48 protein-coding genes and 1 pseudogene are annotated in these 54,312 nt (G+C 46.4%); 34 read left to right on the top strand and 15 right to left on the bottom strand.

Features of this window, described 5'->3' with window-relative positions:
- Window positions 1-100: 100 nt before the first annotated feature.
- The 3 genes from DW033_RS21160 to DW033_RS21170 all read left to right on the top strand — a co-directional run bounded on the left by DW033_RS21160 (window position 101) and on the right by DW033_RS21170 (window position 3,536).
- Complete coding sequence (locus DW033_RS21160) at window positions 101-1,591, top strand: cobyric acid synthase (RefSeq protein WP_008780471.1); 1,491 nt, start codon at window positions 101-103, stop codon at window positions 1,589-1,591.
- Between the two features lie 4 nt (window positions 1,592-1,595).
- A complete protein-coding gene (locus tag DW033_RS21165) occupies window positions 1,596-2,918 on the top strand; it encodes a Gfo/Idh/MocA family protein (RefSeq protein ID WP_008780470.1) in 1,323 nt (440 codons plus the stop codon).
- A 108-nt stretch (window positions 2,919-3,026) separates the two neighbouring features.
- Window positions 3,027-3,536 (top strand): ferritin-like domain-containing protein, encoded by a 510-nt coding sequence (locus DW033_RS21170; protein ID WP_005856408.1) that lies wholly within the window; start codon window positions 3,027-3,029, stop codon window positions 3,534-3,536.
- An 88-nt stretch (window positions 3,537-3,624) separates the two neighbouring features.
- Here DW033_RS21170 and DW033_RS21175 read toward each other — a convergent pair whose 3' ends face one another.
- Together DW033_RS21175 and DW033_RS21180 are read right to left on the bottom strand one after the other, a co-directional pair.
- Window positions 3,625-4,197 carry a DJ-1 family glyoxalase III gene (locus DW033_RS21175; protein ID WP_034527480.1) on the bottom strand — a complete coding sequence of 191 codons (573 nt, stop codon included), beginning with the start codon at window positions 4,195-4,197 and terminating at the stop codon, window positions 3,625-3,627.
- A gap of 11 nt (window positions 4,198-4,208) precedes the next feature.
- On the bottom strand, window positions 4,209-5,480 hold the full coding sequence (locus tag DW033_RS21180) for an ATP-binding protein (RefSeq protein ID WP_005856401.1): 1,272 nt from the start codon (window positions 5,478-5,480) through the stop codon (window positions 4,209-4,211).
- 198 nt (window positions 5,481-5,678) lie between these two features.
- Between DW033_RS21180 and DW033_RS21185 the strand changes: the two genes are divergently transcribed.
- The 6 genes from DW033_RS21185 (at window position 5,679) to DW033_RS21205 (ending at window position 11,570) form a co-directional block, all read left to right on the top strand.
- Window positions 5,679-6,980 (top strand): phenylacetate--CoA ligase family protein, encoded by a 1,302-nt coding sequence (locus tag DW033_RS21185; protein ID WP_005856399.1) that lies wholly within the window; start codon window positions 5,679-5,681, stop codon window positions 6,978-6,980.
- Between the two features lie 23 nt (window positions 6,981-7,003).
- A complete protein-coding gene (locus DW033_RS21190; protein WP_005856397.1) occupies window positions 7,004-7,429 on the top strand; it encodes a hypothetical protein in 426 nt (141 codons plus the stop codon).
- 13 nt (window positions 7,430-7,442) lie between these two features.
- Window positions 7,443-7,586 (top strand): symporter small accessory protein, encoded by a 144-nt coding sequence (locus DW033_RS25380; RefSeq protein WP_333558132.1) that lies wholly within the window; start codon window positions 7,443-7,445, stop codon window positions 7,584-7,586.
- Window positions 7,583-9,136: a sodium:solute symporter gene (locus tag DW033_RS21195; protein ID WP_008780467.1), complete on the top strand. Its 1,554-nt coding sequence runs from the start codon at window positions 7,583-7,585 to the stop codon at window positions 9,134-9,136. Before DW033_RS25380 ends, DW033_RS21195 begins: the two co-directional genes overlap by 4 nt.
- Window positions 9,137-9,306: 170 nt before the next feature.
- On the top strand, window positions 9,307-10,215 hold the full coding sequence (locus DW033_RS21200) for an ABC transporter substrate-binding protein (protein WP_122383127.1): 909 nt from the start codon (window positions 9,307-9,309) through the stop codon (window positions 10,213-10,215).
- Window positions 10,212-11,570, top strand: a complete 1,359-nt coding sequence (locus DW033_RS21205) for an ATP-binding cassette domain-containing protein (RefSeq protein WP_122383128.1) — start codon at window positions 10,212-10,214, stop codon at window positions 11,568-11,570. The genes DW033_RS21200 and DW033_RS21205 overlap by 4 nt, the downstream gene beginning before the upstream one ends.
- Before the next feature lie 22 nt (window positions 11,571-11,592).
- On the opposite strand, the pseudogene DW033_RS21210 reads toward DW033_RS21205, so the two are convergent.
- Window positions 11,593-13,101: pseudogene (locus DW033_RS21210) on the bottom strand (ATP-binding protein).
- 152 nt (window positions 13,102-13,253) lie between these two features.
- Between DW033_RS21210 and DW033_RS21215 the strand changes: the two are divergent.
- Both DW033_RS21215 and ybaK read left to right on the top strand, forming a co-directional pair.
- Window positions 13,254-15,380, top strand: coding sequence for a Tex family protein (locus tag DW033_RS21215; protein WP_122383129.1), 2,127 nt, complete (start codon window positions 13,254-13,256; stop codon window positions 15,378-15,380).
- 3 nt (window positions 15,381-15,383) lie between these two features.
- Complete coding sequence (ybaK, locus tag DW033_RS21220) at window positions 15,384-15,866, top strand: Cys-tRNA(Pro) deacylase (protein ID WP_005856380.1); 483 nt, start codon at window positions 15,384-15,386, stop codon at window positions 15,864-15,866.
- A 124-nt stretch (window positions 15,867-15,990) separates the two neighbouring features.
- On the opposite strand, the gene DW033_RS21225 is transcribed toward ybaK, so the two are convergent.
- A complete protein-coding gene (locus DW033_RS21225; protein ID WP_008771908.1) occupies window positions 15,991-16,395 on the bottom strand; it encodes a lipocalin-like domain-containing protein in 405 nt (134 codons plus the stop codon).
- Between the two features lie 159 nt (window positions 16,396-16,554).
- Between DW033_RS21225 and DW033_RS21230 the strand changes: the two genes are divergently transcribed.
- The 6 genes from DW033_RS21230 to DW033_RS21255 all read left to right on the top strand — a co-directional run bounded on the left by DW033_RS21230 (window position 16,555) and on the right by DW033_RS21255 (window position 22,229).
- On the top strand, window positions 16,555-17,136 hold the full coding sequence (locus DW033_RS21230; RefSeq protein WP_005856375.1) for an HdeD family acid-resistance protein: 582 nt from the start codon (window positions 16,555-16,557) through the stop codon (window positions 17,134-17,136).
- Between the two features lie 95 nt (window positions 17,137-17,231).
- On the top strand, window positions 17,232-18,068 hold the full coding sequence (locus DW033_RS21235) for an AraC family transcriptional regulator (protein ID WP_122377603.1): 837 nt from the start codon (window positions 17,232-17,234) through the stop codon (window positions 18,066-18,068).
- Window positions 18,069-18,343: 275 nt separating this feature from the next.
- A complete protein-coding gene (locus DW033_RS21240; RefSeq protein ID WP_005856371.1) occupies window positions 18,344-19,189 on the top strand; it encodes a prephenate dehydratase in 846 nt (281 codons plus the stop codon).
- Entirely contained in the window at window positions 19,164-20,342 is a 1,179-nt protein-coding gene (locus DW033_RS21245) for a pyridoxal phosphate-dependent aminotransferase (protein WP_122383130.1), read from the top strand. The genes DW033_RS21240 and DW033_RS21245 overlap by 26 nt, the downstream gene beginning before the upstream one ends.
- A 34-nt stretch (window positions 20,343-20,376) precedes the next feature.
- On the top strand, window positions 20,377-21,447 hold the full coding sequence (locus DW033_RS21250; protein WP_005868246.1) for a bifunctional 3-deoxy-7-phosphoheptulonate synthase/chorismate mutase type II: 1,071 nt from the start codon (window positions 20,377-20,379) through the stop codon (window positions 21,445-21,447).
- 8 nt (window positions 21,448-21,455) lie between these two features.
- Window positions 21,456-22,229 (top strand): prephenate dehydrogenase/arogenate dehydrogenase family protein, encoded by a 774-nt coding sequence (locus DW033_RS21255; protein WP_022192855.1) that lies wholly within the window; start codon window positions 21,456-21,458, stop codon window positions 22,227-22,229.
- Between the two features lie 22 nt (window positions 22,230-22,251).
- On the opposite strand, the gene DW033_RS21260 is transcribed toward DW033_RS21255, so the two are convergent.
- Window positions 22,252-23,631: an MATE family efflux transporter gene (locus DW033_RS21260; protein WP_122383131.1), complete on the bottom strand. Its 1,380-nt coding sequence runs from the start codon at window positions 23,629-23,631 to the stop codon at window positions 22,252-22,254.
- A gap of 85 nt (window positions 23,632-23,716) precedes the next feature.
- Complete coding sequence (locus DW033_RS21265; RefSeq protein WP_172618153.1) at window positions 23,717-24,280, bottom strand: Crp/Fnr family transcriptional regulator; 564 nt, start codon at window positions 24,278-24,280, stop codon at window positions 23,717-23,719.
- Between the two features lie 319 nt (window positions 24,281-24,599).
- Here DW033_RS21265 and DW033_RS21270 point away from each other — a divergent pair, with 319 nt between their 5' ends.
- Entirely contained in the window at window positions 24,600-25,946 is a 1,347-nt protein-coding gene (locus tag DW033_RS21270) for an MATE family efflux transporter (protein ID WP_005856341.1), read from the top strand.
- A gap of 5 nt (window positions 25,947-25,951) precedes the next feature.
- On the opposite strand, the gene DW033_RS21275 is transcribed toward DW033_RS21270, so the two are convergent.
- Window positions 25,952-27,349, bottom strand: a complete 1,398-nt coding sequence (locus tag DW033_RS21275; protein ID WP_005856339.1) for an MFS transporter — start codon at window positions 27,347-27,349, stop codon at window positions 25,952-25,954.
- A gap of 86 nt (window positions 27,350-27,435) precedes the next feature.
- Between DW033_RS21275 and DW033_RS21280 the strand changes: the two genes are divergently transcribed.
- From DW033_RS21280 to DW033_RS21340, 14 genes are all read left to right on the top strand, one after another.
- Entirely contained in the window at window positions 27,436-28,785 is a 1,350-nt protein-coding gene (locus DW033_RS21280; protein WP_008771901.1) for a sigma-54 dependent transcriptional regulator, read from the top strand.
- Complete coding sequence (locus DW033_RS21285) at window positions 28,775-30,094, top strand: PAS domain-containing sensor histidine kinase (protein ID WP_048927419.1); 1,320 nt, start codon at window positions 28,775-28,777, stop codon at window positions 30,092-30,094. The genes DW033_RS21280 and DW033_RS21285 overlap by 11 nt, the downstream gene beginning before the upstream one ends.
- 172 nt (window positions 30,095-30,266) lie before the next feature.
- Window positions 30,267-31,520 (top strand): Nramp family divalent metal transporter, encoded by a 1,254-nt coding sequence (locus DW033_RS21290; RefSeq protein WP_008780456.1) that lies wholly within the window; start codon window positions 30,267-30,269, stop codon window positions 31,518-31,520.
- Window positions 31,521-31,572: 52 nt separating this feature from the next.
- On the top strand, window positions 31,573-33,312 hold the full coding sequence (locus tag DW033_RS21295) for a glutamine--tRNA ligase/YqeY domain fusion protein (protein WP_008778287.1): 1,740 nt from the start codon (window positions 31,573-31,575) through the stop codon (window positions 33,310-33,312).
- Between the two features lie 10 nt (window positions 33,313-33,322).
- Window positions 33,323-34,780, top strand: a complete 1,458-nt coding sequence (locus DW033_RS21300; protein WP_008771897.1) for a tetratricopeptide repeat protein — start codon at window positions 33,323-33,325, stop codon at window positions 34,778-34,780.
- Between the two features lie 17 nt (window positions 34,781-34,797).
- Window positions 34,798-35,715, top strand: coding sequence for a DUF368 domain-containing protein (locus DW033_RS21305; RefSeq protein ID WP_008780454.1), 918 nt, complete (start codon window positions 34,798-34,800; stop codon window positions 35,713-35,715).
- Between the two features lie 174 nt (window positions 35,716-35,889).
- On the top strand, window positions 35,890-35,991 hold the full coding sequence (locus DW033_RS21310) for a helix-turn-helix domain-containing protein (RefSeq protein ID WP_255202288.1): 102 nt from the start codon (window positions 35,890-35,892) through the stop codon (window positions 35,989-35,991).
- A gap of 65 nt (window positions 35,992-36,056) precedes the next feature.
- Window positions 36,057-36,284 (top strand): ferredoxin family protein, encoded by a 228-nt coding sequence (locus tag DW033_RS21315; RefSeq protein WP_005856324.1) that lies wholly within the window; start codon window positions 36,057-36,059, stop codon window positions 36,282-36,284.
- Between the two features lie 14 nt (window positions 36,285-36,298).
- The gene (locus DW033_RS21320; protein WP_048927420.1) at window positions 36,299-37,378 is read left to right on the top strand and encodes a 3-methyl-2-oxobutanoate dehydrogenase subunit VorB; all 1,080 of its coding nucleotides are present in this window, start codon (window positions 36,299-36,301) and stop codon (window positions 37,376-37,378) included.
- 5 nt (window positions 37,379-37,383) lie between these two features.
- Window positions 37,384-37,554, top strand: coding sequence for a hypothetical protein (locus DW033_RS24770; RefSeq protein WP_005868224.1), 171 nt, complete (start codon window positions 37,384-37,386; stop codon window positions 37,552-37,554).
- A 12-nt stretch (window positions 37,555-37,566) separates the two neighbouring features.
- A complete protein-coding gene (locus tag DW033_RS21325; protein WP_005856318.1) occupies window positions 37,567-38,331 on the top strand; it encodes a thiamine pyrophosphate-dependent enzyme in 765 nt (254 codons plus the stop codon).
- Between the two features lie 18 nt (window positions 38,332-38,349).
- Window positions 38,350-38,892, top strand: coding sequence for a 2-oxoacid:acceptor oxidoreductase family protein (locus tag DW033_RS21330; protein ID WP_005856316.1), 543 nt, complete (start codon window positions 38,350-38,352; stop codon window positions 38,890-38,892).
- Between the two features lie 104 nt (window positions 38,893-38,996).
- The gene (locus DW033_RS21335) at window positions 38,997-41,078 is read left to right on the top strand and encodes a putative porin (RefSeq protein WP_048927422.1); all 2,082 of its coding nucleotides are present in this window, start codon (window positions 38,997-38,999) and stop codon (window positions 41,076-41,078) included.
- A gap of 9 nt (window positions 41,079-41,087) precedes the next feature.
- Complete coding sequence (locus DW033_RS21340; RefSeq protein WP_048927423.1) at window positions 41,088-41,912, top strand: transporter substrate-binding domain-containing protein; 825 nt, start codon at window positions 41,088-41,090, stop codon at window positions 41,910-41,912.
- Window positions 41,913-41,914: 2 nt separating this feature from the next.
- On the opposite strand, the gene DW033_RS21345 is transcribed toward DW033_RS21340, so the two are convergent.
- On the bottom strand, window positions 41,915-43,783 hold the full coding sequence (locus DW033_RS21345; protein ID WP_048927424.1) for an ATP-binding protein: 1,869 nt from the start codon (window positions 43,781-43,783) through the stop codon (window positions 41,915-41,917).
- 136 nt (window positions 43,784-43,919) lie between these two features.
- Between DW033_RS21345 and DW033_RS21350 the strand changes: the two genes are divergently transcribed.
- Window positions 43,920-45,200, top strand: a complete 1,281-nt coding sequence (locus DW033_RS21350) for a DEAD/DEAH box helicase (RefSeq protein ID WP_008778281.1) — start codon at window positions 43,920-43,922, stop codon at window positions 45,198-45,200.
- 96 nt (window positions 45,201-45,296) lie between these two features.
- On the opposite strand, the gene rho is transcribed toward DW033_RS21350, so the two are convergent.
- The 6 genes from rho to DW033_RS24775 all read right to left on the bottom strand — a co-directional run bounded on the left by rho (window position 45,297) and on the right by DW033_RS24775 (window position 52,891).
- Window positions 45,297-47,273 carry a transcription termination factor Rho gene (gene rho / locus DW033_RS21355; protein ID WP_005868216.1) on the bottom strand — a complete coding sequence of 659 codons (1,977 nt, stop codon included), beginning with the start codon at window positions 47,271-47,273 and terminating at the stop codon, window positions 45,297-45,299.
- Between the two features lie 201 nt (window positions 47,274-47,474).
- The gene (gene tilS, locus DW033_RS21360) at window positions 47,475-48,791 is read right to left on the bottom strand and encodes a tRNA lysidine(34) synthetase TilS (RefSeq protein ID WP_005868215.1); all 1,317 of its coding nucleotides are present in this window, start codon (window positions 48,789-48,791) and stop codon (window positions 47,475-47,477) included.
- Window positions 48,792-48,864: 73 nt separating this feature from the next.
- On the bottom strand, window positions 48,865-49,629 hold the full coding sequence (locus DW033_RS21365) for a zinc ribbon domain-containing protein (RefSeq protein ID WP_005868214.1): 765 nt from the start codon (window positions 49,627-49,629) through the stop codon (window positions 48,865-48,867).
- 1 nt (window position 49,630) lies between these two features.
- The gene (locus DW033_RS21370; protein WP_005868213.1) at window positions 49,631-50,728 is read right to left on the bottom strand and encodes a Nif3-like dinuclear metal center hexameric protein; all 1,098 of its coding nucleotides are present in this window, start codon (window positions 50,726-50,728) and stop codon (window positions 49,631-49,633) included.
- Window positions 50,729-50,839: 111 nt separating this feature from the next.
- A complete protein-coding gene (aspS, locus tag DW033_RS21375) occupies window positions 50,840-52,597 on the bottom strand; it encodes an aspartate--tRNA ligase (protein ID WP_005856298.1) in 1,758 nt (585 codons plus the stop codon).
- Between the two features lie 120 nt (window positions 52,598-52,717).
- On the bottom strand, window positions 52,718-52,891 hold the full coding sequence (locus tag DW033_RS24775) for a hypothetical protein (protein WP_191215906.1): 174 nt from the start codon (window positions 52,889-52,891) through the stop codon (window positions 52,718-52,720).
- A gap of 86 nt (window positions 52,892-52,977) precedes the next feature.
- Between DW033_RS24775 and DW033_RS21380 the strand changes: the two genes are divergently transcribed.
- On the top strand, window positions 52,978-53,115 hold the full coding sequence (locus DW033_RS21380) for a HepT-like ribonuclease domain-containing protein (RefSeq protein ID WP_122383132.1): 138 nt from the start codon (window positions 52,978-52,980) through the stop codon (window positions 53,113-53,115).
- 44 nt (window positions 53,116-53,159) lie between these two features.
- On the opposite strand, the gene DW033_RS21385 is transcribed toward DW033_RS21380, so the two are convergent.
- A complete protein-coding gene (locus DW033_RS21385; protein WP_005868212.1) occupies window positions 53,160-53,972 on the bottom strand; it encodes a glycosyltransferase in 813 nt (270 codons plus the stop codon).
- Between the last annotated feature and the right edge of the window lie 340 nt (window positions 53,973-54,312).

Raw genomic sequence — 54,312 nt, forward strand, 5'->3', positions numbered from 1 at the left:
ACAGGCCCATAACAAAATCTTCTTCTTTTTTCATATCTTCTCCTTAATAAAAAGGCCAAAAATACTACCTTTGTACACTGTGTAAATAAAATCTATACAGATGAAGCAACACCTACGACCGATTATGTTTGTCGGAACCTGCTCTGATGCGGGTAAAAGCGTTATTAACGCGGCGTTTTGCCGTATTTTCAAGCAAGATGGTTATCAACCGGCACCGTTCAAGGCACAAAATATGTCCCTCAATTCCTACTCTACCCCGGAAGGCGGCGAGATGGGCCGGGCGCAAGTCGTACAAGCGGAGGCCTGCGGTATTTCCCCGCATACGGATATGAACCCGATATTACTAAAGCCGACAAATGATAAAAGCTCGCAAGTCGTATTAAACGGAAAGCCAGTCGGCAATATGTCCGCCAAGGATTATTTCGGGATACAAAACCAGAAGGAGGAGCTATTTAAGGAAGCCATCGAAGCCTTCAAGCGTCTGGAAGCTCGCTATAACCCGATCGTATTGGAAGGAGCCGGAAGCATCTCCGAACTAAACCTGCGAGACCGGGATATCACCAATATGCGGATGGCGATCGCTGCCGGAGCCTCTACCTATTTAGTTGCGGATATAGACCGTGGGGGCGTATTCGGCTCTGTATATGGAACGATCGCTTTATTACGACCGGAGGAACGAGTGTTAATGAAAGGGGTTATCATCAATAAGTTCCGTGGAGACGCCTCTTTATTCGAAGAAGGACGGAACCTATTAAAGGAATTGACTGGGATTCCCGTGGTCGGCGTAATTCCATGGTTTCGGGATATCAAGATAGAGGAAGAGGATTCCGTAGCGTTGGATATGAAAAATAACACTTATAAAGACGGGAAAATCAATGTAGCTATCATCCTGCTGAAACGAATGTCTAATTTCACGGATTTTGATGTATTGGAGATGGACCCCCGTTTCAATCCGTATTATACCAACAATATCGATGAGATAGAGAAAGCCGACATCATCCTGCTCCCCGGCTCAAAGAATACGTTATCGGACTTACAAAGCCTGCGGGCCAATGGGATAGCGATGGCGATTATCCGGGCGCATAAAGCGGGTAAAAAGGTGATCGGTATTTGCGGTGGCTATCAAATGATGGGAGTCCGCTTGGAAGATCCGGAAAGTATCGAGGGAAATATCCCGGCGATTCCCGGTCTCGGTCTTCTGCCTCAATGCACGGTCATCGAGCAGGAGAAGATCACGAGACAAAGCGACTTTGCTTTCCTCCCCTCCTCGGAGAATAAGGATTGTAAAGGATACGAAATACATATGGGACGAACCACCCTATTGGGTGACGCCCCCGAACAGCCCGTAGCCCGACTGGAAGACGGACGAACGGACGGATATTACCTCAACAACCGATGCTGGGGAAGTTATATGCATGGTATCCTTGATAATCCGGCCGTATTGGACAACTTAGCTGAAGGCTTTGACACGGAAACGACTACAGGTCCTTTCGAGTATGCCGCTTTTAAGGAAGAGCAGTATGACAAACTCGCCGCCCTCGTAAGGGAGCACGTGGATATGGAATATATTTATAACAGTATTAAAAACTAATATCATGAACAGACGTACTTTTATGCAAAAAACCGGACTTATCATGTCCGGACTTACTTTATCGCCGCTTATCGGTAAATCGTATTCCTCCATATACGGACAAACCGCCCCTAGCAACAAAGTAAAGGTAGCCCTCATAGGATGCCGTAGCATGGGATACGGGGATTTGAATACTTTTCTTGATTATCCGGAGACGGAATGCGTGGCTCTTTGCGATGTCGATGACGAATGGTTAAACAAACGGGCTGCCGACGTTGAGAAGAAAACAGGGAAAAAAGTACCTCACTTATATAAGGACTGGCGACGAGTAATCGATAATAAAGACGTAGATGTAGTCATTATCGGTACGCCGGACCATTGGCATTGCCTTCCGACGGTCTGGGCTTGCCAAGCGGGAAAAGACGTATATGTAGAGAAGCCGCTCTCCAATACGATCGAGGAATGTAACCTGATGGAAAAAGCCGCCCGTAAATATAACCGGATCGTACAGGTAGGCCAATGGCAACGTAGCGACCCGCATTGGGACGAGGCGGCTAATTTCTTGAAAGCCGGAAATATCGGACGGATCCGTACGGTCAAGGTCTGGGCTTACCAAGACGGCAAGCCGACACTTCCGGTTAAACCGGATTGCGACGCTCCCGCCGGTGTGGATTACGATATGTGGCTAGGCCCGGCTCCTAAACGTCCGTTCAATCCTTATCGCTTTCATTATAATTTCCGTTTCTTCTGGGACTATGCCGGAGGCTTGATGTCGGACTGGGGCGTACATTTGCTGGATTATGCCCTAGAAGGTATGAACGCAGGTCTTCCCACCCGTGTATTCTCAGGCGGCGGCAAGTTTGCCTATCCGGACGACGCTATGGAGACGCCCGATACTTTAATGGCAACTTACGCCTATAAAGATTTTAATATCATCTGGGATCACGCCTGCGGAATCAATCACGGACTCTATAACCGTAAGGAAGGATTAGCGTTCTATGGAGAGAATGGCACGATGGTACTCGACAGGGCCGGTTGGGAAGTTATACCGGTCGTATCCAATAACGTAGCCCGCATGGAAGCCGTTCCTTTCAAGAAAGGAGAAGGCAAAGGACTTTATAATCATGTGGGAAACATGTTGAGCTGCATTAAAAGCCGTGAGCTTCCGAACGCCGATGTCGCTATCGGTGCCCGTGTAGCGAAGATGGCTCATCTGGCGAATATCTCCTGCCGGGTTCAACGGGAAGTTCATTGGGATGATAAAAACAATTTGTTTGTCGGCGATAACGAAGCTACCGCCTTGTCGAAAGCCTATTACCGGGCACCTTGGGAATTACCTAAATTGTAACAATCGCAGCATAACGTTAAAATTTTGACAAACAATAAACAATGCCCTAGTAAGCTTGTTAGAACTATAAAAAACGAACAATACGTTTAATTCTAAATTAATACAGCTATGGCAAAAGAAAGCGTCAAAATTTTAAGAGGGAAATTGGATGTCGACAATTTATTATCTCAACTAAACGCCGCGTTAGCGGAAGAATGGCTAGCATACTATCAATATTGGGTAGGAGCCTTGGTCGTTGAAGGAGCCATGCGTTCCGACGTACAAGGTGAATTCGAGGAACATGCCGAGGAAGAAAGGCATCACGCCCAATTATTGGCAGACCGGATCATCGAATTGGAAGGAGTTCCGGTACTTGATCCGAAACAATGGTTTGAATTAGCCCGATGCAAATATGATTCACCGACAGACTTTGACGTAGTAAGCCTTCTGAACCAGAATGTAGCTTCCGAGCGTTGCGCCATCTTACGTTATCAAGAAATCGCTAAATTCACGGACGGCATCGACTTCACGACTTGTGATATCGCTAAGCATATCTTAGCTGAGGAAGAAGAACACGAGCAAGATCTGCAAGACTATTTGACAGATATCGCACGCATGAAAAAATCTTTCCAGAAATAATTTAGGAAAGGGAAAACTCTTTACAACAAAAATCCCTTGAGAGAATGTCTTAGAGACATTCTCTCAAGGGATTTTAATTTCAAGCACATTAATGCTTTGTCCCATGCAACAAAGCGTCATATAATAAGGCATCCGCCACTTCCAAAGCGATTTCCTCATCTTTCAGATTCCTCAAGATCGTCAAGCCGAACTCAAACATAAAACCCGGCCCCTTGCTTGTGATGATATTTCCATCCTGCTCTACTCCATTATCCGTAGGGGTAGCGCCTACCATTGTTGGCTCGAAGAAAGGAAAACAGGTAGCCCTTTTCCCTTTTAGCAATCCAAGACCACCTAAAACCATCGGTCCGGCACAGATAGCACCGATTAATACGCCTTCCTCCGTTTTCTCCTTGACTAATTCTTTCAAATGGGCATGCGCATTTAAATGGTTGCTTCCGGGTATTCCACCCGGCAAAATCAAGGCATCGACACAACCGAAATCCGCCTCCTCGAACAGGTAATCAGCCATTACCGGAATATCATGAGCTCCTATCACCAATCGGTCACCCGTAATAGATACCATCATAACCCGTACACCACCACGCCTCAAGACATCAATCGTACCCAAGGCCTCTATTTCCTCAAAGCCTGTCGCTAAAAAGACAACCGCATTTTTCATTTCTTTTTTATTTAATATAGTTGACATTCACTTAAAACAGAAGGATCATCCTTCTCCACAACAGCCTTATCCGTAACAACCAATGGTAAGGTGAACCAGAAAGTGGAACCTTTGCCAAGCTCAGATCGCACACCGATCTCGCCACCCAACTGCTCTACAATCATCTTGCAGATCGGTAGTCCCAAACCAGCCCCTTGATAAAAATCATCCAATTTCACGAAACGCTCGAAAACAGACTCCAGCTTTTCCTCTGATATCCCGATTCCGGTATCCATGACAGAGACACGTACGAACATATCTTCCACCTCATAAAAAAGCGAGATAAAACCTTTGGAAGTAAACTTAATGGCATTAGACAAGAGATTTAACAAGACCTGTTCTACCCGGTGCGGATCGATCCACAGACGAACAGAAGGCATGGCGACCGAGTTATATAATAATGCCACATCGGAAGTCATCTTCAAGGATTGTACCACATAGGCCTCTTGGCAAATATCCCTCAACTCAACTTCCGACACGTTATAGTTTAACCGACCGGACTCGATCTTCGACAAATCCAGGATATCGTTAATCAGTTTCAACAATAAATCGCAATTCTTATTTATAATCGAGAAGTATTCCCTTTGCTCACTGGCATTAGTCGTTTCCGTCACGAGATGGGCAAAGCCAACGATAGCATTCAGCGGGGTCCGGATCTCATGGCTCATATTAGCGATAAAAGCGTTTTTCATCTTATCCGCCTCTTGTACTTTCATCAGCGCCAACTGGTCTTGACGTTGCTCCGTGATATCATTCAGCATGACCAATAACAGAGGCGAGGCTCCCGGGTCCGGATTCGTGATCAGTAAACGTACGATATTTACGATTCTCACCTCTCCATTCGGTTTCTCATACTCGACCATTTCCTTTACCATACGTCCCGTCTTGATCGTATGGTAATCTTCCGTTCGGATCTCATGCGCCCGCCGGGAATCAGGGAAAAGCTCGAAATCCGTCTTCCCTAAGATATCTTCCGCCTTGACCCCCGTAAATTCCTCCGCCGCCTTATTAAAATAGATATACCGGAAACCGTTGAAAATATCTTTCACCGTGATCTCCACAAATACGTTCGACAAGATCGTATCCATCAAGATATTTAAGAAGTTGATCGTATGCTGGCTTTGGCGCATCTCAAGTTCGTTATCGCTCGCGGATGGTGTCAAAGTGGCTTTTTCCAGATCGGCTTCCAGTCTCTCAATCCTTTGAATCAACTCTTCTTTGGAAAGGTGGTCATATTTTCCCATGGCCCATACATAAAGTTAAATTGCGTAATGGACAAAAATAGCTATTATTTTTTTATTTACAACGGCTTACCGCCTAATAATTCTTATTTTCAAAAGGTCATTACTAATATTTTGACACAAAAGCATGGCATTATCCAAAATAAAAGATACATTTGCAATCTAATTTCATGAATTAAACACACTCTAATTGAAAAAACGATGATGTATTGGCAGAAAGAAATAGAAACCATGGATCGTAAAGATCTGGTAAAATTCCAACTGGAACGACTGAAACAAACCATAGAACTAGCGGGCAACTCCCCTTTTTACCATAAGATATTCAAAGAGAAAGGAATTACCCCGGACAGTTTTCAGTCCTTGGAAGATTTACAAAAACTTCCGTTTACAACGAAAGATGATCTTAGAAATAACTATCCGTTCGGATTGGCAGCCATCCCGTTACAGAAATGCGTACGTATCCACTCTTCCAGTGGAACAACAGGTAATCCCACCGTTGTCTTACATTCCGCCAAGGATTTGGACCAATGGGCTAACCAAGTAGCCCGCTGCATGTATATGGTAGGGCTAAGGGATACGGACGTATTTCAGAATACATCCGGCTACGGCATGTTTACCGGTGGCCTCGGTTTCCAGTATGGAGCAGAAAAACTAGGTGCGTTGACAGTGCCTGCGGCGGCCGGTAATACCAAACGACAGATTAAGTTCATCACCGATTTCGGCACCACCTGTTTACATATCATACCGAGCTATGCCACTCGTTTGGCCGAGGTTATGTATGAGGAGGGAATAGACCCCAGAAAGGATACCAAACTACACACCGTATGTATCGGTGCCGAGCCTCACTCGGAAGAACAACGTAAACGCATCGAACAGCTTCTGGGTGTCAAGGCTTACAACTGTTTCGGTATGTCGGAGATGAACGGGCCGGGTGTAGCCTTCGAATGTACGGAGCAGAACGGCTTGCATATCTGGGAAGACAACGTGATCGTAGAGATCGTAGACCCGGTTACCCTGCAACCGGTGCCCGAGGGAGAAGTCGGAGAATTGGTATTAACGACCATCAACCGGGAGGCGATGCCTTTACTCCGTTATCGTACCCGTGACCTTACTTGCATCTTACCGGGCGATTGCCCTTGCGGACGTACCCATAAACGCCTTGCCCGTTTCAAAGGACGTAGCGACGATATGATAATTTTGAAGGGTGTGAACCTGTTCCCCATCCAAATCGAAAAGATATTGATGCAATTCAAGGAATTGGGCAGCAATTACTTGATCACCCTCGAAACGATCGGTAACAGCGACGAGATGTTGATCGAGGTAGAGTTGAGCGACCTATTCACCGATGATTATTCAGCCTTACAGCGTTTGACGAAAGGTATCACCCGTCAGTTGAAGGACGAATTATTACTTACACCACGTATCAAGCTGGTAGCCAAGGGATCTTTGCCAACCACAGATGGCAAGGCGGTACGAGTGAAAGATCATCGCAAGCTTTGTTAAATAAACAATTAAAATAACACCTTATGACAGTCAATCAAATTTCTATTTTCCTTGAAAACAAGTACGGGAAATTAAGCGAGATATTAGCGTTATTGGCGGAAGAGCGCATACGCATCATCGCGGCCACCGTAGCCGACACCTCCGAGTATGGAATCCTTCGTATCATCGTAAGCGATCCCCAGAAGGCATACAAGATATTAAAAGAAAACAACGTCAGCGCAAACCTGACCGACGTATTAGCGATCGTAACCAGCTCATGCGCCGGAAGTTTTGCCAATACATTATCTTATTTCACGAAAGCGGGCATCAGCATAGAATATATGTATTGTTTCTCCATCCGGGAAAAAGCGATCTTGATCTTGCGTACGAACAACCGGGAAAGCGCCCGTGAGGTAATCCGCCGTCAGAATCTCGAGTATATCTGTGAAAGTGATCTAATAAAACTTTAATAGGCACGGATATATGTTCGGAATCAGCGACCCCGGTATTTGGCTGGCTTACCTTCTAGCGTTCGCCTGCCTCCTATTTTCTATTTGGTTCGGGATAACCACTTGGAATAAAGAAGACGACGAAAAAACAAACCCTACTAAAGGATCACGAAAATGAGTACGCTAACATTAGGCATTATTGTCATCATTTACATGTTTGTAATCGCTTGGTTAGGGTATCTCGGATACAGGCAGACGAAAAACGCCAGTGATTATTTATTAGGCGGACGAAAAGTAAACCCCATTATCATGGCTCTGTCTTACGGGGCGACCTTTATCTCGGCATCGGCGATCGTTGGTTTCGGTGGCGTAGCCGCTACGTTCGGCATGGGTATTCAATGGCTTTGCTTATTGAACATGTTCATGGGCGTAGTGGTAGCCTTTATCTTTTTCGGACGAAGGACCCGGAAGTTAGGCGAGGCACATAACGCACGGACTTTCCCGCAATTATTGGGATTACACTATAAGTCCCGGTCTATACAGATCTTCATCGCCTCGATCATTTTCATCGGCATGCCCCTCTACGCCGCCGTGGTGATGAAGGGAGGAGCCGTCTTCATTGAGCAGATGTTTCATATCGACCTTCATCTGGCCTTGTTGATCTTCACCTTGATCGTAGCGGCCTACGTGATTACGGGCGGAATCAAGGGAGTACTTTATACGGATGCGTTGCAAGCGGTTATCATGTTCGCTTGTATGCTATTCCTGCTATTTTGGTTTTACCATATCATGGACATGGGCTTTATCGAGGCAAACCAGAAGTTGACGGATATCGCCCCCATGGTGCCCGAACGCTTCAAGGCCTTGGGACATCAAGGATGGACAGCTATGCCCATCTCAGGCTCTCCACAATGGTATACATTGGTTACCTCATTGATCCTTGGCGTAGGAATCGGTTGCTTAGCGCAGCCACAACTAGTCGTACGCTTCATGATGGTGGAAAGTACCAAGCAACTCAACAGGGGCGTATTGATCGGCTGCGTATTCTTGATTGTCACGGTAGGGGCGATTTATCACGTGGGAGCCTTGTCTAATTTGTTTTTCCTCAAGACGGAAGGTGTAGTCGCCTCCGAGGCGGTAAAAGATATGGACAAGATCATCCCCCTATTTATCAATAAAGCGATGCCGGAGTGGTTCGGGGCGGTTTTCATGCTTTGTATTCTCTCTGCCAGTATGTCTACCCTTAGCGCACAATTTCATACCATGGGAGCGGCTTTCGGGGCAGACGCATTCCCCAAACTAGGACGTAGCAAAAATCCGAACTCTACATTAGGTGTACGTATCGGCGTGCTATGCTCTATCTTGGTCAGCTACGTTATCTGCTATACGCTAAGCGCGAGTATTATCGCACGAGGCACCGCCTTGTTCATGGGTATTTGCGCGGCTACATTCCTACCTACCTATTTCTGCTCGCTATATTGGAAAGGGGCTACCCGGCAAGGGGCCTTGGCCAGCTTATGGGTAGGAGGCTTGGCCAGTTTATTCGCCATGTTGTTCCTTCATAAGGCGGAAGCGGCTCCGGTAGGACTTTGCAAGGCTTTATTCGGACAAGACGTCTTGATCGATGTATATCCGTGGCATGCGATAGATCCGATCTTATTTGCTTTGCCATTATCGGCGATAACGATTGTTTTGGTTAGCCTAGCGACTCAAAAGAAGGCTTTTTAGCTTTTCTTATGAACCTCAAAACACTAATTAGCATTTATTCTATTGACAGATATATAGAAAACAGTACATTTGCACTGTGATTTTTTCATAATAGTATTAGATTTAAGGTTAACAAAGTTGGTTAGGGGTTGCCGGGAGGCAATCCTTAATTGTTTTATAGAGGTCTAGATATGATTAAATACATTTTTCTACTATTCATACTTTGTTGCTCCGGTTGCCGGCACGCACAAACGGAAGATACCGTAATCAAGGTTTCGGTACTTCGTGGTCCATCCGTTATCGCATTCGCCGATTGGCTTGAGAATCCTCCAATTATAGATAACAAGAAAGTACAAGTTAAAGTGGTAGACTCGCCCGATCTGGCGCAAGCCTTACTGATCAAGCAGGAGACCGACATAGCCGTACTCCCCATGATCAATGCGGCGAACTTGTACAATAAAGGGATCAAGATCAAACTAGCGGGGTGCCCGATCTGGGGAACCCTTTACCTCGTTGAGAAAACTCCCTTGAAAGAACCGGCATTGTATGTATTCGGCAACGGTACGACTCCCGATATCCTTACCCGGTACTATCTCGGCCGCCAACGATTAGATTATCCTTTGAATTACGCCTTCAATACCGCCGGGGAAATCACCCAAGGCATCTTAGCCGGAAAAGTAAATCGTGCCGTGCTCGGGGAACCGTTTCTAAGCATCGCTTTACGGAAAGACAGCAGCTTACGAATAACTGCGGACTTGAATCATTTTACAGACAACGATACCCTCGGATTCGCCCAAACAGCGGTCGTATACACCCCGACGATGGAGAAATATCGTACCGCTTTTGAGGATGCCTTACGAGCCTCCTGCCAAAAAGCCGTACGATATCCGAAAGAGACCATCCATTCTTTGGAAGAACATGGAATCTTCGCCCAAGGGGCCTTAACTCCTAAGAGTATCGAGCGGTGTAAAATCTATTATTTATCAGCTATCGAGGCGAAAGACGCCGTCATGGGTTTCCTACGTCTCATCGAACAGTATGAACCCAAGGCCGTCGGCGAGAGGCTTCCCGATGCCGGATTTATACCCCAAGAACAATGAGATTGCGAAAAACAATCACTACAATAGTCGCTACCGCTATCCTCTTGGCGGGATGGCAACTATTCGCCGTTATAGCCAACCAACCGGAGCTGATACCTTCACTTCCTCGACTCGTACGGACACTTTGCGAATGGCTCGTCTCCGGTAGTTTCTATCAGTCGGTCGGAGCTACTATACTCCGGGGAGTCTTAGGCATGTCGATCTCATTCGTTTGTGCGATAGGGATGGCCGGGTTATTCGCCCGTTTTGAGTGGGTGTATGAATTATTCAGACCTCTGCTTGCCATCATGCGCTCGATCCCGGTCATATCCTTCATACTTTTGGCGCTTATATTCCTAAATCCGGAAAGCATCCCTTTGATGATCGCCTTTCTCACCATGTTCCCGCTACTAACAGAGAATCTGACACGGGGAATCCTCGACCTACGTCCGGGTCTATCCATTATGGCACGTCAGTTCCATATCAAACGTTCCAATGTCTTATTCCAGATCATCTACCCGCAGCTAAAGCCATTCTTATATAGCGGGCTTGCCTCCGCCACCGGATTCGGCTGGCGTGCGATCATTATGGGAGAAGTCTTGTCGCAATGCGCATTCGGAATCGGAAGCGAGATGAAAAGGGCGCAAAACTTTATCGCTGTCCCTGAGCTGCTCGCTTGGACGATCGTGGCGGTATTCATCAGTTTCTTTTTTGATAAAGGAATTAGCAAAGTCGCTGATATCACCCCTAAAATATCTTTCGCGAATGAGGATCAGACCATCCCCACCCCTACATTATCAGTTTTAGACACGAAAGATATAAGTTACCAATATGGCATACAGCACTTTTCCCATTCCTTTCAAAAAGGGATTATTTATGGAATTAGCGCACCTTCAGGCAAAGGAAAAACAACGTTATTAAACCTAATCGGAGGTATCTTATTGCCTACGGAAGGAGAGATACATCCCACAAGACACTTTGGAATCGCCACCATATTCCAACAACCGCAACTCCTGCCCCATCTAACCGCAGAAGAAAATATCATCCTCCCCCTCTCCTCTTTTCTCACGGAGGAAAAAGCCCGGCGAATTGCCCAAAAACACTTACAGGAAATGGAAATGGAGCCCTTCGGGAACCGATATCCTAAAGAGCTTAGTTACGGACAGCAACAACGTATCGCTATAGCTAGGGCATTGGCATACCCTTCTCCTCTCCTTTTGATGGACGAGCCGTTCAAAGGCTTGGATGAAGCCTTAAGCCATCGTATTATAGAACGAATACGAGAAAAGCAAATGAAAGAAGAACGGATCATTCTTTTCACGTCACATAATCCGGATGAGATTCGGTTGTTGGCGGATGAGGTGATTTACCTATAAATTCCAACCAAACTTGAATGTCTTATTTCACTTTCATCGGTTGGCAAGGTATCGTAAACCAGAATGTAGAGCCCTTTCCCTCCTCCGACTCAACCCCGATTTTACCTTTCAACTTCTCAATAATCGTCTTGCAGATAGAAAGCCCTAATCCTGTTCCTTGCTTAAAGCTGTTCAATTTCACGAAACGATTGAATATGCTCGCTTGAGACTCCTTACTGATTCCCATACCCGTATCCGTTACGTAGACATAGATACCATCATCGGTCAAACGATAACCAAACCGTATAGAACCCGAGCTGGTGAACTTCACGGCGTTGGAAAGGAAATTGGTCAAAACCTGAGTCAAACGGGTCTTCTCCGACACAATACAATAGTCATTACCGTCCGACTCAAAGATAACCTTTACACCCGGGGCCACTCTCAAGGCGAAAGCTTGCTGCTGGGGAGCGAATATCTCACTCAAACGCAGGGTCGTATAAATAAACTCCATCTTTCCGGACTTGATCTTCGAGATATCCAAGATATCACCGATCAACTGCAACAAAAACTCATTGCTACTCTCTATGATCCTCAGATATTCCTTTTTTTCCTCCTCATCGTCACTCTCCGCCAATAAGGTAGAAAAGCCGACGATGGCATTTAAAGGGGTACGTATCTCATGGCTCATGTTAGCGATAAAAGCGGACTTCATCCGGTCGCTCTCTTCCGCCAAACGCTTGGCCTGCACATCCGCCTCGTGCCGTTTATCGACGGTCATATCCCGAAGGATTCCGATCGAGCGGATCGGTTTGCCGTCCGGATCGGCCTCATAGACCTCACCGATCTTCTCCAGCCATACATACTCATCCGAGAAATAACGACAAGGGAAACTGAATCGCATGGAATCGATCTCGCCCCGCATGAAAGCGGTTGTAATATTCTCATAGACCTTCCGGTAATCCGGATGGATCTTCTCCGTAAAACTAGCGTGGGTGATCTGCACATGCTTGATCTGGCCGTTTTCTTCCAAGGAAAGCTCCGCCGTACCGTTTACCAGATCCCAAAGCCACGGGTAGATCTTACCCGCTTGACATGCGAGCGCCAAGCGCTTATTATAGCTATGCAACTCCTCCTCGACCTGCCTTTGCTTTGTAATATCCCATGAAATCCCTACTAAATAAGGAGGCTTATCCTCACGGGGCGCTAGCAGTTTCATCGTATCCATAGTACGCAAGATACCTTTCGGATCGATCATTTGCTCCACGAAACGCTACATCTTACCCGTTTTCACCACCTCCTCGTCCATATCCCTGAAAGATTGGGCGACGACCGGATCTAGAAATAGGTCAAAATCTGTTTTCCCGACCACATCATTATGATATCGTCCGTAAAGTTGGTTCATCAAAGGGCTGGAGTACACGTACCTGAAATTATCACCCGTATCCTTCACGAAAAAGTAGATGGGCAACGAGTCCACGATATTAGATAACAATCCTGCTAAATCCCTATAATCCTGTTCCAAAGTTTTGTTCTCCGTAGTATTAACTTCCATGTTGATTTTTTTAATCAAAGGCTTGAATATTCCGGCCGTAAAATTCTTGAAAATTAATGAAAGATACAAATAATAAGCCCAAGAAGTGAGCATCCCGACCGAAAATATAAGCAAAACCGTATATTTGTACTCCAATTCTAAGAAAACTAGATATGACAAACGTATTTCACACGCTTATAGCCCGTTTTCTACAAATTCCGGAAGGACAAGTGGAACGGACAATCGGGCTCTTGAACGAAGGCGCTACCATACCTTTTATAAGTCGTTACCGGAAAGAGGTGACCGGAGGATTAGACGAGGTGCAAATCGGTGCCATCAAAGATCAACTGGATAAACTGACGGAACTGCGCAAACGAAAGGAAACGATCCTCGCCACGATAGAAGAGCAAGAGAAACTTACTCCCGAGCTCCGGAAACGCATCGAGGAGTCTTGGGATAGCACCGAGGTCGAGGATTTATATCTCCCTTACAAACCGAAACGGGTCACCAAGGCGGAGATCGCACGCCGGAAAGGACTGGAACCCTTGGCTAAGATCGTTATGATGCAAAACGAGAATAACCTATCCGCACGCATCAAGAGTTTTATCAAGGGGGAAGTGAAAAATGCCGAAGAAGCCTTGCAAGGGGCACGGGACATTATCGCCGAATGGATCAACGAGAACGAATCGGCACGTAATACCGTACGTAACTCTTTCGCTCATACCGCCATGATCACATCCAAAGTGATCAAGGGGAAAGAAGAGGAAGGCGCTAAATACCGGGATTACTTTGATTTCAGCGAGCCTTTGAACCGGGCCAGTTCCCATCGCTTATTGGCTCTCCGACGGGGAGAGGCGGAAGGTATCCTTCGTGTAAGTATCTCTCCCGACGCGGAATCTTGTCTGGATCGCTTGAACCGGCGTTTCGTAAAAGGTCGTGGAGAGGTTTCCGAGCAAGTGGCTACAGCTGTCGACGATTCTTTCAAACGCCTGCTGAAACCCTCTATCGAGACGGAGTTCTCCAACCAGAGCAAGGCGAAAGCCGATGAGGAGGCGATCCGGGTATTTGCCGAGAACCTCCGACAATTACTGCTCGCCCCCCCTTTGAGACAAAAACGGGTATTAGGCGTAGACCCCGGCTACCGTACCGGATGTAAGTTGGTCTGTCTGGACGCACAGGGGAATTTACTGCATAACGAGGCGATCTTCCCGCATCCGCCCCAGAACGAGAAGGGCAAAGCCGCCGCTAAGGTCGCCCAGTTAGTAGCCACTTACGCCATAGATGCCATTGCCATCGGTAATGGTACCGCCAGTCGTGAGACCGAGCAGTTCATCACGAATATACGATACGACCGCAAGGTACAAGTGTTCGTAGTCAGCGAAAACGGAGCCTCTATCTACTCCGCGTCCAAGATCGCAAGGGAGGAGTTTCCCGAATACGATGTCACGGTACGCGGAGCTGTCAGCATCGGTCGCCGGCTGATGGACCCTTTGGCCGAGTTGGTCAAGATCGATCCGAAGAGTATCGGTGTCGGCCAATACCAGCATGACGTAGAGCAAAACGCCTTGAAAAAGAGTCTGGATCAAACCGTGGAGAGTTGCGTGAATTTAGTAGGTGTAAACGTGAATACGGCGAGCAAGCATTTGTTGACTTACATCTCGGGATTAGGCCCTACGCTAGCGCAAAACATCGTGAATTACCGGGCGGAGCACGGACCCTTCACTTCCCGGAAAGAACTGATGAAAGTCCCCCGTATGGGAGAGAAGGCTTTCGAACAAAGCGCCGGATTCCTACGGATACCCGACGGAAAGAACCCGTTGGACAACTCGGCCGTACACCCCGAGAGCTACCCGATTGTCGAACGGATGGCCAAGGACCTAAAATGCTCGGTAGCCGACCTGATCACCGACAAAGCACTTAAAAAGAAACTAAAACTAACGGACTACCTTACGGATAAGGTCGGGATGCCTACCCTGCTTGATATCATGGAGGAACTGGATAAACCGGGCCGTGATCCCCGCCAAACGATCCAAGTATTCGCGTTCGATCCTACGGTGAAAACGATCGAGGATTTGAAAGAAGGGCAAGTATTGCCCGGTATCGTGACCAACATCACCAACTTCGGTTGTTTCGTCGATGTAGGAATCAAGGAAAACGGGCTTGTCCATATCTCCGAGCTGGCGGATCGTTTCGTAAGCGATCCTACCCAAGTGGTCTCCATCCATCAGCATGTCAAGGTGAAGGTTCTAAGCGTAGACCTATCCAGAAAACGTGTTCAATTATCCATGAAAGGGATCTAAACGATGAAAGAGAAGATTAATAAGACAAACGTGGCACGCCTGCTGGACAAGGCTAAGATCGCCTACCAGCTCGTGCCTTATGAAGTAGACGAGAATGATCTGAGCGCTACGCATGTAGCGGAGCAGCTAGGGGAAGATATCGCCCAAGTATTCAAGACCTTGATCTTGCATGGCGATAAGAGCGGTTATTTCGTATGCGTGATCCCCGGAGCGGACGAGGTGGACTTGAAAAAGGCGGCCAAGGTATCCGGGAACAAGAAATGCGAGATGATCCCCGTGAAAGAGTTGTTACCGCTTACCGGTTATATCCGGGGAGGATGCTCGCCTATCGGCATGAAAAAGCATTTCCCTACGTATATCCATCCTACGGCATCCGGCTTCGATAAGATCTATGTAAGCGCCGGACAACGAGGCTTGCAGATACAGATAGCCCCCGCCGATTTAATCAAGGTGGCGCAAGCTATAGAAGCGGATTTGATCGCATGATCTAACACTGCGGAGAGTACTTCGTAAGAAGTACTCCAGTACTTCGCAAAGAGTATCGCAGTACTTCTTAGGGAGTACTGGAGTACTCCTTATGAGGGACTGAGATCAAACAGCACATGATATCTTAGAATTTCTTAAACGTATACGTTCTTCCTTCGCAGCTCATTACCAGATTCGTCACAGATGACTGCTCGATCGTGAAAGTTTGTTTAGGTGAGGTCCAATCCGTATAACGCATGAATTGTTCCAAAGGTGTACCTCCATAGTTGACCAACTCCAGATCCAGTCTCGTATCTCCCTCCAACGTCTTATAACCGAAATTCGTACGATATACGTCCTTTGCCGGGTCATATAATTGGTACTCGAACAAAGAGGTCTGGAAGTTATACCAAACCGTATCCACCGTCTGGACCACCCCATTCGCCTCTACGGTTTTCAATTGCCATTTTCCTTCCAGCTTATGTTCCACCTTATTACAAGACACCAACGCCACGACAAAACAAGTTATCGCTATCAAATTTTTCATCATAATCCTCGTACTTATATACCTATATTGATTTGAAACGTCAAAGAAAAGAATTAATTTCCAAAGGACAAAGTTTTTAAGGATATCCTAGCCACAAATACCCAGAACTTTTTCTTCCTTCCCTTTGTTAATTGGGTAATTACAATACAAATATTATCCAATATGAAAACATTTATTGATAAAATGGATTATGCGGTCAAGAATTGGTGGTTGTCACTATTGGTCGGACTGCTTTACATCATCGTCGCTATTTATTTAATGTTCGCGCCATTGGCGAGCTACGTAGCGCTTAGTATCTTATTCAGCGTCTCTATGTTCGTAAGCGGCTTGTTCGAGATCGCTTTCGCCTTGGCGAACAAAAAGGGTATCAGCAGTTGGGGATGGTATTTGGCCGGAGGTATTATCGACTTGATCTTAGGTATATTCTTGATGGCAAGCCCGGGACTTAGCATGGAGGTGCTTCCGTTTGTCTTGGCATTCTGGCTTATGTTCAGAGGCTTCTCGGCTACCGGTTACTCGATGGACCTGAAACGATACGGTACACGGAACTGGGGTTGGTACATGGTCTTCGGTATCTTGGCTATCCTTTGCTCCATCGGTGTTATCTGGCAACCCGCCCTAGGGGCCTTCACGTTGGTTTACATGATCGCTTACGCCTTATTAATAATAGGTATATTCCGTGTCATGCTATCCTTCGAACTGAAAAGCTTGCATAAACGGAATAAGGAAGCACAAGCGGAATAAGTCTGATTCAAGGATTAATTGGTCTATTTTTAAATTAAGAAGTGAATCAACAGCACTTTTACTACTTTTGTGTTCGATCATTAATAAAATAACGGATGAACGCAAACTTACCACAATTAGATTTGCCCCGGGATTATGTCGTAGGAAACGACATTACCGAGGCAATCTTAAACTTTTACAAGCAGACTTGCCGGTTAAAAGCAGGTATTTTCGCTTTATGCGTTGAAGGAAATTTAAGGGCATCCATCAACTTGACAGAGTACACGTTGAAACCGAATGATTTCATCACCTTGATGCCGGGAAGCATTATTCAGTTCTGTGAGCAGAAAGAGAGTTTCCGCCTTTCCTTTATAGGATTCTCATCCGAGTTCATGGACTGCGTGAACATGATAAAGTCTACGATGAGCGCCTTACCTACTATCTACGAGAATCCGATCATATCACTGAGTGAGGACCGGGCGGACTTCATTAACGATTATTTCCATTTGCTAGAGCGGGTACAAGCGAAAGAGAAATCCATAAACAGGGAGATGGTGAAACATATCCTGCTTACCATGATCCATGGGATCAGCGATTTATATCAAGGGAAATCATGGCCTAACAAGATAACGAGCCGTAGCGACGAGATCCACAAGAAATTCATCCAACTGGTGATGAAGAATTATACCTCAAAGCGGCAAACGGCTTTTTATGCCAGCCAACTAAGTATTTCTCCCCAGCACCTCTGCATGATCATCAAGCAAAAGACAGGACGTTCCGTATCCGATATCATAGCCGATATGATAATCATGGACGCAAAATCGCAATTGATGGCTACGGACTTGACTATCCAAGAGATATCTTACTCCTTGAACTTCCCGAATGTATCCTTTTTCGGTAAGTACTTTAAACGGTACGTAGGCGTATCTCCACAGAAGTTCAGAAACAGTTAAGATAAAAATTAAATGTAACAGAAAAAAAATATCACTTTTTGCTTGTAGTTTCCAAAAAAGCGTTACTTTTGCTGCGTATTTAAAAACAAACAGACAATGAATCGATTTAGCTTTACATATTACTTTTATTACTTTTACTTTAGCAGAGTAAAGGCAGGAGTTTGTATGTAAAGCGTTGATGATTGAATATAAATATCAATAAAATATAAAGTCCTGCCGGTTTCGGTGGGACTTTTTTTGTTTGTAACAGTTTAGAGTAAAAATAGAGAAACAAGATGAAAAAGAAAGTAGCAATACAGGGAATAGCCGGTTCGTATCACGACATCGCCGCCCGTAATTATCATGAAGGTGAAGAAATAGAAATCATCCCTTGCAATACGTTTCGGGATGTTATCACGACGATCAAGAAAGACCCGTCCGTACTGGGCATGATGGCCATCGAGAATACGATAGCGGGAAGCCTCCTTCAAAACCATGAGCTGATCCGTGAAAGCGGGCTGAGTGTTACCGGCGAGTATAAGCTACGTATCTCCCATTCCTTGGTAGCGCTTCCGGGAACCTCGATACACGAGGTAACAGAGGTCAACTCCCATCCGATAGCGTTGATGCAATGTACCGATTTCCTCGATACTCTGCCCAACGCCAAGGTGGTAGAGAAAGAAGATACCGCCATGAGTGCCCGGTGGATCTCGGAGAACCAACTGAAAGGACATGCGGCGATATGCGGGAAACTGGCCGCCCAGATCTACAAGATGGAAGTCCTTGCCGAGGGGATCGAGACTAACAAACGGAATTTCACCCGCTTCCTCGCTATAGCGGACCGTTGGACGGCGGATGAGATGCTTCGAGGAACCGATAAAAACAAATCCTCTCTCGTATTCGCTCTTCCCCACACTTCCGGCAGCCTTTCCAAAGTCCTCTCCGTTCTCTCTTTTTACGACATGAATCTTTCTAAAATACAGTCCTTGCCTATTATCGGGCGTGAATGGGAATACTTGTTCTACATCGACCTTACTTTCACGGATTTCACCCGTTACAAACAAGCGTTGGACGCTATCAGACCGTTAACAAAAGACTTAAAAATATTAGGCGAATATGCAGAAGGAAAACAAAGTGTGTAACATTACACCCGCTAACCGTGTAGGTAGCGTACAGGAATACTACTTCTCCAAGAAACTGAAGGAAGTAGCCGAGATGAACACCGCAGGCAAGAACGTCATTAACCTTGGCGTGGGCAGCCCCGACCTTCCACCTTCGGAACAAACCATCGAGACGTTGTGTGAACATGCCCGCAAAGCGAACGAGCACGGTTATCAGCCGTACGTGGGCATACCGGAACTGCGTAAGGGATTCGCCGACTGGTACAAGACGTGGTACGACGTAGACTTGGACCCGAAAACAGAGATCCAACCGCTCATCGGCTCCAAAGAAGGTATCTTGCATATCTCGCTGGCATTCTTGAATCCGGGGGATGGCGTACTGGTTCCGAACCCGGGATATCCGACATATAGTTCCGTCAGCAAGCTGGTAGAGGCTCGTTTGATCCCTTACGAGTTGAAAGAGGAACTGGGATGGCAACCGGATTTCGAGGAACTGGAGAAAATGGATCTCTCCAACGTAAAGCTGATGTGGACCAATTACCCGAATATGCCCACAGGGGCGAACGCTAGCGTAGAGCTATACGAGAAGCTAGTGGCCTTCGGCCGGAAGCACGGTATTATTATATGTAATGATAACCCCTATAGCTTCATCTTGAATGAGCATCCGCTAAGTATCTTAAGCATACCGGGAGCCAAAGAGATCTGCATCGAGATGAACTCCATGAGTAAGGCTCATAATATGCCGGGTTGGCGTATGGCGATGCTGGCTTCCAACGCCCAATTCGTCCAATGGATACTGAAGGTAAAAAGCAATATCGACTCCGGGCAGTTCAAGCCGATGCAATATGCGGCGGTAGAAGCCCTGAGCGCAAAGAAAGAATGGTACGATAACATGAATCGTGTCTACCGTAGCCGCCGGGACCTTGCCGGACAAATCATGCGTACTTTGGGATGCGAGTACGACGAGAACCAAGTAGGTATGTTCCTTTGGGGACGTATCCCCGACTCCGCCGAGAGCGGCGAGGCAATCGCCAACAAGGTGCTATACGAGGCAAACGTATTCCTTACGCCGGGATTTATCTTCGGTAGCCGTGGCGAGCGTTATATCCGTATCTCCCTTTGCTGCAAGAACGAGACTTTAGAAGAAGCCTTGAAGAGAATTGAGAATTTATAACTGAAAATTGAAAATTAAAATATAGATCACAAAGATGGAAATGAAGATTGAACCGTTAGCATTACCGGGAGTTGACACACAACGTCCTATCGTAATCGCAGGCCCTTGTAGCGCCGAGACAGAAGAGCAAGTGTTAGAAACAGCCCAAGGATTAGCCTCCAGAGGCGTTAAGATATTCCGCGCGGGTATTTGGAAGCCTCGTACGAAACCGGGTGGATTCGAGGGCATCGGAGCCGAGGGATTGGCTTGGTTGAAGAAAGTGAAAAAAGAGACCGGCATGCTGGTATCTACCGAGGTAGCGACTAAAGATCATGTATTCGAGGCATTGAAAGCCGGTATCGATATCCTTTGGATCGGAGCACGTACGACGGTAAACCCATTCGCTGTCCAAGAGATCGCCGACGCGTTAAAAGGGGTTGATGTACCTGTATTGATCAAGAACCCGGTTAACCCGGACTTGGAGTTGTGGATCGGAGCGTTCGAGCGTTTGTACGGAGCGGGCATTCATCGTTTGGGTGCTATCCATAGAGGTTTCAGCTCATACGACAAGAAGATCTACCGTAACCTTCCGTTGTGGCATATTCCTATCGAGCTTCGCCGCCGTATGCCGGACCTGCCTATTTTCTGTGATCCTAGTCACATTGGTGGTAAGCGTGAGTTGGTAGCCCCACTTTGCCAGCAAGCGATGGACTTGAGTTTCGACGGCTTGATCGTAGAGTCTCATTGTAACCCGGATTGCGCTTGGAGCGATGCTTCCCAGCAAATCACCCCGGATGTATTGGATTACGTATTGAACCTATTGGTGATCCGTGACGTAAACCAGACTACCGAGAACCTGACCGCTCTTCGCCGCCAGATCGATGGTATCGACGAGCAATTATTGGAGCTTTTGGCTAAACGTATGCGTATCTCCAAGGAGATCGGCGTTTATAAGAAAGAGCACAATATGCCGATCTTGCAGTCTCCCCGTTACAGCGAGATCTTAGAGAAGCGCTCCAGCATGGGTGAGCAAATGGACCTGAGCCCGGACTTTGTAAAGGAGATCTTGAAGGAGATCCATGAGGAATCCGTGCGCCAGCAAATGATTATCATGAACGAACAATAATTTATAAGATGAAAATATTGATTTTAGGCGCAGGAAAGATGGGTTCTTTCTTTACCGACTTGCTTAGTTTTGATCATGAGGTAGCCGTATTGGAGAAAGATCCGAAACGTATGCGTTTTATCTATAATGCCCTTCGCCTACAAAGCCCGGAAGAGGTTAAGGATTTCAATCCCGAGTTGGTCATCAACTGCGTGACGTTAAGTTACACGATAGAGGCTTTCAAGGCCGTAATGCCTTACTTGCAACCGTATTGCATTATTTCCGATATCGCTTCCGTGAAGACTTATTTAAAGGAGTTTTATGAGACATGCGGTTTCCCGTATGTCTCCACTCACCCGATGTTCGGACCTACATTCGCTAATCTGGGACAACTGGAGAAAGAGAATACGATTATTATCTCCGAGGGCGATCATCTGGGCAAGATCTTCTTCAAGGATATTTATTCCAGCCTCCGCCTGCATATCTGCGAATACACGTTCGAGGAGCACGATAAAGTGGTAGCCTACTCACTAGGTATCCCTTTCGCCTCCACTATGGTATTTGCCGCTACGATGAAGCATCAGGATGCTCCGGGTACGACGTTCAAACGCCATATGAAAATCGCCCGCGGCCTTCTGTCCGAGGACGATTATCTATTGACCGAGATCCTTTTCAACCCCCGTACCCCTCGCCAAATCGAACGGATACAAGAGGAATTGCATATCTTGCAAGAAATCATCAAGGATAAGGATTCCGAGAAGATGAAAGAGTATCTGACGAAGATACGGAAGAATATCGAATAAGAAATTAAGAGGGTTGTGCTGATTAATTTTTCAGCACGGCCTCTTTTAAAAGTTCTCTCCTTACCAACATAAAGGAGATAAATAACGTACACAACTCCGCCACCGGTACATTATACCAAATACTTTGGATGCCGAATAAAGAAGGATAAACGATAATACCAAAGGTTACGAATACCAAGCTACGCAGCATAGAGATAACAACCGACAGCTTAGCGTTGCCGATAGCCGTGAAATAACTGGAGGCCAATATATTCAGCCCACTCATCAAGAAGGTGAAGCAATAAATCGTTATGCCGTAATTAGCGATCGCCAAAGCGTCCAAAGCCTCTCCTCCCTTAAAGAAAAAGGACGTGATCTGTTGCCCGAAAAAGAATAAGATGGCGAATAACGTTATACCTATCATAAAATTAACACGCCCTGCTAATCTCAGCACTTTCTCGATCCGGTCCAATCTTCCCGCCCCGAAATTATAACTGATAATCGGTATAATTCCATCGGATATCCCTAAAAATACCGTGGTGGCGATAAACAGGATATAGTTAATCGCCGTAAAGGCGGCGACTCCATCCTCTCCTAAATATCGCATCATCGTTATATTGAACAAAAAAATCGTGATTCCGGCAGATAGCTCGGATATTCCTTCCGAAGAGCCATTGTATAACGCATTCCAGACCAAAGGCCAACGGAAACGTCCTCTTTGTACCGCTACGACTTGCCCTCGCTGGAACATCCGGGGAATATTGAACAGCGCTCCCAAGGTAAAGGCCAAGCCTGTAGCCAATCCCGCCCCCTTAATCCCTAAACCCATTACCGGGATAAACAAAATATCCAGACCGATATTAATCAACACCGTACTTCCCATTACGATCATGGCATAAAGCGGATGCCCCATCGCCTTAATCATATAATCTCCTAAGAACATCAATGATAATAAAGGGAAAAACGGGACAAGGGAACGAATATAGTCCACGGCTCCCGTAACCAATACGTCATTCGCACCTAACATACGGGCGATATCTCCGGCGAATATATAAATCAACCCGCTAATCAAAACGGATATTCCTCCAAGAAACAAGAACGAAGTAGTTATAGCGTTATTCGCCTCTTGCCGATCCGAACGTCCGAGGTTTATACCGATCAAGGTCTGACACCCTACTCCTATCACGATAGACAAAGCCGTCATCAAACTATAGCAAGGTAAGATCAGATTCACGCTGGCCAAAGCGTTCGCCCCGACAAACCGCCCTAATATCACACCATCGATCACCGACTGAATCCCGAGGAATAATAGGCCGGCTACTCCCGGTATCGTATATTTCAGAAATAGTCTTGAAATCTTTTGGGTTAGTAAACCACGCTCCAACTCTTGGCGATGGATCGCCTTTTCTCCACTCATTTTCATATTATCCACTTCACGTTTTTAACGACGCAAAGATATGGCTATTGAAAACAAGAAAAATTACCCTATGATAAATAATGACTTTTCCCTATTTTTTTACAGAAGCACGGATACGGCTCAATGACTGTGGGGTTATCTGTAAATAAGAGGCGATATGTTTCAAGGGTAGTTTCAAGATCAAGTCCGGACGGGTTTTCAGCAATGACTCATATTGTTCACGAGCTTCCATCCAGCTATCGTTTATAAAATAGTTCTCATATTCCCGAAGATAGTAATCTTGTATTTTCAATCCCCAATTGGCCAACTCAAGGGAGCTCCGGCATAGGTAATCCAATTTCGTTTTCGGTATTCTCAATAATGTCGTATTCTCCACCATTTGAACATTATAGGCGGAGATATCCCGATAAACAAAATTGATCACCTCGCTATCTGAGGCGAACCATAACGAGATATCTTTTCCCTCACGCTCCACGAAAGCCCGGACCAATCCGGTTTTCACGAACCAAACAAACGGATCTCTTTCTCCCTCCCGGATCGATAATTCTCCCTTAGCAAAAGAAACCTCTTTCATTTCTTCCAACAACTGCCTCACGATCTCATCTGATAAAGGAGACACCTGCCTTAATTGTTCTACGAATTGATCCATAATCATTCATTTATCTTATAACCGTAAAGATATAAAAAAAGTACGATCCCAAAAACAAAGGTAATTTTGAAGGTTTGCGGATTCCAGTGATTTTATGTAATTTTGCGCCGCTAAATCTAAGAAGAGGTATGAGCTGTAAATTCGAATATTATTTTTTTACGACTAAAAGCATCTTGTTCGTCCATTGGACTACGAGAGGTTCTACCGTATCCGCACCCTATTCCTTCTAATTTATCTTTACATTTTCATTTAGAACAACTCTATCGTATATCCGGTATATACGATCAAGGATTTTTACACCATCATTAATAACAGAACAATACATATGTACAATAGAATAGCGGGTTACAAACAATATTATAAATCCTTAGTAATGCTAGGGGTACCTATCATCATCGGACAATTGGGGGCTATCATCACCGGATTGGCAGACACCATCATGGTGGGACAGCACAGTACGGAGGAACTAGCGGCGGCATCGTTCGTCAATAATGTAATAAATGCGTTTATCATAATGGGAACCGGATTCTCCTATAATCTTACCCCGCTGATCGGACAGAATTTAGCGATGAATAAAAAGATCGTGATCGGAGGCTGGCTCAAAAACAGTCTGGTTGCCAATATGACTACCACCTTATTATTGATAGCCGTCTTACTGGGGATTTACCTAAACCTAGACTCTTTAGGCCAACCCGAAGAACTCTTGCCATTGATAAGACCTTATTTCGCAGTCTCATTAGTCTCGATCCTATTCGTAATGCTTTATAATTCATTCCGTCAATTCGTGGAAGGCATAGCCAACCCATCCATATCCATGTGGGTCCTATTGACAGGGAATCTGCTGAATATCATCGGCAACTATATCCTCATTTACGGAAAATGCGGAATGCCGGAACTCGGACTGCTCGGGGCAGGTATAAGCACCTTTATCTCGCGTATCATCATGCTATTGCTTTTCATCGCCGTATTCATGCTGCGAACCGACTATAAGCCTTACCGGAAAGGTTTCACCCATATTCGTATCAATAAGCAGAGTTGGAGAAGGCTGAATTCCATAGGCTGGCCGATCAGTCTACAACAAGGCTTGGAAGCGGGAACATTCTGCGTCACCGCCATCATGGTGGGTTGGCTGGGTAGCCTTGAGCTTGCCGCCCATCAAATAGCCATTACCATATCAACGATCAGTTTTACCATCTATTTAGGTCTTGGAGCCGCCGTAGCGATTCGTACCAGTTATTATAAAGGGGCGAACGACTGGTATATGGTGCGTAAGATCACCATTGCCGGGCTTCATCTAGGGCTTATTGTCGTTTGTATTGTCTGCACCACCTTATTCATGACCCAATCCTGGCTTGGATTAATATTTACGGATAATCTTCATGTCAACGCAATCGTGAAGACACTACTCCCCATATTGATGCTCTATCAAATAGGAGACAGCGCACAAATCATTTTAGCGAACTCCTTACGAGGGCTAGCCGACGTGAAAGCGATTATGTGGATCTCGTTTCTCGCTTATTTCATCATAGCCATACCTGCCGGATATCTATTGGGATTCACGTTCCATTGGGGTATCGCCGGGATTTGGATGGCTTACCCATTAGGCTTCTTATGCTCCGTATGCCTGCTGGGATACCGGGCGAAAATGCAGGTAAAATCGCATCTCGCCTAATCCGATCAAGCCTTACGATTGATCCGGGAGAAACTAATAACCGCCCCGATCAAGGCCAACACACTTCCCAGCCATAACGCCGCGGGCATGCTATGGCCGGGAAATAACTTAAACATCAAGGCTACCAGCGAAGCCCCGCAAGTTTGTCCCAGCAAACGGGCCGTACCCAACATACCACTAGCCCCTCCACTCCTACTTTCCGGAGCGGCCCCGATCATGAGGCTATTGTTAGGAGTCTGGAACAACCCGAAGCCACAACCGCAAAGCGCCATGCGCCAGATAATATCCAGATCGGAAGGATGCGCCGGTAATTCCGCCAACGAGAACAACCCTCCCGAGAAGATAATCAACCCGATACCACTCAAGACCCCGGCATTCATTTTCTCCGACAAGATCCCGGCCAAAGGGGCGCACACCATTGTCGCCAAAGGCCAAGGAGTCAATAATAAGCCGGTCGCCACCTCATCGCGTCCCAGTACCCGCTGCAAGAAAAACGGGAAAGAGACCATAGCCAGCATCTGAGCGATGAAAGAAAACACAGACGTAATGATAGAAAGGGTAAAAAGAGGAATACGCAGCAAGTCTATCGGCAATAATGGATAGGCCTGCCGTTCCTCTCTCCGGATATAGAAATACCCACAGAACAATACGATAACAATCGCCGCTATTATCAATGAGATATGTACATCATGCGTGAACGCCTCGATAATCGCTATCACCAAACCGAATGTCAGCGCGTTCATGAGTGCCGCCGTAACATCAAACTTACGTCCGACAGCCTTCACCGGATTTTGCGGCAAGAACTTAAAGCTCAATATCAAAGCGGTAATACCTATCGGGATATTTATAGCGAACAACCAAGGCCAGTTCCCCACGGACAATATACCGGCGGCTATCGTAGGACCAGCGGCGGCCGATACGGATACCACCAAGGCATTAATCCCCATACCTCGCCCCAGAAAACGTTTGGGATAAATAATACGGATCAAGGCCGTATTCACGCTCGCTATGGCAGCGGCGCCAAAACCTTGTAGCGTACGGGCGATAATCAGCGTAAACAAGGAATCGGATAAAGCGCAGGCCAAAGAGGTACAGCTAAATAACAGCAACCCGATCGTATACACCTTCCGATACCCCCAGATCTCTCCCATCGACGATAACGACAGTAAAGAAATCGTGATCGCCAACTGATAAGCGTTCACCACCCATATAGAAGCAGACGGACTCGTATGGAGATCGCCGGCAATCGTAGGTAAAGCCACGTTTGCGATCGCCCCATCCAACACCGACACGGTAACACCAAGCCCAATCGCTAGGATCGCCCAATAACGGCTAGGGATTGGCAAGCCATCCGGGATATTCCCTCCCGTCTGACCATTTATATTCGTTATTTCTTTATCCATACGGTATATGAAACAGAAATAGGGTGTATCTGGTTTAGGAAGTATCGACCAGATCGAGTATCTTTGCCCGTATAAATGGACATGACATGGCAAAACAAGGCACTATACTAGTTGTGGATGATAATAAAGGTATCCTGACCGCCGTACAAATGCTGTTAGGAACTTGCTTCGAGAAGGTTATCACCATCTCTACCCCGAACAAGATAAAAAACACGCTGCACGACGAGAACGTGGATGTCGTATTGCTCGACATGAATTTCAGCGCCGGTATAAACAGCGGCAACGAGGGGCTGTTCTGGCTCTCCGAGATCAAGAAGGCTTATCCCTCGATACAAGTCGTTCTCTTTACCGCCTACGCCGACATCGATCTGGCGGTAAGAGGAATCAAGGAAGGAGCCACCGATTTCGTGGTAAAGCCTTGGGACAACGCCAAATTATTGGAAACCTTGCAAGCCGCTTACCAAATCCGCTCGGCCAATCATAAAGGCGGTGTCGGCAACAAGCAGTTGGTATCCAAGGAAAGCGGTATGTTCTGGGGAGACAGCAACGCCATGCAGCAACTACGGATGCTGATAGAGAAAGTAGCCAAGACAGACGCCAATCTATTAATCACGGGAGAGAACGGAACCGGTAAGGAAATGCTGGCCCGGGAAATACACCTGCTATCCCCCCGCAAGGATGAGGCCATGGTACCGGTGGATATGGGCGCTATCACGGAGACGCTGTTCGAGAGCGAGTTATTCGGCCACGTAAAAGGGGCCTTCACCGACGCCCGGACGGATCGCCCCGGTAAGTTCGAGGTAGCGAACAACGGAAGCTTGTTCCTCGACGAGATCGGTAACCTGTCTTATCATCTGCAAGCCAAATTACTGACCGCCTTGCAACGCCGGAGCATCGTACGGGTAGGTAGCAATACCCCGATCCCCATCAATATCCGCTTGATCTGCGCCACGAACCGGGACTTGCAGGAGATGGTACAGAAAGAGCAATTCCGCGAGGACTTGCTGTATCGTATCAATACGATACACGTAGAGATCCCGCCCTTGAGGGAGCGGCCGGAGGATATCGTACCGCTTACCGAGATATTCATCACGAAATATACCAATATCTACGGTAAAAAGCCCATGGCCCTCACCGACGACGCCAAGGAAAAGCTGAAAGCCCAACCTTGGCTGGGTAATATCCGCGAACTGGAACATACCGTGGAGAAAGCGATTATCATCGCCGACGGTGATACTTTAGATGGCAGCAATTTCGATTTCCCTCGTAAGCGGGAGGCGCCCGTCAAGAATGACATCACTACGCTCGAGGAAATGGAGTATACTATGATCAAGGCCGCCATGGATAAATTCGGCGGCAATCTCTCGCTCGTGGCGAACCAGTTGGGTATCTCACGGCAAACGCTTTATAATAAGATCAAGCGGTATGAACTTTAAAGGCATTTATTACAGCCTCACCTTCCGCCTCGCCCTCGCTATCGGGCTGACGGCGGCACTCACCTACTTGGCCTTGGCGGAAGAATGGGGGTGGTTCCTGTTCTTAGGCATCGGATGGCTGGCTGCCTTGCGGGGCATCAGCCTTTTGTTCAAGCGGAACGCGCAAAAGGTAGCCTTCATGTTCGACGCGATCGACAATAGCGATTACGCTTTCAAGTACGCTACCCGGGGGCGCTCCTCCAACGACAAGCTGGTTAGCGACTCCTTAAACCGCATCACCCAAATACTTTTTCAAGCGAAAGCCGAGGCGATCCAGAAAGAGAAATATTACGAGTTGATCATGAACCAAGTGAATACGGGTATCATCGTAGAAGATGATAAGGGCAATATTTTCCAGACAAACAACGAGGCCTTGCGACTGCTGGGATTGACAGTCTTTACCCATGCCCGCCAGCTCGGACGTATCGACGAGAATCTAGAGCGCCTCATCAGCGACGTTCGTCCCGGCGAGAAACATCAGATCTCCTTTATCAACGAGCGGGGTACGGTACATCTCTCGGTCCGTGTCTCCGAGATGACGCTCCAAGAGAAACACGTCCGCATCATCGCGATCAATGATATCAACAGCGAGCTGGACGATAAGGAGATCGAGTCATGGATACGACTGACACGGGTCTTGACCCATGAGATCATGAACTCCGTCACCCCTATCACCTCCTTGAGCGACACCTTGCTTTCCCTCCACCAGAATGTCGACGAGGAGATACGGGGCGGCTTGGAGGTAATCAGCTCTACCGGAAAGAGCTTGATCGCGTTCGTCGAGTCTTACCGTAAGTTTACGCATATACCGACGCCTCAGCCCTCTTTATTCTACGTCAACAAATTCGCCGAACGGCTCACGCGGTTGGCCCGCCACCACAATAATTACCCGAACATAACCATTCGCATCGACGTGGAACCGAAGGACTTGATCGTCTACGCCGACGAGAACCTGATCACGCAAGTAGTCTTGAACCTCTTGAAGAACGCCATGCAAGCGATCGGGCACGAGCAAGAAAACGGCCTTATCTTGTTCAAGGCGTATTGCGACCCCAACGAGGCCGTTATCCTAGAAGTGACGAACAACGGCCCCATCATCCCCCCCGAGGAAGCCGAGCATATATTCGTGCCGTTCTTCACCACGAAAGAAGGTGGAAGCGGTATCGGGCTGTCCATCTCACGACAGATCATGCGCCTGTCCGGCGGCAGCATCGCGTTGAGAAGCAACCCGGCCCAACGGCAGACTACCTTCGTGTTGACATTCCCGTAGCTCGTTTACCGTATCCGCATAAACGCGGACACGCGGCCGGGCAGCTACAAGAGGACAGCCGTACGGATACCCGCCATCGGCCGTACGAACGTATTTCCGGCCACCGTTGGGTAACAACGAAACTATTCGTATCTTTACACTGTTTTTTAAATTTAAAAGTATCTATACAAACATGAACTTACTAGACAAACTGAAGATCAACCACCGCCCCCGCTCCGGGGCATTGGATTTGCTAAAATATATCGGCCCCGGATTACTTGTCACCGTAGGCTTTATCGATCCCGGAAACTGGGCGACGAATCTTGCGGCAGGCTCCGAGTTCGGCTACGCCCTCCTGTGGGTCGTCACCTTCTCGTCCGTCATGCTGATCATTATCCAGCACAACGTGGCCCACCTCGGTATCGTGACCGGCCTCTGCCTCTCAGAGGCGACCAACAAATACATGCCCCGCGTGCTAAGCCGCCCGATCCTAGGATCGGCCATGCTCGCCAGCGTATCCACCTCCCTCGCCGAGATACTCGGTGGAGCCATCGCCCTCCGGATGCTGTTCGGTATGCCGATCAAGGCGGGAGCGGTGATCGTCACCATCGTATGCCTCGCCATGCTATTCAGTAATACATATAGTAAGACCGAACGCTGGATCATCACGTTCGTGTCCATTATCGGGCTCTCGTTCCTATACGAGCTGGCGTTGGTCGACGTAGACTGGGGGCAGGCCGTGGTAGGCTGGGTGAAACCCACCTTCCCCGAGAACTCCATGCTGATCATCATGAGCGTACTGGGAGCCGTCGTGATGCCTCACAACCTGTTCCTGCACTCGGAGGTGATACAGAGCCGGGAATGGAACCTAGAAGACGAGTCGGTCATCAAGAAACAACTGAAGTACGAGTTCTACGACACGCTCCTGTCCATGGTGATCGGCTGGGCGATCAACTCGGCGATGATCATCTTGGCCGCCTCTACCTTCTTCAAGCAAAACATCGCCGTAGACGAGCTGGACCAAGCGCAACAGTTATTGGTACCCCTCGTAGGAAATAACGCCGGGGTGATTTTCGCCGCCGCCCTATTACTGGCAGGTATCTCCTCGACCATCACATCCGGTATCGCCGGGGCTTCCATCTTCGCCGGATTCTATGGCGAGGCGTACAATCATACCGACCTCCACTCAAAGCTGGGAGTCCTGCTATCGTTCGTCCCCGCCTTGGCCATCATATTCCTGATCGGCGATCCGTTCAAGGGATTGATCCTGTCGCAGATGTTGTTGAGCGTGCAATTGCCGATCACGGTCTTCACGCAAGTGTACCTCACTTCCAGCAAGAAGGTCATGGGTGTCTACGCGAACAGCCGCTCTACGACCATCATCCTCTTGCTGTTGGGAACGATGGTAACCGTCCTAAATATAGCCCTGCTCATCAGCCTATTTTAAAAAGAAATCGCTACCTTTGCCCCATTCGAAGAAAAACTATCAATTTTTAAGTATGAGCGATATCAATACAAACGAAGAAGAAGGCAAGAAGAACCTGAATTTCATTGAGGCAGCCGTAGAGAAAGATTTAGCGGAAGGCAAGAACGGAGGACGTGTACAAACCCGTTTCCCGCCCGAGCCCAACGGATACCTTCACATCGGCCACGCGAAGGCCATTTGCCTAGATTTCGGCATCGCTGAACGCCATGGCGGTATCTGCAACCTCCGTTTCGACGACACGAACCCGACGAAGGAGGATGAGGAATACGTGGAGGCGATCAAGGAGGATATCCAATGGCTGGGATATCAGTGGGGAAATATTTATTACGCGTCCGACTACTTCCAGCAATTGTGGGATTTCGCGATCCGCCTCATTGAGGAAGGTAAAGCATATATTGACGAGCAGACATCCGAACAAATAGCCCAGCAAAAGGGCACGCCTACACAACCGGGCATCGAGAGCCCGTATCGCAACCGTCCGATCGAGGAAAGCCTAGCTCTCTTCAAGAAGATGAACACGGGTGAGATAGCGGAAGGTGCCATGGTACTTCGCGCGAAGATCGACATGGCAAACCCGAACATGCACTTCCGCGATCCGATCATCTATCGGGTGGTTAACCATCCGCACCATCGTACGGGCACGACGTGGAAAGCGTATCCGATGTACGACTTCGCCCACGGACAGAGCGATTTCTTCGAGGGCGTGACGCATTCCTTGTGTACCTTGGAGTTTGTCGTACACCGTCCTCTGTATGATTTGTTTATCGACTGGCTGAAGGAAGGCGAGGACTTGAACGACAACCGCCCCCGACAGACTGAGTTCAACAAATTGAACCTAAGCTACACGCTGATGAGCAAGCGTAACCTGCTTACATTGGTAAAAGAGAACTTGGTAAACGGCTGGGATGACCCCCGTATGCCGACCATCTGCGGTTTCCGCCGCCGGGGTTACTCTCCGGAGTCTATCCGTAAGTTCATCGACAAGATCGGTTATACGACTTACGACGCCCTGAACGAGTTCGCCTTGCTGGAAAGCGCCGTACGCGAGGATCTGAATGCCCGCGCCATCCGTGTATCCGCCGTGATCAATCCGGTGAAACTGATTATCACCAACTATCCGGAAGGACAGGTGGAGGAGCTGGAAGCGATCAACAACCCGGAAGATCCGGAAGCCGGCAGCCATACGATCGAGTTCAGCCGTGAGTTGTGGATGGAACGTGAGGATTTCATGGAAGACGCTCCCAAGAAATATTTCCGGATGACACCGGGACAGGAAGTTCGTCTGAAGAACGCCTATATCGTAAAATGTACGGGCTGTAAGAAAGACGAGAACGGTGAGATTACCGAGGTATATTGCGAATACGATCCGAATACCCGCAGCGGTATGCCGGACGCTAACCGTAAAGTAAAAGGTACCTTGCACTGGGTAAGCTGCGCCCATTGCCAAAAAGCGGAAGTACGCTTATACGACCGCCTTTGGAAAGTGGAGAACCCTAGAGACGAATTGGCCGCTATCCGGGAGGAGAAGAATTGCTCCCCGCTAGAGGCGATGAAGGAAATCATCAACCCGAACTCCTTGGAGATCCGGAAAAACTGTTACGTAGAGAAGTTCGTGGCTACCTTGCCCAAGCTTTCCTACCTTCAATTCCAGCGTATCGGCTATTTCAACATAGATAGCGAATCCACCCCCGACAACTTGGTATTCAACCGTACCGTAGGACTAAAGGACACGTGGAGCAAGATTAATAAATAAAGAATAGTAAATGAAAAAAGACGATATCTCACGCTTGTTACAACATTATCTTTCAGCGAAGGAAGAGGGTAAGGAGCCTTATTTCGACGCTGATCAAATCGATGAAATGTTGGACAGCTTTGAAGATTCGAACGATTATACTTACTTTGATGAAGTCTTAGCCCTCGGGCTAAAGCTTCATCCCGGTAATTCCGCCTTGCAAATCAAGAAAGGCAGGCAATTCGCGTATAACGAGGATTATGAGAGCGCTCTCGCTCTGCTCGAGAATATAGCGGAGACTGATAACCAAGATCTGGATATGTTAAAAATGGAATGCTATTGCTCGCTCAACCAATATCCCAAGGTTCTGGAGATCACGGAAGAGTTGATCACTAGGGATTGTGACTATTTGGAGGAAGTCTTCGAGTACATCTCCCCCATCCTGAATGATTTAGACATGAACAAAGAGGCCCGCGATTTCGTGGACCGTGGCTTGGCTTTATTTCCGGATAACTTGATCCTTAAGAATGAGCTTTGCTACATCCTCGAGACGGAAGGAGACGTTCCCCGGGCGATCGAGTTATGTAATGAGCTAATCGATAAGAATCCTTTCTCATACGAGTATTGGTTTACGCTGGGAAGGCTACATTCCATGGTTGGCGATTACGAGAAAGCGATCGAGGCTTTCGACTTCGCCTTGACGTGTGATGATTCCGATACGGAACTGAAAATATTGAAAGCGTACTGCCTGTATATGAACGAGAGCTATGAGAAGGCGATCGAGGAATATCAAGAAATCGAGGGTGATGAGGAGGTGATGCGCCGTATCTCTCCACTCATGGCGGAATGTTATATGAAGCTGGAGCAATATGAGAAGGCTTACCAACTGCTTTCCACGATCATAAACGATCCGGATATGGAGGATGGGCCGACCAATTATATCAATTATATCCGTTGTTGTACCGAGACTGAGCGTGACAACGAGGCTTCCATCATGTTATTCAAGGCGGCGCAATTGTATCCGAACAATGTCCGTCTCCTTTCTCTTTTAGCGCTTTGCTTGCTTGATAGCGGGAAAAAGGAGGAGGCTATCGCTATTACGAATAAGATATTCAAGATCATCGATAAGAAAAGTATCAATCCGGAAACTCAAGAAGAATGCAACAGCCTGCTTCATGCCGGACAATATTTGCTTTCTAAGGGAGATGTAGATAAGGCGATCTCTTATTACAAGAAAGTCCTTCAAATCAACCCGAAGACTCCAATGATTCATATCCATTTGGCTATGGCTTATCTGGATAACCGTGATATGGAAAATTTCATGGAGCATATCGGCCAAATATCCGGAGATGATCTTCTTTATTTGCTTCGTAAAGTGGGACCAGAAGTATTTGCGGACTTTACCATCGATTCCGATAAAGAGAAGAAACATATCCAACCCGAGGATCTGGTAAAAGAGTTTTTAAAGAATAAAGATAACAGTAATTAGACAATTAATAATGTAATATGCCTAACAAACGAAATCTCAAGGACTACGGTTTTTTAGTATTAAAAGGTATGGGTATGGGAGCGGCGGATGTCGTTCCCGGCGTGTCGGGAGGAACGATCGCCTTTATCGTAGGTATCTACGAGGAACTGATCGACTCTATCAAAAGTATTAACGGGACGACATTGAAACAATTATTCACGGGGAAAATAGCGGCCTTCTGGAAAGGGATCAACGCTAATTTCTTGCTTTCTATCGTGGGTGGTATTGGTATTAGTATATTCTCCCTAGCGAAGATCATTACGTATCTCTTGGTGTATCATCCGATCTTGGTATGGTCTTTTTTCTTTGGTTTGGTGCTGGCCTCTACTTGGTTCGTCTCTAAGGATATCAAGCAATGGAACTGGAAGACGATCTTGAGTTTTGTTGTCGGGGGAGTGATCGCTTTTTATATCACCGTGGCGACTCCCGCCGAGACTCCGAGTAATTTACTCTTTATCTTCCTCTGTGGGGCGATCGCTATTTGCGCCATGATCTTGCCGGGTATCTCGGGTAGCTTTATCTTAGTGTTGCTCGGAAAATACTTCTATATCATGGAGGCGGTCAAGACGTTTAACGTTCCCGTTATGTTGGTGTTTATAGCGGGTGCGGCTATTGGTATCACGACGTTCTCCCGCGTGTTGTCATTCGCCCTTCGTAAATTCCATGATATAACGATCGCCGTATTGGCCGGATTCATGTTGGGTTCGCTTAACAAGGTATGGCCTTGGAAAGAAACGATCGAGACCTATGTGGATAGCCATGGCATGACCAAGCCGTTGGTTGAGGCGAATATCGCTCCGAATCAGTTTGTTTGGGAGGCCGTCGGATTGATGATCTTAGGTTTCGGGATCGTATATTTCCTAGAAAAGCTCTCACAAAAAAGCGCTAAGGCGTAACCCAATATTACAATGGGCATTATAAGGTGATTAGAATGCCCATTGTAACCTTCTTTGAATGGGCATTGTAAAGAGCTTACGATGCCCATTGTTATTTACCTACATTTTATCATCGCACATCGTACTTTTCCAATAAGCGAAATCCTCTCCATACCAATTAAGTGATAAAGAAGCATCAAAAGTAACTATAACCGTACCCTGACCGCCGAGGCTTTAAATATCAGTAGAAAGACGCTATTCAACAAAATGAAACGTTATAATCTTGGCAACGAGTAATTTTTTACTAACTTTGATGCCTCAATAGAAATGTGTTACATTTAGATTTTAAATAAACAAGTATTATGGCGAAAATAAAAGGAGCTGTTGTTGTAAACACAGAGCGCTGCAAGGGATGTAACCTTTGTGTAGTAGCCTGCCCGTCGGATGTACTGGAGTTGCACCCACGAGAAGTAAACAACAAGGGGTATCACTATGTGTACATGAAGAACCCGGACGCATGCATCGGTTGCGCTAGTTGCGGGTTAGTTTGTCCGGACGGTTGTCTAACGATCTACAAAGTAAAAATATAAAGTTATATCAAGATATGGCAGAAGATATAAAATTAATGAAGGGTAACGAGGCCATCGCCCATGCGGCTATCCGCTATGGCGTGGACGGTTACTTCGGCTATCCGATCACTCCGCAGTCGGAGATATTGGAAACCCTTATGGCAGAGATGCCGTGGGAAAAGACCGGCATGGTAGTCTTACAAGCGGAGAGCGAGGTAGCCGCTATTAATATGGTATACGGCGGAGCCGGCTCCGGAAAGAAAGTGATGACCTCTTCTTCCAGTCCGGGCGTGAGCTTGAAACAAGAAGGTATTTCTTATATCGCAGGAGCGGAGCTTCCTTGTCTGATCGTGAACGTTATGCGTGGCGGTCCCGGATTAGGAACGATCCAGCCGAGTCAGGCTGATTATTTCCAGACCGTGAAAGGCGGTGGCCATGGCGATTACCGTTTGATTACCTTGGCACCCTCTTCCGTACAAGAGATGGCCGATTTCGTAGGCCTTGGTTTTGATCTGGCTTTCAAATACAATAACCCCGCTATTATCTTGGCAGACGGTATCATCGGACAGATGATGGAGAAAGTGGTTATGCCTCCCTATCATACCCGTCGTACCGAGGAAGAGATTATCACTCAATGTCCTTGGGCCGTACAAGGAAAGAAGGGCGGACGCAAAGGTAACGTCATCACTTCCTTGGAGCTAGACCCGGCGAAGATGGAAGAGAACAATATCCGTTTCCAAGCGAAATATCGCAAGATCGAGGAAAACGAGGTTCGTTACGAGGAGTTCCAATGTGAGGACGCTGATTATCTATTGATCGCGTTCGGTTCTTCCGCCCGTATTTGCCAGAAGGTAGTTGAGATCGCCCGTGCGGAAGGTATCAAGCTTGGCTTGTTACGCCCGATCACGTTATGGCCGTTCCCGACAAAAGTGATCGCCGCTTATGCGGATAAGGTAAAAGGTATGTTATCGGTTGAGTTGAACGCCGGACAGATGGTAGAGGACGTTCGCCTAGCCGTAAATGGTAAGGTGAAGGTAGAGCACTTTGGCCGATTGGGTGGAATCGTATTCACCCCGGATGAGGTATTGAACGCGCTGAAGGAAAAATTATTCTGATCCGTATGACACGAGGAAGTAAAGCTGACGAGATATTGACGCTGGTCTTTATGCTACTGGCCATAGCTGCCGTGGTATGTTACTTCGCTGTTAGCGATAAGACCGTATTCTTGTATTGCGGTGGAGCGGCGATCGTATTGCGGCTGGTGCAATATGTCCTAAGATATATACATTAATAATTAAAGATTATGGAACTCAACGATATAATTAAACCGGAAAATCTGGTGTATGAAAAGCCCAGATTGATGAATGAAAATCCCATGCACTACTGCCCCGGTTGCAGCCACGGTGTGATACATAAGCTAATCGCCGAGGTTATAGCCGATATGGGTCTGGAAGATAAGACAATCGGTATCTCCCCCGTGGGATGTGCCGTATTCGCATATAACTACTTGGATATCGATTGGATCGAGGCAGCCCACGGACGTGCGCCAGCCATCGCTTCCGCCGTTAAACGCTTGAATCCGGAGAAGATGGTATTCACGTATCAAGGAGATGGTGACTTGGCGGCTATCGGTACGGCCGAGACGATTCATGCAGCCAACCGTGGCGAGAATATCGTGATCGTATTCGTAAATAACGCGATCTATGGTATGACCGGCGGACAGATGGCTCCGACTACATTGGAAGGTATGCCCACAGCTACCTGTCCTTACGGACGTAACATCGCCTTGAACGGTTACCCGCTGAAGATCGGTGATTTATTAGCCCAATTGGAAGGAACTTGCTTGGTAACACGCCAAAGCGTACAGACGGCCGCGGCCGTACGGAAAGCGAAGAAGATGCTTCGTAAGGCTTTCGAGAACGCTATGGCCGGTAAGGGTACTTCTGTGGTAGAGTTCGTCTCCACTTGCTCATCCGGCTGGAAGATGACTCCGGAAAAAGCCAATAAATGGATGGAAGCGAACATGTTCCCCTTCTACCCGCTGGGCGACTTAAAGAATGTTGAATAAGTAATACGGTAAACGACAATGAAACAAGAAATAATTATAGCAGGCTTCGGTGGACAAGGTGTATTGTCTATGGGTAAGATCTTGGCCTATTCCGGTTTGATGGAAGGCAAGGAGGTTAGCTGGATGCCTTCATACGGACCTGAGCAACGTGGCGGTACGGCCAACGTAACCGTTATCTTGAGCGACGAGCGTATCAGCTCACCCGTATTGAATGAATATGATATCGCTATTATCTTGAACCAACCTTCCATGGATAAGTTCGAGAGCAAGGTGAAACCGGGTGGTATCTTGATTTACGATGGTTATGGCATCCATACGCCGGCGAAACGTACGGATATTAACGTATATCGGGTAGATGCCATGGACGCCGCTACCGAGATGAAGAACGAGAAGGCATTCAATATGTTGATCTTAGGCGGGTTACTTAATATCGTCCCGATGGTTCAATTGGAGAACGTCATGCTAGGATTGAAGAAATCCTTGCCCGAGCGTCACCATCATTTGTTGCCGATGAACGAGGCTGCCATTAAGAAAGGAATGGAGATTATACAGAAAATATAAGAAGCTCATTCATTGATGTGCCGATATGCCAATTAAGTTTTCTGATTGGCATATTGGCATATTTTATAATTGGCACATTATTTTTTGTTATATCTTTGCAACCCATGAAGTATTATCTATACATATTACTTTTTCTGATAGGAACGGCGGCTTCCGCGCATGCGCAAGGACGTTCCGGGAGCCGGGGAGGACGAGGTGGATTCTCGTTATCTAATTTATCATCCTCAAACAAGGAAATACCGGATAGCTTGCTGCAAACAGATAGCGCGGCGCTGAAATCAAAACGAATCATCGGTTATCGGCTCACGCCTCTTTTGGGAGAACGTTATATCGCTCCTATGGATACCAATCGATTAAATTTCGGGAATAGTACGTTGGTGGAAGCGAACTCATTGGCCGTAGGTTATCTGGCGAATGTGGGATCGCCGGCGCAAACCCGTATTTTTAACGAACGTAAGGAGGAACGTGATTTCATCTTCGCCGATGCCTATGATTATTATATCACGACCCCGACAAACGCTTATTTCTATGATACCAAAGTACCCTATACCCAAGTGACTTATACGACAGGAGGAGCTAGCCAGAATAAGATGGACCGACTGAAAGGGGTACTGACCATGAACTTTGGCAAGAAGATCAATGTCGGTGGCGAGATGGATTATATCTATAGCCGCGGATATTATAACTCCAACGGTAATAAATTATTAAGTTATCGTTTTTTCGGAAGTTATATCACCGACCGTTACGAGTTAAACGCTTATTTAAGTAATTTCAATTTCGTAAACTACGAGAACGGTGGACTTACAAATGACCAGTATATCACGAATCCCGATGACTTGGCCGAGAATCAAAGAAATATCGATAGTAAATCATACCCTGTCCGTTACACGGACACATGGAACCGTGTCCGTGGAAAACAATATTTCCTGACACAGAGATACAATCTCGGTTTTACCAAAGAATTGGAAGAAACCGATGAGGAAGGGAACATAAAAGAGGTATTCATTCCGGTTTCCAGTATCATCCATACCATCGATTACGAAGATAACCGCAGACGCTTTATCTCTAATGATGCCGGGATCGATACCTGCTACACTCATCTTTATGGTATGGACGCATCTTTGAATGACCAGACTTCCTCCTGGAATTTAAAGAATACTTTTGCGTTGGCCTTGCGGGAAGGTTTCCAAGATTGGGCTAAGTTTGGGCTGACCGCCTTCGTTACTTTCGAGAAACGCCGGTTTAGATTGGCATCCCAAGTTCCCGGACTGGATTACGGTCCGGATGGTCGTGGAAGCTCTGAGCCGAGTACATTAAATTTCCCTACTTCCGAGGTATATGATGAGTTTACGACCTACATCGGAGGCGAATTATCCAAACGCCGTGGTAGCCTTCTTACCTACAATGTCCGTGGAGAATTAGGACTTGCGGGAAGTGACGCCGGAGAGGTTCGAGTGAGCGGAGACTTACAGACCAAATTCAAGCTTTTCAAGAAAGACGCTACCATCAAGGCGGAAGGATATATCAAGAATATCACCCCGGCGTTTTACCAACGTCACCATCATGGGCGTTACTATTGGTGGGATCTATCATTGAAAAATGTGCAAAGGATTTACGCCGGAGCGAAAATCAACTTGGAATCCACCCGTACCCAGTTATCCGGAGGAGTGGAAAGTATCCAGAATTATGTATTCTTCAACGGCAAAGGTTTGCCGGAGCAAAGCAGTAAGAACATTCAAGTTGTCTCAGCCCGTATCAAGCAAGATATCATGTACCGTGCGTTCGGATGGGAGAATGAGGTGGCCTATCAGCTTTCTAGCGAGAAGTCTCAACTCCCGTTACCGGATATCAGCGCATACTCGAATATATATCTAGCGTTTAAGTTGGCGAAAGTATTAACCGTACAGATTGGCGCAAACGTATACTACAACACCGCTTATTACGCTCCTTATTACGAGCCGGCTACCCAGCAGTTCCAAGTACAGGAAGAAGACAAGAAAGTGAAGGTTGGCAATTATCCGTTGATCAACGCTTATGCGAATTTCCATTTGAAGCAAGCTCGCTTCTTCATCATGGCATACAATCTAGGCTCTAAGTTCGTTGACCCGAATTACTTCTCTCTTGCGCATTATCCGTTGGACCCGATGGTCTTGAAAATGGGCATCTCCGTGACTTTCAATAATTAATCGATTGCCATGAGATCTAAGAAGTTGCTTATCCTATACGCTTTTCTACTGATTGTCGCTGTAACGACAATGATACAGCTTTGGAGATTCAACCAACGTCCTCAAGAGATCGGACCTCGTGATTATCCGGAAATCAAGGAAGAAGGAATTCTCCGGATGATAACCGAATACAATCAATCCGGGTATTTCGTATCAGGCGATACAGTGCAAGGTTTTCAATACGAGCTTAGCCAAGCGATCGCTAAATTATCCGGATTGGAGGTTCAGACGCATTTGGAAATGAGTTTAGCGAAAAGTTTCGAGGAATTATCGGACAACAAATGCGACGTAATCGCAAGAAACATCCCCATCACCTCCGAGATGCGGGAAAACTACCTGTTCACCGAACCGATCGTTCTCAACAAGCAAGTCTTGGTACAACGTACGGCAGAGGCGAACAACGGACAAGCCCCTATCCGTAACCAATTGGATTTAGCCCAAAAGACTTTATACATACCGAAAGATTCCCCGGCCTTATTGCGTCTGCAAAATCTGGGACACGAGATAGGCGATACGATCTACGTGGTGGAAGATGAGTTATATTCTACCGAGCAGCTTATGATCATGGTAGCCAAAGGCGATATCGATTATGCCGTATGCGACCAACAAATCGCTCGCATGACCCAGAAAAACCTGCCGGAAGTCGATATCCTAACGGATGTCAGTTTTACCCAATTGCAATCGTGGGCGGTCCGTAAAGACTCCCCTGTCCTACTGGATAGCCTAAATAGTTGGCTCCAGCAAATCAAGAACAGTGGATTATACGACCAAATTTATAAGCGCTATTACAAATAGCGCTATTCGTGAGACGGCAAAATAAAGGAGAACTCTGAACCTACCCCTAATTCAGAAGTAACATGTATCGAACCTCCCATCTTAACAACTAATCCTTTGCAGATAGCCAGTCCTAATCCGATACCTTCCATATAGTCGTTTATTTTCACGAAACGACCGAAGACATCTTTCAATTTGTCCTTATCGATACCGATTCCCGTATCCCTTACGTAAAAACGTAATTGATTATCCGGTTGAATGGTATATCCCATCGTGATGCTACCTTCTTTCGTGTTCTTGATAGCGTTGTTCACCAAATTATTAATCAACTGCAACAGACGCATGCTATCCGTACCGAACATATGGTGGTCAGCCCCTTTCTCCAAAATCAACTTGACTCCTCCCGGAACCCGTAACTTGGCGGAAGCATAAATCGTATCCATCAATTCACTGACATCTAATTGCTCATATGTGATCTTTATCGCATCCGCCTCGATCTTCGAGATATCCAAGATATCATTAATCAATTGCATCAACAATTGGTTATTCATCTTGATCACATCGTAGTACGACATACGTTCCTCATCCGTATCAGCAAAAGCCATCAATTCAGAGAAGCCGGTAATCGCATTCAAAGGAGTCCGGATCTCATGGCTCATATCCGCCAGATATTTCGATTTCATCTTATCAGCGGCCTCGGCCTTCACCTTCGCCTCCTCAAGGCTTAATTCTTGATTCTTCCGTTCCTGAATATTCGTTGAACATCCAAGGATAACCGAAGGTCTTCCTTTCTCGTCCCGTTCATACACGGTAGCGAATACCTCTCTCCAAACATATTCCTTCTTGCCGGGAAATAGCATACGTGCCTCGATCCTTGCCTCAGAGATTTCCCCTCGGCAAAGACGGGTAAACATATTATGATAATGTTCTTGATCATCCGGATGCGCCCGGCTGATAAACTGCCCCCATGACACCTCTATCATATCTTCCGACATGGTATTCCAATCGTTCAAGGTCACAACGGAATCCTTGAAATTATGGGTACAGTCCGGATCGATGAAGATCGAGCATGTACGTATATCACTTATCCGCAATGCCATTTTCGTCAAGATCCGGGTTCTTCTCAAAGTATTCTCCGTAGCCAACTCGGAAGTTATATCTCTCCATAAAGCCAAGACAAGCGGCTTGCCATTATTTAGGGAAATAGGATATTTAGCGACCTCTATATCCCGGTAATCGCCGGAGGCCGATTTTACCTTGCCCTTGAATCTAGCGGTCAGTCCTGTCTTGATCACGTTCATATCGGTTTCCAGACGCTCCTCGGCAGTCATCAAGGCATTATAATTCACCTCGAAATCATCATGTCCCTCGATCTCCCGGGTTTCAATACCCGTTATTTCCTCCATAAAATGATTCCAATACAGGTAATTAAAATGGTTATCCCCATCTTTCACGAAAACCCCCAACGGTAACCGATCTAATATCGTATTGATCAGTTCTTGTAGATTTTTTTCTGTTTTCAGAGAAGATACATCGCACGTATAAACGATCACAAGCTCCTCATTAAAAAGGCTTGCTTGCGATAGATAATAATAGTTCTTTCCTTCAAAAGAGACCTCAAAAGAGAAATCCACTTTCACTTGCTCCTCGAAAACACGTTTAACCGCAGCTCTATAGATCTCATATTGATCGTAGTTCTTCCCGTCCGGGAACAACGCTTGAGGTTGCTTTCCGATACAGTTATTCGCTAAATAATGATAATAATCGTCTTTTGCAGAAATAACCTTGACAAGAGTAAGATTTCGATCTACTAATACAATCGTATCGGGACTCTTCTCCATGATCATCTCTAATCCAGACTGAACGTTACTTCCGCTTTCTAGACTATTCATATTAATTCTTTCGTTTTTGGGGTATAACTCGGGGATAAAGGTATTTATTTTTCTATTTATCACCAAAGAGAAACCTACCTATTGCATAATATTTCTAAATAATCTTTATCTTTACCGGGAATTTGAATGTAAAAAGATGAGATTTGATGAATTAGATTTGGAAGATGCCGTATTAGACGGGCTTTATGACATGAATTTTGACGAAACGACTCCAGTCCAAGAGTTAACGATTCCTGTCATTTTAGAAGGTAAAGACATCATCGCTTGCGCACAGACCGGAACCGGTAAAACGGCGGCGTATGTTTTGCCAGTTATTAATGAACTAAGCAAAGGTTGTCATCCGACAGACGCGGTGAATGCGGTCATTATGGCACCGACCCGGGAATTGGCTCAACAAATAGACCAACAAATTCAAGGATTCACTTATTTTATACCTTCCGTATCCGCAGTAGCCGTGTATGGAGGTACCGACGGAATCGCTTGGGAACAACAAAAGAGAGGTTTAGAGATGGGTGCGGATATCGTGATCGCTACCCCGGGACGTTTATTGTCCCATATTAAGTTAGGTACTGTAGATTTGTCTAAAGTGTCGTTCTTCGTCTTAGACGAGGCGGACCGCATGCTGGATATGGGTTTTTATGACGACATCATGCAGGTTCATAAACAGCTGCCCCCCTACTGCCAGACGATCATGTTCTCGGCTACCATGCCGCCTAAGATCCGGACGTTGGCTAAAACCATCCTAAAAGATCCGGAAGAAGTCAAGATCGCTATCTCACGCCCACCCGAATCTATCATGCAAACCGCATATATCTGCTACGATCCACAAAAGCTCAAGATTCTACAAGATCTCTTCACTCAAAGCCGCCCTCAACGAGTAATTATCTTCTCCTCTTCTAAAATGAAGGTGAAAGAATTAGCGTCTACCTTAAAAAGATTAAAGTTCAATGTAGCCGCCATGCACTCGGATCTAGAGCAATCCCAAAGGGAGGAGGTCATGAAAGAATTCAAGAGCGGACATATCGATATCCTTGTGGCTACGGATGTCGTAGCACGTGGAATTGATATCAATGACATCAAGTTGGTCGTGAACTTCGATATCCCGCATGATCCGGAGGATTACGTACACCGAATCGGACGTACGGCACGGGGTACGAACGGCGAAGGATTGGCGATTACTTTCGTATCGATCGACGAACAAGCACAATTCAAGCGCATAGAGGATTTCTTGGAAAAAGAGGTTTATAAGATACCGGTCAGCCCGGAATTCGGTGAAGTGCCCTTGTATGAGCCGGAAAAATACGGTATGAATAAAAGAGGCAGAGGACGGCCTCGTAAAAGTGAGGATAAAGGATCATCCTCGAGCCCACAAAAACGAAATATGGGACATCGTGGAAGGCCTAAAAAGGCGCAATAAAAGCACTATACTTTTTATTTGAAAAACACTATACTTTTGGAGCTAAAACAATATTGCTTTGAACTCAAAAGTATAGTGTTTTTTTATGGGATATTATCAACCGTTCATGGATGCCAAGAATTCCATATTATCAACGGTTTGTTCCATCCGTTGCTTAACAAATTCCATAGCCTCCATAGAGTTCATGTCTGATAGATATTTGCGTAAGACCCACATACGGTTCAACGTGCTCTCATCCTGCAATAAATCATCACGGCGAGTGCTGGAAGCCGTGATATCCACAGCCGGATAGATACGCTTATTGGATAATTTACGATCCAATTGTAACTCCATATTACCCGTACCCTTGAATTCCTCGAAGATCACGTCGTCCATCTTAGAGCCAGTCTCCGTAAGGGCGGTGGCTAGAATCGTAAGGCTACCACCATTCTCAATATTACGGGCGGCACCAAAGAAACGCTTCGGCTTCTGCAACGCATTTGCGTCCACACCACCGGAAAGCACCTTACCGGAAGCCGGTTGTACCGTATTATAAGCACGAGCCAAACGAGTGATCGAGTCCAGAAGAATCACGACATCATGACCACATTCTACCATTCGTTTCGCCTTGTTCAATACGATCTCAGCGATTTTCACGTGACGTTCAGCCGGTTCGTCGAATGTAGAAGCGATCACTTCCGCATCTACGCTACGAGCCATATCCGTAACCTCCTCCGGACGTTCGTCGATCAATAATATAATCATATAAACCTCGGGATGGTTGTAAGCGATAGCGTTCGCGATATCTTTCAACAACATCGTCTTACCGGTTTTCGGTTGAGCGACGATCAAACCACGTTGCCCTTTTCCGATCGGGGAGAATAAATCAACCACACGTACGGCGATATTATCGTATACTTTCGGTGATTTACGTGCCGTAAGCATGAATTTCTCATCCGGGAATAACGGGGTCAAATGATCAAAAGGAACCCGGTCGCGAACCTCTTCCGGCGTACGTCCATTGATCTTGTCCACTTTCACCAACGGGAAATACTTCTCACCTTCCTTCGGCGGACGGATCGAACCTTCTACCACGTCACCCGTTTTCAAGCCAAATAACTTGATCTGGGATTGAGAGACATAAATATCGTCCGGTGAAGTCAAATAGTTATAATCTGAAGAACGAAGGAAACCGTAACCATCTTGCATCATCTCCAACACGCCGGTTCCTGTAAGGATGCCATCAAACTCATACATTTTCTCTTGAGCCTGCTGGTTGTTATTAGCGTTATTGTTATTACGGTTGTTATTATGATTATTCTGTCGATTGTTCTGTCGAGGATTATTCTGCTGGGGAGCGGCCTCGGGTTGAGGTTTGTTAGCCTCGGGTTTCGGAGCGGAGAACGGGAAAATTTGATCCAATACGGATTTAGCGTCCGGATGGCGGAATACGATGCGCTTAGGCTCTTCTTCTGTCGCTTGTGGAGAAGTGGTTTCTTCCGCTACCTCTACAGGAGTCGTATTTTCCGGCAAAGCGGCTTCTTCTTCCGTTTCAAGTTCCGCCACAACAGGAGGCAACAACGGTTTCTCCACCGGGCTCTCTGCTACCGCCGGAGTTTCCACGGCCGAGATTTCCGTTACCGTAGAGATCGTTTGCGGCTCTTTCGAAACCACCACTTCCTTGTTATCCTCGGAAGGAGCGATAGCGCCCGCTACCTTTTCCTTTTTCTCGATACGGACTCTTTTCTTACGTTCAGGCTGCTCTTTTTGCTCTTTCTTGTCAGCCGGAGCAGTCACTAGCTTTTCCGGAGCCTGTTGGGTACTCTCTGCAGTTTCGGCAGTCTCAGCCTTCGCCACTTTAGGAGATTTGGCCGGACGGCCTCTCTTACGGCCCTCTGCAGGCTTCTTAGCCTCTTTCTCTTTCATCTTTTCAGCCTGGATGCCGGCATAGGAGATCGCTTGCTCATCAAGAATCCGATAAACCAACTCTTCTTTCTTTAAGCTGCTAACTTTTTTTATTCCCAACTCTTCCGCGATACTTTGAAGTTCGGGAAGAAGTTTTTCATTTAGTTCTAGAATGTTATATTTCTGCATATTGCGAAGTAATAATATAAATGGTACATACACACGGATCACATATACAAACACGATGTACGCCCAATGGTATCATTGTATCTTTATTTAATTATAATTTTCATGTAATAACCGGATTGTTCAGCTAATTTGAACCATTAGTAACATATCTGCGGAGTAAATCTTCGCAAATGTAAGAATATTTTTACAATAAACGAGGATTTAGCCCAAAAAATTCACAATTAGCACACGCTTTGTTGATTCGTCTATACGAAAACGATTATCAGTCCTTTCTCCTACCACCCAAACGATAGCGTCGCCACTACAAAGAAGCCATGTGCGCTCCTTCTCAATCCGGCTAAATTTATGATCGGAGAAATAGTCACTCAACTTCTTACGTCCTTTCATTCCGAAGGGAATAAACCAATCGCCTTCTTTCCAAGTCCGCAATGTTAAAGGGAAATCGAGTTTATCATAATCCAAATAAGCGATCCGCTTATTCTTCTCGATAGGGAAACCTATAGTTATAACAAGTTTTTGGAAAGATAGTTCAATAGGTTCATGATTAATACCCTTTTCCGGATCTAAAACGAAGGTTCGCTCTTCCTTCTTCTCTAAAGAAGTGATCCATAAATAATCCCGATCCTTCAGCAAACGATGGGTGGAAGAGTAAAACAGCTTACCGGGCTCCTTGGTCAAGGCCGCGAAAATATCGTCCGAGACCAGACGGGTAAAACCATATTCTTTTAATAACTCATACAAAATCGTCTCCGGAGCCGGAAACCGCATCAACGCCCCGATAGAAAGACGATCATCCGATACGACAACCTCTTTCCGGGCTTGTTCCAATACATATATATATATAGTCTCTGCGGCAGAAAGATGCTCGGCGGAACGTGCGATGGTATTCCGGGCCGATGGATTTATCTCCTCCAAAAGCGGCAACACATTCAAACGGATAAAATTACGGGTATAAGCATCCGATAAATTCGTGCTATCCACCATATAGGCGTAGCCTTGATCCGCCAACCAAGCCAAGATATCCTCACGGCTTACGCACAGCAAAGGACGGACGATGAAACCATTCCTCGGACGGATCCCGCTCATCCCCCGGATTCCCGTGCCCCGTATCAAATTCATCAAGACTGTCTCCACATTATCGTCCCGGTGATGGGCGACGGCGATCGCCTGCCCTCCCAGCCGCTCCCGCATCTCCTCAAACCAAGCATAGCGCAATTCACGGGCAGCCATCTCTATCGAGAGATGCTTCTCTCCGGCATAAGAGATCGTATCGAAATCTATCTTATGAAAGGGTACTTCCAAAGATTCCGCGAACTCACAGGCAAATGCCTCATCCCGATCCGACTCCTCCCCACGCAAATGAAAGTTACAATGAAGCGCTATACACGGATATCCCAAACGCACCAATACGCCCAACAAAGCCACAGAATCGGCACCACCGCTCAATCCGACCAAAACCGGACGATCCTCGGATAACAGCCGGTACTTCTCTATATATAAACGTATCGTATGTATCATAACATCTTTGTATTAAAAACAATAATGGCCCTAGCCGGTTTTAGCTAGAGCCATTACTTATAGATCTTTTGAATTAATCTTCTACACCTGCTAATTCCGGGTCGATCATAATACGACCACAGTATTCGCAAACAATAATTTTCTTACGCAACTTGATATCCAATTGCTTCTGAGGCGGGATCTTGTTAAAGCAACCACCGCAAGCGCCACGTTGCACATAAACAACAGCCAAACCGTTACGAGCACCTTTACGGATACGCTTGAAAGCGGTCAACAAACGAGGTTCGATAGCGGCTTCCAGCTTCTTCGCTTTCTCACGAAGTTTCTCCTCATCCTGCTTTGTCTCGGAAATGATCTGCTCCAACTCGCTCTTTTTCTGAACCAAGTCAGCCTTACGGCCTTCCAGCTTCTCAGTCAGCTCAGCGATATCTTTTTTCTTAGCGTCTACCGCCTCTCCGAATTCACGGATTTTTTTCTCTGAGAACTCAATTTCCAAACCTTGGAACTCGATCTCCTTAGACAGGTTATCAAACTCCCGGTTATTACGCACATTATCTAATTGTGCCTTATAGCGATCTATCAATGTGGTAGATTCCGTGATCTTATGCTTTTGCTCAACAACAGAAGTCTCAAACTCCTTGATCTCCGCTTGATAGTTCTGGAGACGTGTTTCCAGTCCTGCGATCTCGTCCTCCAAGTCTTGAACCTCCAAAGGAAGCTCACCACGAAGGGTCTTGATCTTATCAATTTCAGTCATCATCGTCTGAAGTTGATACAGCGTAGAAAGCTTTTCTTCAACCGTATATTCCTTTTCAGCTGATTGTTTATCTGTAGCCATTCTATAAATATTTTACTGGGTTTGAATTAACATTCGAAAAATGTACCGCAAAGGTAGGGAATTTTTTCGATATTATGTTATAAAATATGTCTTTTGTACAGATTTCCGATTCATAATGACCGATAACCGCCAGTAGAATCTGGTCCTCCACATCGTAAAAATCGTTGTACTTCGCCTCCCCCGTTATAAAGACATCGGCACCATACGCGATAGCGTCCTTGATCAAGAAAGCGCCGCTGCCTCCGCAGATAGCGACCTCTCGGATAGACTTACCCGTAAATGGGGAATGCTTCACGCAACCGACGTTAAACAGGGCCTTGATCCGTAACAAGAAACTTAACTCATCTTCCTCGGCAGGCAACTCTCCCACTACACCGGAACCTGCCTGTTCCCATGTGTTTGATAACGAATAAAAATCAAAAGCCGGCTCCTCATACGGGTGAACGGATAACAGAGCACGGGTCACCGCTGTCTTCTTGAATGCCGGAAGGATCATCTCCATACGCACCTCTTTCTCTACATGCACCTCGCCGATCTCACCACAAAACGGATTGCATCCCGCATTGGCACGGAATGTTCCCTCGCCATGTAAATTATAACTGCAAGCATCATAGTTCCCGATACTTCCCGCACCGGCATTGAACAAGGTATTCCGCATGATCTCGGCATAAGCCTCGGGGACAAACGTCACCAACTTCAACAAAGCGCCTTTTTGGGGGCTCAAGATCCGTACATTTTGCAAGCCGATCAACTCTGCCAAACGGTAATTCACGCCTCCTACGGCATTATCAAGATTGGTATGGGCGGCATAAACCACCAAATCATACTTACACGCCTTCATCATGCAACGCTCGATATAATTGGAGCCAGTCAACGACTTAAACGACTTAAAGGCCAAAGGATGATGAGAGATGATCAGGTTGCATCCCATCTCGATCGCTTCATCGAGCACCTCCTCGGTAACATCTAGGCATAGCAACACACCCGTCGCATGCTGGTTCACGTCGCCAACTTGCACACCCGCATTGTCAAAACCTTCTTGAAGCGGCAGCGGGGCGTAATGCTCTATTTCTCTCAATATATCTTTAACCTTTACCATGCTAAATATCCTTTGATTTATGTTCGGGAGAAAAAGTAATTCCTTTCGGAAGAAAAGAAAATTCCATTCGGATGGAATAAGATTCCCATTCGAATGGAATTTCAGATTGGATTATTTCTTGATATCAACGATCAAATTCAGTTCATCCAACTGGGCTGGATCCAAGACACCCGGAGCATCGAGCATAACATCTCGTCCGGAATTGTTCTTCGGGAAAGCGATACAGTCGCGGATAGAATCCAAACCGGCGAACAAAGACACGAAACGATCCAAGCCATAAGCCAAACCTCCATGAGGAGGCGCTCCGTACTTGAACGCATTCATCAAGAAACCGAATTGCTCTTGCGCTCTTTCTTCGGTGAATCCTAACAGCTTGAACATCTTATCCTGTAATTGGCTGTCGTGGATACGGATAGAACCACCACCCACTTCAACACCATTGATAACCATATCATACGCATTCGCACGAACAGCGCCCGGATCCGTGTCCAACAACGGTATATCATCCGGATTCGGAGAGGTAAACGGATGGTGCATAGCGTAGAAACGTTGATCGTCCTCGTTCCATTCGAACAGCGGGAAGTCGATTACCCACAAGCAAACAAACTTATCCTTGTCACGAAGGCCTAATTGATTACCCATCTCTAAACGCAACTCGCAAAGTTGCTTACGAGTCTTCATCGCATCGTCGCCGGAAAGGATCAAAATCAAATCACCCGGCTTAGCGCCGAACGCATTCTTCATTTCTTGAAGAACCTCTTGGCTATAGAATTTATCTACGCTTGATTTTACGTTACCATCCGCTTCCACACGAGCGTAAACCAAACCTTTAGCACCTACCTGCGGACGTTTCACGAATTCAGTCAGCGCATCCAGTTGTTTACGGGTATAGCTTGCAGCACCTTCCGCACAGATACCCCCTATGTAAGCGGCGTTATCGAATACGGAGAAACCATGGCCTTTCATGATGTCCATCAACTCGACGAACTTCATGCCGAAACGCAAATCCGGTTTATCGCTACCATATTGTTTCATAGCATCTTGCCAAGTCATACGCATAAACGACTCCTTGAACTCGACACCACGGATTACCTTAAACAAATGTTTCGCCATGCCCTCGAACATATTCAAGACATCCTCTTGCTCCACGAAGCTCATCTCACAGTCGATCTGCGTGAACTCCGGCTGGCGATCCGCACGCAAATCCTCGTCACGGAAACATTTTACGATCTGGAAATAACGGTCGAAACCGGAAACCATCAACAATTGCTTCAAGGTCTGTGGAGACTGAGGCAAAGCGTAGAACTGTCCCGGGTTCATACGGGAAGGAACCACGAAGTCACGGGCACCCTCCGGGGTAGAATTTACAAGAACCGGAGTCTCTACCTCCAAGAAACCTTGCTCATCCAAATAGCGGCGAACCTCGAACGCCATTCTATGACGAAGTTCCAGATTCTTACGAACGCAAGCACGACGCAAGTCCAGATAACGATATTTCATACGCAAGTCATCACCGCCATCTGTCTCCTCCTCGATCGTGAACGGAGGGGTAAGCGCAGTGTTCAGGACATTTAATTCAGAAACGATCAACTCAATATCACCTGTCGGGATATGCGCATTCTTGCTGGAACGCTCACGAACCGTACCCGTAACCTGAATCACGAATTCACGGCCCAACTTATTTGCCTTTTCGCAAAGAGCTGCATCAACCTCCTGATTAAATACCAACTGAGTAATACCATAACGGTCGCGGATATCGACAAATGTCATTCCTCCCATTTTGCGGGTTTTCTGCACCCAACCGGCCAGTGTAACCACCAGACCTTCATCCGCAAGGCGCAAGTCGCCACAAGTTCTTGTTCTATACATCTTTATTATTTAATTTGCTAGATTTACCAATCTTTATACCTCGGTTTATTACAAACCGCAACCACAAAGATAATACTATAAATCTTAATAATTATTCTTTTAAGCAAATTAAAATACGTTTTACCCTCTGCTACCCAAGCTGTCCGTATCGGGATTAATCTCTTTCACAGCCTCCTTTACATCCTTGGCCGTTATTTCCTTCTCATTTTTAACAGCGATTTGCTCTACAGGATACTTTTCCTCCATCTCCTCCAATTTAGAGTCTACGGATGTTTTTGAATCATTTGTTCTCATATTCTCTATTTTATTAACGTAATAATGGCTATTAAACAAGCAAGTACTGCCAATGGTTTATAGCGATAGCGACATTGTCCGTGAACATGGAAGGAGTTATGAGAATGCGAGACATTATAGCACATCATTATTTCGATATAGACGCTGTTATAGTGTTTGATGTGATGAAAAATAATCTGCCAGCCATAAAAATGACTATTGATAAAATGTTATTTGATATTTGAGACACCTTCCGTGAGCGATACTGTGGATGAGGACAAAAAGCTATTTACCCCCGGATGAGCCTCTTATAGAGCAACGAACGCAAGCCATTAGGGAGAAGACGGGTCACTAAGCGAATACAGACATTCTTTAGCAAGGAGAAAAAGCCGATAAAACCCATCTTGTAAAACAGCGTCTGCAACCTCACTTCCGTTACGGCATACCGCCATCCTCCCCGCCGCCGAAACATATCCGGCGAGAAGCGGAAAAAGAGCAGGCTCTCTTGTATATTATAGAACCGGGCACCATTCATCAGCATCCGTACCCACAGATAATAATCCTCGAACAAAGGAAAATGCTTATATCCTCCAGCCTTTAGCACGGCCGACTTCCGAAACATCACCACCGGATGGTTCACCGGACACCTTCCCTTGGCAAACCTCAAGATATTTTCATGCTGCTCCGGCACTTTCCGCATGGAAAGTACATTTGATACCTCCCCTTCAAACTCATCGATCCAAGCCCCCACTACATCAATTTCCGGATGTTCCAAAAATATCGCCAATTGCTTCTCAAAACGATCCGGCTTAGCGATATCATCCGTGTCCATACGAGCCACAAGGTCATACGAACAATGCTTCAGCCCCTCGTTAAGAGCCTTGCCGAGACCTCGGTTGGTGGGCAAAGAAATCACTTTTAACTCAGGATGCTGGCTTGTGAATTCTTTTATGACCGCATACAGCTCATCCGTCAAAGGACCATCTTCCACCAAGACAACTTCTATAGGCAATAGCGTTTGCGTGAAGATACTGGTCAGACTTTGACGTAAAAATAGTGGGCTCTCTTTATGATATAAAGAAAGTAATACGGAAAATAACATAGACTTTCAGGAAAAGTATTATATAAGAAAAATTTCTATATGTACATATAAGATGTATCCGGAACACTTGAAGATTGACTCTTTACAGAGTCTGTACGTAAAGAACCGTCTCAAATCTATCTTTCTCATTCTCATGATCCTAATCTGCCTCATAAAAAAAACAACTCTCTGATTTACAGAATTAAAAAACATAAACATTCTTCATAACCACATTACACCAGCTCATCTCTTCGTTGCAAATTTCATACCCACTCTACTTAAGACATTTTTTAGCGCTCTCCGTTGCTTAGGTGATATTTTCCACTGAAGCCAATTAGTCATATCAATCTTTATCTGTTGA

The organism is Parabacteroides sp. AF39-10AC (genome assembly GCF_003635405.1).
Classification (GTDB): Bacteria; Bacteroidota; Bacteroidia; order Bacteroidales; family Tannerellaceae; genus Parabacteroides; species Parabacteroides distasonis.

Excerpts from the sequence above, each read along its gene's own strand:
- DW033_RS21275 (WP_005856339.1), bottom strand. The coding sequence starts at position 27,349 with ATGGATAAAGAAATAACGAATATAAATGGTCAGACGGGAGGGAATATC.
- DW033_RS21305 (WP_008780454.1), top strand. The coding sequence starts at position 34,798 with ATGCCTAACAAACGAAATCTCAAGGACTACGGTTTTTTAGTATTAAAA.
- DW033_RS21175 (WP_034527480.1), bottom strand. The coding sequence starts at position 4,197 with ATGAAAAATGCGGTTGTCTTTTTAGCGACAGGCTTTGAGGAAATAGAG.
- DW033_RS24775 (WP_191215906.1), bottom strand. The coding sequence starts at position 52,891 with ATGAGAACAAATGATTCAAAAACATCCGTAGACTCTAAATTGGAGGAG.
- tilS (WP_005868215.1), bottom strand. The coding sequence starts at position 48,791 with ATGATACATACGATACGTTTATATATAGAGAAGTACCGGCTGTTATCC.
- DW033_RS21260 (WP_122383131.1), bottom strand. The coding sequence starts at position 23,631 with ATGAAAATGAGTGGAGAAAAGGCGATCCATCGCCAAGAGTTGGAGCGT.
- DW033_RS21335 (WP_048927422.1), top strand. The coding sequence starts at position 38,997 with ATGAAGTATTATCTATACATATTACTTTTTCTGATAGGAACGGCGGCT.
- ybaK (WP_005856380.1), top strand. The coding sequence starts at position 15,384 with ATGAAAGAGAAGATTAATAAGACAAACGTGGCACGCCTGCTGGACAAG.
- DW033_RS21225 (WP_008771908.1), bottom strand. The coding sequence starts at position 16,395 with ATGATGAAAAATTTGATAGCGATAACTTGTTTTGTCGTGGCGTTGGTG.
- DW033_RS21290 (WP_008780456.1), top strand. The coding sequence starts at position 30,267 with ATGAACTTACTAGACAAACTGAAGATCAACCACCGCCCCCGCTCCGGG.
- DW033_RS21165 (WP_008780470.1), top strand. The coding sequence starts at position 1,596 with ATGAACAGACGTACTTTTATGCAAAAAACCGGACTTATCATGTCCGGA.
- DW033_RS21320 (WP_048927420.1), top strand. The coding sequence starts at position 36,299 with ATGGCAGAAGATATAAAATTAATGAAGGGTAACGAGGCCATCGCCCAT.
- DW033_RS21190 (WP_005856397.1), top strand. The coding sequence starts at position 7,004 with ATGACAGTCAATCAAATTTCTATTTTCCTTGAAAACAAGTACGGGAAA.
- DW033_RS21270 (WP_005856341.1), top strand. The coding sequence starts at position 24,600 with ATGTACAATAGAATAGCGGGTTACAAACAATATTATAAATCCTTAGTA.
- DW033_RS21185 (WP_005856399.1), top strand. The coding sequence starts at position 5,679 with ATGATGTATTGGCAGAAAGAAATAGAAACCATGGATCGTAAAGATCTG.
- DW033_RS21385 (WP_005868212.1), bottom strand. The coding sequence starts at position 53,972 with ATGTTATTTTCCGTATTACTTTCTTTATATCATAAAGAGAGCCCACTA.
- DW033_RS21330 (WP_005856316.1), top strand. The coding sequence starts at position 38,350 with ATGAAACAAGAAATAATTATAGCAGGCTTCGGTGGACAAGGTGTATTG.
- DW033_RS21240 (WP_005856371.1), top strand. The coding sequence starts at position 18,344 with ATGAAAAAGAAAGTAGCAATACAGGGAATAGCCGGTTCGTATCACGAC.
- DW033_RS21265 (WP_172618153.1), bottom strand. The coding sequence starts at position 24,280 with ATGATTATGGATCAATTCGTAGAACAATTAAGGCAGGTGTCTCCTTTA.
- DW033_RS21315 (WP_005856324.1), top strand. The coding sequence starts at position 36,057 with ATGGCGAAAATAAAAGGAGCTGTTGTTGTAAACACAGAGCGCTGCAAG.
- DW033_RS21160 (WP_008780471.1), top strand. The coding sequence starts at position 101 with ATGAAGCAACACCTACGACCGATTATGTTTGTCGGAACCTGCTCTGAT.
- DW033_RS21180 (WP_005856401.1), bottom strand. The coding sequence starts at position 5,480 with ATGGGAAAATATGACCACCTTTCCAAAGAAGAGTTGATTCAAAGGATT.
- DW033_RS21345 (WP_048927424.1), bottom strand. The coding sequence starts at position 43,783 with ATGAATAGTCTAGAAAGCGGAAGTAACGTTCAGTCTGGATTAGAGATG.
- DW033_RS21285 (WP_048927419.1), top strand. The coding sequence starts at position 28,775 with ATGAACTTTAAAGGCATTTATTACAGCCTCACCTTCCGCCTCGCCCTC.
- DW033_RS21200 (WP_122383127.1), top strand. The coding sequence starts at position 9,307 with ATGATTAAATACATTTTTCTACTATTCATACTTTGTTGCTCCGGTTGC.
- DW033_RS21380 (WP_122383132.1), top strand. The coding sequence starts at position 52,978 with ATGGAAGGAGTTATGAGAATGCGAGACATTATAGCACATCATTATTTC.
- DW033_RS21195 (WP_008780467.1), top strand. The coding sequence starts at position 7,583 with ATGAGTACGCTAACATTAGGCATTATTGTCATCATTTACATGTTTGTA.
- DW033_RS21255 (WP_022192855.1), top strand. The coding sequence starts at position 21,456 with ATGAAAATATTGATTTTAGGCGCAGGAAAGATGGGTTCTTTCTTTACC.
- DW033_RS21370 (WP_005868213.1), bottom strand. The coding sequence starts at position 50,728 with ATGGTAAAGGTTAAAGATATATTGAGAGAAATAGAGCATTACGCCCCG.
- DW033_RS25380 (WP_333558132.1), top strand. The coding sequence starts at position 7,443 with ATGTTCGGAATCAGCGACCCCGGTATTTGGCTGGCTTACCTTCTAGCG.
- DW033_RS21170 (WP_005856408.1), top strand. The coding sequence starts at position 3,027 with ATGGCAAAAGAAAGCGTCAAAATTTTAAGAGGGAAATTGGATGTCGAC.
- DW033_RS21340 (WP_048927423.1), top strand. The coding sequence starts at position 41,088 with ATGAGATCTAAGAAGTTGCTTATCCTATACGCTTTTCTACTGATTGTC.
- DW033_RS21300 (WP_008771897.1), top strand. The coding sequence starts at position 33,323 with ATGAAAAAAGACGATATCTCACGCTTGTTACAACATTATCTTTCAGCG.
- DW033_RS21325 (WP_005856318.1), top strand. The coding sequence starts at position 37,567 with ATGGAACTCAACGATATAATTAAACCGGAAAATCTGGTGTATGAAAAG.
- DW033_RS21350 (WP_008778281.1), top strand. The coding sequence starts at position 43,920 with ATGAGATTTGATGAATTAGATTTGGAAGATGCCGTATTAGACGGGCTT.
- rho (WP_005868216.1), bottom strand. The coding sequence starts at position 47,273 with ATGCAGAAATATAACATTCTAGAACTAAATGAAAAACTTCTTCCCGAA.
- DW033_RS21215 (WP_122383129.1), top strand. The coding sequence starts at position 13,254 with ATGACAAACGTATTTCACACGCTTATAGCCCGTTTTCTACAAATTCCG.
- DW033_RS21245 (WP_122383130.1), top strand. The coding sequence starts at position 19,164 with ATGCAGAAGGAAAACAAAGTGTGTAACATTACACCCGCTAACCGTGTA.
- DW033_RS24770 (WP_005868224.1), top strand. The coding sequence starts at position 37,384 with ATGACACGAGGAAGTAAAGCTGACGAGATATTGACGCTGGTCTTTATG.
- DW033_RS21295 (WP_008778287.1), top strand. The coding sequence starts at position 31,573 with ATGAGCGATATCAATACAAACGAAGAAGAAGGCAAGAAGAACCTGAAT.
- DW033_RS21230 (WP_005856375.1), top strand. The coding sequence starts at position 16,555 with ATGAAAACATTTATTGATAAAATGGATTATGCGGTCAAGAATTGGTGG.
- DW033_RS21250 (WP_005868246.1), top strand. The coding sequence starts at position 20,377 with ATGGAAATGAAGATTGAACCGTTAGCATTACCGGGAGTTGACACACAA.
- aspS (WP_005856298.1), bottom strand. The coding sequence starts at position 52,597 with ATGTATAGAACAAGAACTTGTGGCGACTTGCGCCTTGCGGATGAAGGT.
- DW033_RS21205 (WP_122383128.1), top strand. The coding sequence starts at position 10,212 with ATGAGATTGCGAAAAACAATCACTACAATAGTCGCTACCGCTATCCTC.
- DW033_RS21235 (WP_122377603.1), top strand. The coding sequence starts at position 17,232 with ATGAACGCAAACTTACCACAATTAGATTTGCCCCGGGATTATGTCGTA.
- DW033_RS21365 (WP_005868214.1), bottom strand. The coding sequence starts at position 49,629 with ATGGCTACAGATAAACAATCAGCTGAAAAGGAATATACGGTTGAAGAA.
- DW033_RS21280 (WP_008771901.1), top strand. The coding sequence starts at position 27,436 with ATGGCAAAACAAGGCACTATACTAGTTGTGGATGATAATAAAGGTATC.